This window comes from Streptomyces sp. NPDC003943, from assembly GCF_053605265.1.
The window spans coordinates 1-56,450 of record NZ_JBSGIW010000046.1 but is presented as its reverse complement, the minus strand read 5'-3'; the positions used below and the strand labels follow the sequence as shown (position 1 = coordinate 56,450).

Below are 56,450 nucleotides of genomic sequence, written 5' to 3'. Positions count from 1 at the left end.
GATCGTCTGGATCAACGGTGCGTTCGGCGCGGGGAAGACCAGCACCGCGCGCGAGCTGGTCGATCTGATCCCGAACAGCACGCTGTACGACCCTGAGTCCACCGGCGGCGCCCTGCGCCTGCTGCTCCCGCAGAAACGTCTCGCGGAGGTGACCGACTTCCAGGACCTGCCGATCTGGCGCCGCCTGGTCGTGGACACCGCCGCCGCGCTGCTCGCCGAGGTCGGCGGCGTCCTGGTCGTCCCGATGACGCTGCTGCGGCAGGAGTACCGGGACGAGATCTTCGGCGGCCTCGCGGCCCGCCGCATCCAGGTGCGGCACGTCGTGCTCACTTCCGACGAAACGATCCTGCGTGATCGGATCGACAGCCGCGCCGCCCACGACGCGACGGCACCGGCGGACGCCGACGCAGTGCCCCGCCCCGGCTCGGCGGAGACCGCGGCCGACGCCGCCGCCCGGGTGCGCCGCTGGTGCCTCGACCACATCGAGCCGTACCGCACCGCCCTCGCCGGCTGGCTCGCCGCCGACGCCTACGCCGTCGACAACTCCGCCCGCACCGCCGCCGAGACCGCGCGCGCCGTCGCCGACGCCGTCACCGCCGGCCATGCCGCGCCCTGCGGCATCGTCCAGACGCCCGAGCCCACCGGCGAGACGCTGGCCGCCGGCGTCCTCCTCTTCGACGAGCACGACCGCTTCCTGCTCGTCGATCCCACCTACAAGCCCGGCTGGGAGTTCCCGGGCGGCGTCGTCGAACCGGGCGAAGCGCCCGCCCGCGCCGGCATGCGCGAGGTCGCCGAGGAGATCGGCCTCCACCTCGACGCCGTACCCCGCCTCCTCCTCGTCGACTGGGAACGCCCCCAGCCCCCCGGCTACGGCGGCCTCCGCCTCCTCTTCGACGGCGGCCTCCTCCGCACCACCGACGCGGCCCGCCTCCTCCTGCCCGGCGCCGAACTCCGCGGCTGGCGCTTCGTCACCGAACAGGAGGCCGCCGACCTCCTCCCGCCCGTCCGCTACCACCGCCTCCGCTGGGCCCTCAGGGCGCGCGAACGCGGCACGGTGCTCAACCTGGAGGCAGGGGTGCCGGTGGGCTGACCCGCGCGTCCGGTCGCCGGTCCCCGGTCACCGGTCAGGGCGACGAATCGGGGCGCCGTCCGAAGCGGGCGGCGATCCGGTCCGCCACTTGGCAGAAGTCCAGCGGCAGCTCAGGGTTGCTCCCCGGTCCCTCCAGCCGGGCGATCTCCGCCCCGCCGTGCAGGACGCGCAGCACCGACCCGTCCGCCTCCCACCGGACCGCGCCCAAGCCGTGCGCCCACACCAGCGTCGTGCCCTCCCAGAGCTGGAGGTGCCGGGTGGTGGTGCGCAGCTGCAGGGGCGCGGCCTGCTCGCCGCCGCGGCGGCCGCTCCAGGCGGGCGCCGGAGCCGGCCACACCGGATAGGCGTTGAGCACCGTCTCGTTCGGCTCCAGGGAGTCCTTGTGGGCCCGGTCCTCCCGGCCTGTCCTCGCCCCCGCCACCGTGCCCGCGACGACGCCGAGGACCGCGGACGGCGCCGCGACCCACCAGGCGAAGCCCGTACTGAACCCTTCCACCAGCATGTACACCCCGGCGAGGAGTCCGCCGATGGCTCCACCGCCGAGCCCGGCCCGGCGCAGCCGTCGCGCCCGGTCCTGCTCCCGCGGTCCGACCGTGCCGCTGACCGTGTCGCTGTGGGTGTCGCCGTCCGCGGTGCCGTCCGTGTCGCCGTCCGTGGCCTCGTTCGCCGGCATGAGCCCCCCGTCGCTGCGTCCGTCGGGAGAGGACGACGAAGATCACACCCCGGCGGTTCCCGGGTCGCCCTGGGCCGCCGCCTTCGCCAACCGCTCCGCCGTGTCCTCCGTCACCGGCTCGCCGTGACCGCAGCACAGTACGGACGGGCGCAGTTCCGCGAGCCGGCGCATGGAGGCCAGCGCCTCGGCGCGGTTCACATGGAAGACGCCGAACATGACGTCCGGGACCGAGGCCACGGTGTCGCCGGCGAACAGCACGCCGTGGCGCGGCAGATGGACCGCGATCGAGCCGGGCGTGTGCCCCGGTGTGTGCACCACCACCGCGCCGTCGCCGAAGCCCAGCTCCTCGCCGTCGGTGACCTCCCGGTCGACCCGGGTCGGCGGGGCCTCGGGCGTGGTGAGACCGTGCTCGAAAATGGGCCGTTCCCAGTCCGGCAAGTCCGGCTCGGGGACGGGGAGTTCGCCACGGATGACCGGGGCGTCCAGCGGGTGCGCCACGATCTCCGCGCCGAAGCGGTCCGCGAGCTCCTGCGCCGCGCCCACGTGGTCGCGGTGGCAGTGCGTGAGCACGATCCGGCGGATCAGGGCGGGATCGAGGCCCGCGCCGCGCAGCGCCGCCTCCACCGCCTGCGCCGAACCGGCCCAGCCCGCGTCGACCAGGGTCAGCTCGGTCTCGTCCCGCCACAGGTACGCCTGTCCGATGGAGAAGCGCAGCATGTGCAGACGGGGAGTGATCTCTACGAAGTCCATGCCGCGAACGTACGTGGCCGGACCCGCCCGCCGGACCGGCCTACGCTCTGGGCGAGTTCCGCCCAGAGCGTGACCGCGAGCGCCGTGCCGGTTCCGCCCGGGCGGATCAACCCTGCTTCGAGCGCGCGTAGTTGACCAGGAAGTGCGCCTCCGCGACCGACAGCCGCTCCAGCTCCTGCGGCGACACCGACTCGTTCACCGCGTGGATCTGGGCCTCCGGCTCGCTCAGGCCGATCAGCAGGATCTCCGACTCCGGGTAGAGCGCGGCCAGCGTGTTGCAGAGCGGGATCGAGCCGCCCATGCCGGCCGTCTGCATCTCCTCGCCCGGGTACGCGATCCGCATCGCCTCGGCCATCGAGGTGTACGCCGGGCTGGAGGTGTCCGCCTGGAACGCCTGGCCCTGGCCCACCTGCTCGAAGCTCACCCGGGCGTTCCACGGCGTGTGCTTCTCGATGTGCGCGTACAGCAGCTCCGTCGCCTTCGCCGCGTCCTGGCCGGGCGGCACCCGCAGGCTGATCTGCGCGCGGGCCGTGGCCGGGATCGACGGCGTCGCGCCCGCCACCGGGTGCGCGTCGATGCCGATGACCGTCACGGCCGGGCGCGCCCAGATGCGGTCGGCGACCGTGCCGTTGCCCGGCAGGTCGACCCCGTCGAGCACCTTCGCGTCCTTGCGGAAGTCGGCCTCCGGGTACTGCAGGCCCTCCCACACCGCGTCCGCCGGCAGCCCGTCGATGACGGTCGAACCGTCCTCGGCCCGCAGCGAGTCCAGCACCCGGATCAGCGCGGCCAGCGCGTCCGGCGCGGCGCCGCCGAACTGACCCGAGTGCAGGTTGCCCTGCAGCGTGTCGACCGTCACCCGGATCATCGTCATGCCGCGCAGCGTCGCCGTCACCGTCGGCAGGCCGACCCGGAAGTTGCCGGCGTCGCCGATCACGATCGCGTCCGCCGTGAGCAGCTCGGGGTGCGCCTCCGCGTACCGCTCCAGACCGCCCGTGCCCTGCTCCTCCGAGCCCTCCACGATCATCTTGACCGTGACCGGCACCCCGCCGTTCGCCTTCAGGGCGCGCAGCGCGAGCAGGTGCATGATGAAGCCGCCCTTGCAGTCGGCCGCACCGCGCCCGTACCAGCGGCCGTCCTCCCGCTCGGTCAGCTGGAACGGCGGGGTCACCCACGCCGCCTCGACCAGCATCGGCTGCACGTCGTAGTGCGCGTAGAGAAGGACGGTCGGCGCACCGGCCGGCCCGGGCAGCACGCCGTACACCGACTGCGAACCGTCCGGGGTGTCGAGCAGCGCCACGTCCTGGAAGTCCTCCGCGCGCAGCGCGTCCGCCACCCAGTTCGCGGCGGCCTCGCACTCGCTGCGCGGCGCGACGGCCTCGTCCGCCACCGAGTGGAAGGCCACCAGCTCCGTCAGCTCCGCCTTGGCGCGGGGCATCAGGGACGCGACGGTCTCGGCGATCGGATTCGAGGTCATGGGGCACGCTCCTGGTGGGTGCGACGTTGTCAGGACGACGCCGTGTCGGATGTACGGCGAACGCATGGCCGATCCTACGGCGCAGGGCGACACGGCCGGGCCCCGCGCCGGAGCTACCGAGCCGTAGGATGCGATCACAGCAGAACCACCGGTCGGATCAGGAGCAGAAGCACATCGTGAGCAGCGAGAACGCAGACGCCGGAGCGGCGGAGGACGGCGTGGCCGAAGCCGGGGCGAACGGCCCGGACGGCCCGGCCGAGGGGCAGCAGGTCTGGGACGTGGTGGTGGTCGGCGCCGGACCGGCCGGCGCCTCCGCGGCCTACGCGGCGGCGGTCGCCGGACGCCGGGTGCTGCTCCTGGAGAAGGCCGAGCTGCCCCGCTACAAGACCTGCGGCGGCGGCATCATCGGCCCGTCCCGTGACGCGCTCCCGCCCGGTTTCGAGCTGCCCCTGCAGGACCGCGTGCACGCCGTCACCTTCCAGCACAACGGCCGCTTCGCCCGCACCCGCCGCTCCCGGCGCATGCTCTTCGGGCTCATCAACCGGCCCGAGTTCGACGCCCAGCTCGTCGAGCACGCCCAGAAGGCGGGCGCCGAGCTGCGCACCGGAGTCACCGTCAGCCGGGTCGAGCAGCACGGCCCGGCCGTGCCCGACCGCCGTACGGTCGCCGTCGTCCTCGCCGACGGCGAGACCGTCCTCGCCCGCGCCGTCGTCGGCGCCGACGGCAGTGCCAGCCGGATAGGCGCTCACGTCGGCGTCAAGCTCGGCCAGGTCGACCTCGGCCTGGAGGCCGAGATCCCGGTGCCCGCGTCGGTGGCCGAGGACTGGAAGGGCCGCGTCCTCATCGACTGGGGCCCGCTGCCGGGCAGTTACGGGTGGGTCTTCCCCAAGGGCGACACGCTCACGGTCGGCGTCATCTCGGCGCGCGGCGAGGGCGCCGCCACCAAGCGCTATATGGAGGACTTCATCGCCCGGCTCGGCCTCGCGGGCTTCGAGCCGGCGATCTCCTCCGGCCATCTGACCCGCTGCCGCACCGACGACTCGCCGCTCTCCCGCGGCCGCGTCCTGGTCTGCGGCGACGCGGCCGGTCTGCTCGAACCGTGGACCCGCGAGGGCATCTCGTTCGCGCTGCGCTCGGGCCGGCTCGCGGGCGAGTGGGCCGTCCGGATCGCCGAGGCGGCCGACGCCGTGGACACGCGGCGGCAGGCGCTCAACTACGCCTTCGCCATCAAGGCCGGGCTCGGCGTGGAGATGGCCGTCGGGCGCCGGATGCTCGCGGTGTTCGAGCGCCGTCCGGGGCTGCTGCACGCGGTGATCACGGGGCTGCGGCCGGCCTGGGGGGCGTTCTCGGACATCACGCGCGGTTCGACGACGCTGGCCGGCCTGGTGCGCGGCAACGGCTTCGCGCACCGCGCGCTCGACATGCTCGACCGCCGCATCGACACCTCGGCGGGTGTCGGTCCGGCGGGCCGGGGCGTCACACCGCGCAAGGACGAGGCCGACGAGGCGGGGGACGTCGAGGCCGGGGACGTCGACACTCCCTGATCGGTACGGGGTGGGTTGAGCAGTACGGGGCGGGCCTGAGCGGCCCGGTCCCGGGTGAGAGGGCGGTGCGGACCGGGTCCGTACCGCCCTCTCACGCGTTCGGGGCGGCGGCCGTCGTGGTGATGCGGAAGACGGGGTGCCGGGGTGCGATGGCGCGCAGCTGCTCGTCCGTGGAGTCGGGCCCGACGCCCTGGAAGAACACCCCGACCTCCGCCTTCCAGCGCTTGAGGTACGCGCGGAGGATCACCGGCTTGTCGTCGTCCGCGATCTCCACGGCGGTGAACGGCTGCGCGTGCTTGCCGAGGTGCAGCTCGCCGCCGCCCGCGGCCCGCATGTTGTGGGTCCACTGGACGTGGCCGCGCGGGGCCACGAGGTACTGGGCGCCGTCCACGGTCAGCAGGTTGACGGGGGTGCGGCGCCATTCGCCGCTCTTGCGGCCGCGCACGGCGAGGACCCGGGAGCCCCAGACGCTGACGCCGCGGCGGGTCAGCCAGGCGACGGTGCGGTTGAAGACGTTGACCGTGAACCAGCCGGGCTTGATGACGTGGGCGGAGGGCTGAGAGGGCTGCGCGGGCTGAGCGGACATCGGGTGCCTCCTGGCGGCAAAGGGTGAGCGTCGCTCCGAAGTGTGAGCACCGCTCTCGCTTGAGAACAGTGTGCACGGATCGGTGCTCACAAGCAAGAGCGGTGCTCTCGTTTCAGTGCGGTGCTCCGAAACATGGCAGACTGCTCTCCATGACCACCGTTCAAGGAGCCCGCGCCCGCGCCCGGATCGAGATCACCGCCGCCATCAAGGACGAGGCCCGCCGCCAGCTCGCCGCCGAAGGCGCCGCCAAGCTCTCCCTGCGCGCCGTCGCCCGCGAGCTGGGCATGGTGTCCTCCGCGCTCTACCGCTACTTCCCCAGCCGCGACGACCTCCTCACCGCGCTGATCATCGATGCCTACGACGCCGTCGGCGCCGCCGCCGAGCGGGCCCACGCCGCCGCCGAGGCCGCCGACCCGCGCGCCCACCTCGACCGCTGGACCGCCGTCTGCCGCGCGATCCGGGCCTGGGCCGTCGAGAACCCGCACGAATACGCCCTGATCTACGGCTCCCCGGTGCCCGGCTACACCGCCCCCCAGGACACCGTCGACCACGCCGCCCGCGGCGGCCTCGTCCTCGTCTCCATCGCCCGCGCCGCCTACAACGACAAGGGCATCGCCCCGCCCCCGCTCCCGGCCGGCCTCCGCCCCGAGGCCGAACGCCTCGCCGCCGACCTCGCCCCCGACCTCCCCCCGGCCCTCGCCATCGCTCTCGTCTGCGCCTGGGCCGAGCTGTTCGGGCTGATCTCCTTCGAACTGTTCGGCCAGTTCAACAACGTCATCGAGGACCGCGACATGTTCTTCGCGACGGCCGCGGAACGCCTCGGCCGCGAGGCCGGGCTGCTGCCCAAGCCGTGAGGGCCGGGGCGCCGTCGCGGACGCCGGCCCCCCGGCCGGTCACCTCTCCGGACCCGCGCCCTCGGAGTCGTACACCCACCCCCGTACTCCCGCCCCCATACCCAACCCCCGTACTCCCCGTGGAGTACGGGTGACCACCCCGCCCGGCTGACGCCATCGCGCCCCGCCCCGGTCTAGCGTGGCCGCATGGACGAACAGCCGACCCGCACCCCGGCACCCGGCCGCCACGGGCCGCCGGGCGAGTACGGGCCGTGGCGCCGGAGGCCCGGACGCCGGCGCGGGGGGCGCTGGGAGCGGCGCGGCTACGGGCGGCGCGGCGGGCTGCCGTGGCCGTCGACGGTCGTGGTGGCCGTCTTCGTGCTCGTCGGCTCCGGGTTCGCCGCCCGCAACCAGCCCGACCGGATCGCGCTCGACGCGCTCGGCCGGGCGCTGCTCGTGCTCGACGCGGCCGCGCTGCTGCTGCGCCACCGCCACCCCGTCCCGGTGGTGTTCGGCGTGTCGGCGGTGACGTTGGCGTACCTGGCCGCGGGATACCCGTACGGCCCGGTCTTCGCCGTCGTCGCGGTCGCCTGCTTCGCCGCAGTCGTGCACGGGCACCGGCATGCCGCCTGGTGGGCGCTCGGCGGACTGTGGGCGGGGCACCTGCTCCTGGCCCACTGGCTGTACCGCTACCTGCCGCCCGACGGTGACGGCCCCGCCCCCTGGGGTCAGGAACTCCCGGCCGCCGCCTTCGTCGTGGCGATCCTCGCCGCCGCCGAACTCGTCCGCGTCCGCCGTGAGCAGTGGGCGAAGGAGCGCGCCGAGCGGGCCGCCGCCGAGCGGCGCCGGGCGGACGAGGAACGGCTGCGGATCGCACGCGAGCTGCACGACGTCCTCGCCCACTCCCTCTCCGTCATCAACGTGCAGGCCGGCGTCGGCCTCGCCCTCCTCGACTCGGACCCGGGCCAGGCCCGTACCGCCCTCACCACCATCAAGGCGGCCAGCAAGGAGGCGCTCGGCGAGGTGCGGCAGGTGCTCGAAACCCTCCGCGCGCCCGGCGACGCGCCCCGCGCCCCCGCGCCCGGCCTCGACCGGCTCCCCGAACTCGTCGAGCAGGCCGCGGCCGCCGGCCTCACCGTGACGACCGGAACCGAGGGCCGGCGCCGCCGGCTCCCGCCCGGAACGGAACTCGCCGCCTTCCGGATCGTCCAGGAGGCGCTGACGAACGTGGTGCGCCACTCCGGTTCGCGCACCGCGCGGGTCGTCCTCGGCTACGGACCGGACGCGCTCGACCTGCGGATCGACGACGAGGGCCCGGCCACCGGCGACGACGCCGGCGGCAGCGGCAACGGACTCGCCGGCATGCGGGAGCGGGCCGCGGCCCTCGGTGGCACGATCGAGGCGGGCACCCGGCCCGACGGCGGCTTCCGGGTGCACGCAAGCCTTCCGGTCCGCCCCGAGGAGTCCCCGTGAGCTCTGCGAGCCCCACGAGCCCCGCGATCAGCGTCCTGCTGGCCGACGACCAGTCGCTCGTACGGGCAGGTTTCCGCGCGCTCCTCGACGCCCAGCCGGACATCGAGGTGGCGGGCGAGGCCGCCGACGGCGAGGAGGCGGTGGCGCGGGTGCGCGAACTGCGCCCGGACGTCGTCCTGATGGACATCCGCATGCCACGCCGGGACGGCCTCGCCGCCACCCGCCTGATCACCGCCGACCCGGAGCTTGGCGCGGTGAAGGTGGTCATGCTGACCACCTTCGAACTCGACGAGTACGTCTTCGAGGCCATCCGCTCCGGTGCCTCGGGTTTCCTCGTCAAGGACACCGAACCCGACGAACTCCTGCGCGCCGTACGGGCGGTGGTGGCCGGCGACGCGCTGCTCTCGCCCGGCGTGACCCGTCGGCTCATCGAGGAGTTCGCGGCCCGCTCCCGGCCGCCGGCCGGTGGAGTCGCCGCACCGCTCGCCCAACTCACCGACCGGGAGCGGGAGGTGATGGCCCTCGTCGGCCTCGGCCTGTCCAACGAGGAGATCGCCCGCCGGCTCGTCGTCAGCCCGCTCACCGCGAAGACCCATGTGAGCCGCACGATGGTCAAGCTCGGCGCCCGCGACCGGGCCCAACTCGTCGTGCTCGCCTACGAGTCGGGCCTGGTCCGCCCCGGCTGGCTCGGCTGACGGGCCCGAACCTCCGCGACCTCCGTGACTTCCGCGACCTCCGTGCCTTCCGCGACTTCCGAGACCTCTGCGACTTCTGCCCTACGACCAGGTGATGGCCGACTCCTCCCGCCACAGCCGGGCGAGCGACGCGTCCCCGGTCACGGCCACCGCGTCCTGCGGCAGCCGGTTCCACAGCGTCAGATAGAGGCGGTCGGCGGGGCCGCTCAGCTCGCAGTCCGCCGGCCCGTCGGCGGTCGTCACCGTCCGCGGCGCCTCCGGTGACAGGCGTACGGTCCACACGTCGCCGGTGTCCGTCGCCCGTACCCGCAGAGTGCGGGGCTCCGCCGTACGCACCCGGCTGCGGTCACGGGCGTGGAAGGCGCGCAGGAGTTCGTCGATGCCGTCGGCGGCGACCGCCGGGTCCACCGGCCCGAAGCCCGGATCGCCCGCGAGCGCCGACTCGGCGTCCGCCCGGTGCACCGTCGTCTCGTGCGCCTGGCGCCGCGCCCAGAACGCGAGCGGTGACGGCGCCGGCAGGAAGGTCCAGCACTCCAGGTCGGCGGGGGCCGCGCGCAGCGTGTCGACGAGCCGCTCATGACCCTCGCGGACGTAGGCGAGGAGCGCGTCGCCGTCGAGATCGGTCTCGGCGGCGGCCGGGTGGCCCTCGGTGAGGCCGTCGGCGACGAGGACGGTGGCCCAGCGGTGGACCGTCGTGGTGTGCCGCAGGAGGTCACGGACCTGCCAGCCGGGGCAGGTCCGGACCTCCGCGTCGGGCCCGGCCGCGGCTGCGGCCGCCACGAGGGCCTTGCCCGCCGCGTCGAGCGCGTCGATGTGCCGGTCGATGCTCAGATTGTCCATGATGCGGATTATGGCCGCGAGGCGCTCCCGGCTCGAACTCCGAAGCGGCGCGCACCGGTTAGTCGACGGCCGACGGTCGACGCCCGGAACCGCGGGAGGCGTACCCCATGACGGCGGCCCCGGCGGCCAGTGCCGCGACCGTCGTGAGCGCCACCGGCAGCGAGAACCAGTCGGCGAGGAAGCCGATGGCCGGCGGTCCGAGCAGCATCCCGCCGTAGCCGAGCGTCGAGGCGGCGGCGACACCGCCGGGTCCGGCGAGGGCTCCCGCGCGGGCGACGGCGACGGGGAAGATGTTGGCCAGGCCGAGCCCGGTCACGGCGAAGCCGAGGAGCGCGGCCCACACGGTCGGGGCGAGCGCCCCGAGCAGCATGCCCGCGGCGGCGGTGAGCCCGCCCGCGACCAGGGTGCGGGTCTGCCCGAGCCGTTCGAGCAGGGCCGTGCCGGAGAGCCGGCCGGCCGTCATGGTCAGGGCGAAGAGGGAGTACCCGGCCGCCGCCACCCCCGGGTGCGCGTGCAGGTCCTGCGCCAGGTGCAGGGCGCCCCAGTCGGCCAGCGCGCCCTCCCCGTACGCCGTGCACAGCGCGATCACCCCGAAGACGAGGACCGCGCGACGGGACCCGGAAGGCCGGCCGCCGCCGGTACGCGCGGGCAGCGACTCGGGCGGGGCGGGGGAAGGGTGCCGGAGCAGTACGGGACCGGCCGCGGCGGTCAGCAGCAGCCCCACGACTGTCAGGGCGAACAGGTGCGCGGTGGGCGACAGGCTCCCGGCGACCAGCCCGCCGAGCCCCGCGCCCAGCATGCCGCCGAGGCTGAAGGCCGCGTGGAAGCTCGGCATCACGGGCCTGCGCAGCGCGGCGACGAGGTCGACGGCCGCGCTGTTCATGGCGACGTTGATGCCTCCGTACGCGGCGCCGAAGAGCAGCAGGACGAGGCCGAGCGCCAGCGGCGACCGGGTCAGCGGGGGCAGGGCGAGGGAGAGGGACATCAGTACGGCGGTCGCGACGGTCACCGGGTGGCTGCCGTAGCGGCGGCAGAGCCGGCCGGTGAGCGTCATGGTGACGACGGCCCCGGCGGACACGCCCAGGAGCGCGAGGCCGAGGTCGCCGGCGGTCGCGCCGGTCTGCTGCTTGATGGCCGGGATGCGGACCACCCAGCCGGCGAAGAGGAAGCCGTCGAGGGCGAAGAAGACGGTCAGGGCGAAGCGGAGGCGGGCCAGGGAGAAGGAGGCGGTGTCTCCGCGGGATCCCCCCGATACGGGCAGCTGGACTTTGTTTAGTAGCGGCACAAAGTCAGGATAGGGGTGGGCGGGCGTCGGATTCAAGGCGGGGCCGCGCGCTCGGCGTCCCATCGGCGTTCTGTCGGCGGCCCGTCGGCGTCCCGGCGGCGTTTCAGTCGGCTGCCGGCGTCCCGGAAACGGCGAAGGTGGCCGTGCCCGTCGGGGCACGACCACCTTCGCCGTTACGGAGACGTGTTCAGATGACCGGCGGGCGACCGAGGCGGCCCATCCGCCAGACCGTCGCCCAGCGCATCGGGCGCCGCGCGCCGCCCGGTCGGCGCACGCCCTCCGCGAAGCCGCCGAACCAGGCGCGCAGGCCCGGTACCGAGCGGGTGCGAGCCAGGGTGAGCAGGGTCCAGACGCCGAGGTAGACGGGGACGAGCGGGGCCGGCAGGTTCCGCTTGGCGAGCCATACGCGGTTGCGGGCGGTCATCCGGTAGTAGACGGCGTGCCGTGCCGGGCTGGTCTTCGGGTGCTGAAGCAGCAGGGCCGGCTCGTACAGGACGGTCCACCCGGCGTCGAGGGCCCGCCAGGCGAGGTCGGTCTCCTCGTGGGTGAAGAAGAACTCCTCCGGCCAGCCGCCGACCTCGTCGAGCATCCGCATCGACAGGCCGTGGCCGCCGCCCAGGAACGTGGTCACCTCGCCGCCGCGCATCGGGTCCTTCGCGCCGAGCCGGGGCACGTGCCGGCGCTGGGTCTCGCCGTTCTCGTCGGCGATACGGAAGGAGACGATGCCGAGCGCGGGATCCGCCTCGTACAGGTCGGCGAGCCGGCGGAACACGTCCTCGTCGACGAGCAGCCCGTCGTCGTCCAGGTCCACGAGCACGTCGACGTCACCGAACGCCCGGAGCGTCTCGATGGCCACGTTCCGGCCCCCCGACACCCCGCGGTTCTCGGGCAGCTCGACGCCGTGGACGCCGTCCGGGAGCTCGGCGAGCGACCCGGCGCCGTTGCCGACCACGACCACCCGGGCCGGCGGCTCGTCCTGCATGGCGACGGAGTCGAGCAGCGCCCGCAGCTCCTTCGGCCGCGTGCCCATCGTCAGCACCGCCACACCCACCCGCGGTCGTGCCACAGCCCACTCCGTTCGTTCCATGTCTTCGGGATCCCGGATCCCGGATCCCGGATCCCGGATCCCGGATCCCGGATTTCGTATCCGGGATACCCGTCGTCCAAGACCCCCGGGCCGCGATGCTAGCGGCCCCGTGACCGGAACCGTTCACCTGGAGGGAACGTGCCGCACGGCCCTTGTCCACCTCGGTGTCGGACAGGGGCGGGACCCGGCCAAACGCGGGTGGCGGGGGACCCGGGTGGGGCGATCATGGGAGACTCGCCAACATGAACGGCAAGGCGACGACGACCCGGACACGGCTGGACAGAGGGCGCAGCGCGCTCGGACCCGCCCTCGAGCTGGTGCACACGGGCAGGGCACCGACGCGGGCCGTGCTCACCGCCGAGCTCGGCGTCACCCGGGCCACCGCCGGAGCCGTCGCAGCCGAGCTGGAGGCGCTCGGCCTCATCCGCGTCGACTCCAACCCGGGCGCCGCCGCCGGCTCCCAGGGCCGCCCCTCGCACCGCCTCACCTTGGCCGAGAACGGCCCCGTCGCACTCGCCGCCCAGGTCCACGCCGACGGCTTCCGGGCCGCGCTCGTCGGACTCGGCGGCACCATCGTGGCCACCGCGCCCGGCTGCGTCACCGTCTCCGAGGACCCGGCCCAGGTGCTCGGTGCCGTCGTCGAGGCCGGGGCCGCGCTGCTCAGGAGCAGTGGTCGCCGCTGCGTCGGCGCGGGGCTCGCCGCGCCGTCCGCGGTGGCCGAACCGGAGGGCACCGCCCTCAACCCGCTCCACCTGGCCTGGCCGGCGGGTGCGCCGGTTCGGGAGATCTTCGCCGAGCAGGTGCGCGCCGCCGGCATCGAGGGCCCCGCCTTCACCGGCAACGACGTGAACCTCGCCGCCCTCGCCGAGCACCGCCACGGCGCCGGCCGCGGCGCCCGGGACCTGCTGTGCGTCGCCACCGGGCACCGCGGAGTCGGCGGCGCGCTCGTCCTCGACGGGCGGCTGCACACCGGCAGTTCGGGCCTCGCGCTCGAGGTCGGTCATCTCACCGTCAACCCGGAGGGCCGGCCCTGCCACTGCGGCTCGCGCGGCTGCCTCGACGTCGAGACCGACCCGCTCGCCTTCCTCACCGTCGCGGGTCGCGATCCCGGACCCGAGATCTCGCTCCTCCAGCAGGCCCGCGACCTGCTGCGCGACCACCTGGACGAGCCCGGAGTACGGGCCGCCACCGAGGAGCTGATCGACCGGCTCGGCCTCGGCCTGGCCGGGCTCGTCAACATCCTCAACCCCGACCGGATCATCCTCGGCGGCCTGCACCGCGAACTCCTGGCCGCCGACCCGAACCGGCTGCGCGCCGTGGTCGCCGACCGCAGCCTGTGGGGCCGCAGCGGCGGCGTACCGATCCTGCCCTGCACGCTCGACCACAACAGCCTGGTCGGCGCGGCCGAACTCGCGTGGCAGCCGGTCCTGGACGACCCCATTAAAGCGCTGGGCGGTGCGGCGCACGCCGACTAGGGTCCGTCCACATGACCGACGTTGACAACCACCTGACGCAGATCAACCGCACCGACGGCCCACCGCCGCTCGGCGCCGGACTCGTTTTCCACGGCCCGCTCTCCGAGGCCCGGGCCGCCCGGATCGTTGAGCGCCTGGCGGCCGCCGCGCCCGCCACGGTGCTCGACATCGGGTGCGGCTGGGGCGAGTTCCTGCTGCGCGTCCTGGCCGCCGCGCCCGGCGCCCGGGGCGTCGGCATCGACATCAACAGCGACGACCTCGCCCTCGGCCGGCGCCTCGCCACCGAACGGGGCCTGGCCGAACGCGTCGAGTACGCCGAGGAGTCGGCGCGCGACACCGGCCGGGTCCCCGCCGACACCGTCCTGTGCATCGGCTCCAGCCACGCGCTGCTCGACCCCGATCAGCCGCACGACCCGGGCGCCGCCCTGCGCGAACTGCGTCGGCTGGTACGGCCCGGCGGCCGCGTTCTGCTCGGCGAGGGCTTCTGGGAGCGCACCCCGACCGACCCCGAACTCGCCCGGATGTGGCCAGGCGCCCGGGTCGGCGACCACCTCCCGCTCGACGCCCTCGTCGACCTCGCGATCGAGGCGGGATTCCGCCCCGCCTGGGTCGAGACGGCGACCCGGGAGGAGTGGGACGAGTTCGAGTCCGGCTACCGCCACGCCGCCGAACTCTGGCTCGCCGCCCACCCCGACCACCCCCTCGCCCCCGAGACCCGCGCCCGCGTCGACCGCCAGCGCGCCGCCTGGCTCGGCTACCGCTCGATCCTCGGCATCGCCTATCTGACCCTGGTCCCGGTCGGCTGACCGGCGCTGGCCCCGTCGCCGAAATCGGGTTTCTCAGAGGCGGAGTCCCACCTACCGTGACCTCGTGAAGACTCAGGTGATCATCCTCAACGGCGGCTCCAGCTCCGGGAAGAGCGGGATCGTACGGTGCCTCCAGGCCGTACTCCCGGACCCCTGGCTCGCGTTCGGCTGCGACTCCTTCGTCGACGCGCTGCCCGCGCGGCTGCGCGACGGGCGCGGGGCCGAAGGCTGGATCGAGTTCGCGGAGGACGGCAGCGTGATCGTCGGGGAGAGGTTCCGGGCCCTGGAGGCGGCCTGGACGACCGGCATCGCGAGCATGGTCCGGGCCGGCGCCCGGATCGTGATCGACGACGTCTTCCTCGGCGGCGCCGCCTCCCAGGAACGCTGGCGGACGGCCCTCGACGGCGTCGGCGTGCTCTGGGTCGGCGTCCGCTGTGACACCGCCGTCGCCGCCGGCCGCGAGATCGCCCGCGGCGACCGCGTCCCGGGCATGGCCGCCGCCCAGGCCGAGCTGGTCCACCAGGGCGTCAGCTACGACCTGGAGATCGACACCACCCGCGCCGAGTCCCTCGACTGCGCCCGGGCCATCGCCGCCCGCCTCGGCTGACCCGGCCGCTTCAGCTCACCACTGGCGTCCGGGCCCGATTCCGGTCCGGCCCGGGGCCGACAGATGCAGCACCTGGAATCGGTCGGCGTTCGGCTCGGCCGCGCCCTCGTCCGCCCACAGCGTGAAGGTGAGCAGCTCCCAGTGGCGCGGATCGACGGCGACGGCGCGCGCCACCACGCCGTCGCCCTTCGCCTCGGCGAGGTGCCGCTCCAGGGACCGCTCGACCGCCTCGGCCGGGGTGAGGCGTTCGGGGAGGGGCCTGCGCGTCCGCGTCGCGGTGCGCGGCGCGGAGCCGGCGGCCGGGCCCTCGTCGTACGCGAGCACCGTCCAGTGCTGCACGACGGGCCGCCCGAAGTCGTTCACGATGCCCTGGAAACCGGGGCCCCAGAGGAACGAGTTCATTCCGGCGGCGCTCGACCACAGGTAGAACGGCGCGTACTGGTTGACCGGCGAGCCGTCGGCCCGTTCGCGCATCAGATACGCCTTGATGCCGAGGCCGGGGAAGTCGTCGAGCAGATGGCCCCGGGTCGCGACCCGGTCGCGGATGATCCCCATGTCGTAGTCCGCGGGAAGCGTGATGTCGTACTGCATGGCGTGCAAGGGACGGGCTCCTGAGGTCGCATGAGTCGGTCGGGACGGCGGTCGGGCCGGCGGCAGCGGGCCGGTTGGTTCCGAGGCCGGGTCAGCGGGTCGGTTGGTTCTTCGACGGTGTCAGCCGCCGGTACGCGCGGACAGCAGCGCGAGCAGGCCGCGTACGGCGGTGTCGAAGGCGGCGGGGGAGCCGGCGGCGCGAGCCAGGACGTAACCGCCCTGGAGGGTCGCGACGACCGTCGAGGCGACCTCCTCGGCGCGCAGCGGACCGCTGAACTCCCCGCTGTCCAGGCCCTCCTGGACGATTCCGGCGAGCCGTCCGCGGAGCCAGTCGAGCGTCTCGTCGACCGGCGCGCGCAGCTCGGCGCTGGCGATCACGTCGGGATCCATGGTCAGCCGCCCCAACGGGCAGCCGCGCAGCACGTCCCGCTCGCGCAGCAGATACGCCTCGATGCGGGCGTACGCGGAGCCCGGCCCGCCGAGCGCCGCCTCCGCCGCGGCCCGCAGCTCCTCGGCGGTGCGGCGGATCGCGGCGAGCGCTAGGTCGGGCTTGCCGGTGAAGTGGTGGTACATGCTGCCCTGGCCCGCCCCGGCCGCCTGCTGGATGGCCTTGGGGCTGGTGCCGACATAGCCCCGCTCCCACAGCAGGTCACGGGTGGCCTCGATCAGTCGCTCGGACGCGCTCGCGCTCATGATCTCCACTGTACATACCAGTAGGTACAGCGTCGAGGGCCGGCCGAGTCAGGAGTGAGCCGAGGCGGGAGCCGGCCGAGGAGCAGTCGCCCGGGGCCCGTCTACTCCCGCCGTCGTACGTGCGAAGCCGCTGGCCGTACGACGACTCCGGGCCCCCTCGCGAGCGAGTCTCGAACCATCACGAACCATCACGACAGGCAGCAGCATCCGAGGAGCTGACCGACATGAACACCCTCGCCTACGCGGGCCCCGGCCCGTGGATCCTCTTCTTCCCGCTCGTCTGGGCGGCCGTGATCGTCACCGTGGTCACGGTCGTGCGCCGCCGCCGCATCGGCTGGGGCCGTCCGGGTGGTCCGGGTGGCTTCGGCGGTCCGGGCGCCTCCGCGGTCGACGAGCAGTCGCCGATCGCACTGCTCGGCCACCGTTTCGCGGCCGGCGAGATCGACGAGGACGAGTACTGGCGCCGGCTGACCGTCCTGGAGGAGCAGTTCGGCCGCCGTTCCTCCGAGGACAAGAGGCGGCGGGCATGACCACCACCACCGCCCTGCGGGTCGTCGCCCGCCCCGCCGCCGCGCGTGTCGTCGACGCCGTGAAGGTCTACGGCGGCGGCGACACCGAGGTCAGGGCTTTGGACGGAGTGAGCGTCGACTTCCCGGCCGGCCGCTTCACCGCCATCATGGGCCCCTCCGGCTCCGGCAAATCCACCCTGATGCACTGCGCGGCCGGCCTCGACACCCTCACCTCGGGCTCCGCCCTCATCGGCGACACCGACCTCTCCGCGCTCGACGACCGGCGCCTCACCCTGCTGCGGCGGGAGCGCATCGGCTTCGTCTTCCAGGCGTTCAACCTGCTCCCGACCCTGACCGTCGCCGAGAACATCACCCTTCCCCTCGATCTCGCGGGCGCCGTCCCCGACCGGGCCCGGCTCGACTCCCTCATCGACGCGGTGGGCCTGCGCGACCGCCTCCACCACCGGCCGAGCCAGCTCTCCGGCGGCCAGCAGCAGCGGGTCGCCGTGGCCCGTGCCTTCGCGGGCAGTCCGGACGTCGTCTTCGCCGACGAACCGACCGGCAACCTCGACTCCCGCTCGGGAGAGGAGGTGCTGCGGCTGCTCGGCGACACGGTGCGGAGCACCGGCCGGACCGTCGTGATGGTCACCCACGACCCGGTGGCCGCCGCGCACGCGGACGAGGTCGTGTTTCTGGCGGACGGGCGCCTGGTGGATCGGATCCAGAATCCGACATCCGATCTCGTCCTGGACCGGATGAAGTCCCTCGACAGCAGGGGAGCGGTGACATGACTCGGCCCGGATCGGACCTTGGATCCAATACCCGGGCGACTGGATCCAATATTTCGGCTTCTGGATCCGGCGTCCCGGCTTCTGGATCCGGTATCCCGGCTCCTGGATCCGGGACCCTGGCTCATGGATCCAGGATCCCCACCACCCTGCGCCTCAGCCTGGCCTCCCTCCGCACCCACCGCCGGCGCTTCCTCGGCACCTTCGCCGCCGTCCTGATCGGCGTCGCCTTCCTCACCGGCACCCTCGTCATGGGCGACACCCTGCGCGCCAGCTTCGGCACCCTCTTCGCCGACGCCAACAGCGGCACCGACGCCGTCGTCCGCAGTACGAACGTGGTCACCGTCGCAAGCCAGGCGCAGGGCACCCGCAGCCCGGTGGACGCCTCCCTTGCCGACCGGGTCGCCCAGATCCCCGGAGTCGCCGCCGCCGTTCCGCGCATCGAGGGCGCGGGTCAGCTCGTCGGCGCCGACGGCAAACCGATCGGCGGACAGGGCCCGCCCACCCTCGCCGGCAACTGGATCCAGGATCCAAAGCTCAATCCCTATGCCCTGGCCGAAGGCCGCGCCCCGCAGAAGCCCGGCGAGGCCGTCGTCAACCGCGCGGCAGCCAAGGCCGGACACCTCACCCTCGGCTCCACCACCGTCCTGCGCACCCCCGACCCGGTGCGCGTCACCGTGGTCGGCCTCGCCACCTTCGGCGGCGCGGACGGCATGGGGCAGGTCAACTACACCGGTCTGACCCGCGCCGACGCGGAGAAGTACCTCACCCCGAGGCCCGGAGCCGCCACCGACATCCTCGTCCGGGCCGGCCCCGGCACCTCCCAGCAGGCACTGGTCGACGCGCTGACCCCGGCCCTCCCCGACGGTGTCGAGGCCATCACCGGACAGCACGCAACCGACGAGAGCAACGAGATGATCTCCGGTCGCTTCCTCGACCTCTTCACCACCTTCCTGCTGGTGTTCAGCGGCGTCGCCCTGCTGGTCTCCGTCTTCTCCATCCACAACACCTTCGCCATCGTCGTCGCCCAGCGCACCCGCGAGAACGCCCTGCTGCGCGCCCTCGGCGCCGCCCGCCGCCAGGTCGTCACCATGACGCTCACCGAGGCCGTCGCCGTCGCGCTCCTTGCCTCCGCGGCCGGACTCCTCGGCGGCATCGGCATCGCGGCCGGGCTCCAGGCCCTCTTCCCGGCCGTCGGATTCCCCTTCCCCGAAGGAGACCTGGTGGTCAGTGCGACGTCGCTCGTGCTGCCGTTCGCCGTCGGCCTCGGCGTCTGCACCGGCTCGGCGCTGCTCCCCGCAGTACGGGCCGGGCGCACCGCACCACTGGCCGCCCTGCGCGATACCGCGGTCGACGACCCGGCCGCCTCCCACACCCGTACCGCGGCCGGAGCAGGACTGCTCGTCCTCGCCGTGGTCCTGGTCCTCGTCGGCGTCCTGGCCACCCCGTCGCTGTGGCTCGCGGGAACCGGGGCGGTGCTCGCGCTCGCCGCGTTCGTCGTCCTGGGCCCGGTGGCGTCCTCGTACGCGATACGGGTCCTCGGCGGCCCGCTGCGCGGCACCACCCGCGCACTCGCCCGCCGCAACGCGCTGCGCAGTCCCCGGCGTACCGCCGCCACCGCCACCGCGCTCATGATCGGCGTGGCCGTCGTCTCGCTCTTCACCGTCTTCGGAGCGTCGCTGAAGGCGACCATGGACGACACCGTCTCGCGGTCCTTCGCGGGCGACGTGGCCGTCAGCGCCCCGTCGTTCGGCGCCGGAGGCAGCGGCCTGAGCCCGCACCTCGCGCCCGCCGTCGCCGCGTTGCCCGAGGTGGACACGGCGGTCGGCCTTGGCAAGGGCGTTGCCGAGGTCGACGGCCGCGGCCGCGCCCTGACCGTCACCGACCCGGGCGCGCTCGCCCGCACCTTCGATCTGGGGACGGTACGGGGTTCGCTCGGCGCGCTGGGCACCGACGGGATCGCGGTCGCCGCCGACGAGGCCACCAAGACCGGGCTCGCCCCCGGCCGCACGGCCGAACTCGCCTTCACCGACGGCACCCGGCACACCTTCACCGTCAAGGCCGTCTACGAACGAGCCGACCTCGCCGGTGACTACCTTCTCACCCGCCAGGCCTGGGCCCCTCACCACACGCAGGACGCCGACCGGCTGGTCGCCGTGACCTTCAAGGACGGCGTCTCCGCCGAGGCGGGCGAGCAGGCCGTCGAACGCGTCGCGGCCCGCTACGGCAACCCCGAGGTCCAGACCCGCGACGAGTACGCAGAGTCCTCGGCTGCCGGCATCGACATGATGCTCACGCTCGTCTACGCGCTGCTCGCGCTCGCCGTCCTCATCGCCCTTCTCGGCATCGCCAACACCCTCACCCTCGCCGTCCACGAGCGCACTCGCGAACTCGGCCTGCTGCGCGCCGTCGGCCAGACCCGCCGTCAGCTGCGGGCCATGGTCCGCTGGGAGTCCGTCCTCGTCGCCGCCTTCGGCACGGCCGGCGGGCTCGTGCTCGGCGCCTTCCTCGGCTGGGTCCTGGTGCGCGCGTCCGACGGGGCGTCCGACAGCACGTTCGCCTTCGCGCTGCCGCCCGTCCGACTCGCGGTCGTCGCCCTGGTCGGCCTCGCCGCCGGCGCCGTCGCCGGCTGGCGCCCGGCACGGCGGGCGGCCCGCCTGGACGTGCTGCGGGCGATCGCGACGGAGTGACGGGAGGGGGATCCGGGATCCGGAATGCGGGATCCGGGATGCAGGGTCCGAGATGCGGGGTCCGGGATCCTGGGCGTTGGATCCAATGTCCGAGGTCCCGGATCCGCCATCCTGGAGGCTGGATCCAACACGCCAGATCGTGGATCCGGGATCCGACATCCTGGGTCCGGCATCCCGGGCCCGGCATCCGGGATCCGGGATCCGATATCCCGGGTCCGGCATCCCGGGCCCGGCATCCGACATCCCAGATCCGACATCACGGATCCGGGATCCAAATCCCGGGCCCGCCCCTAGGCACCCCCCTCAGCGCGCCAGAACCGACCGCCCCGCCGCCGGCGCGTGCAGCGGCTCCTCCATCCCGCCGAACGGGACCGTCTCCAGGTCGCGGCCGGTGAACGGGCCGGCCGTCGTGGCGCCGTAGACGGTGTGGGCGAGTGGGGCGAGGGCGACGGGGGAGGGCGGGGCCTGGAGGGTGAACCAGACGATCTTGCCCGAGTCGTGCGGGCGGACGCCCCAGCTGTCGCTGAGCGCCTCGACGATGGCGAGGCCGCGGCCTGAGGTGGCGAACTCGTCCCCGCTCTCGGCCGGTTCGGAGACGTCCGGGAACCGGGGGTCGTTGTCGCGGACGGAGACGGTGAGGCGGTCGAGCAGCAGCTCGACCTCGACCGTGCACATCTTGTCCGGCTGGGCATGCCGGTGAACATTGGTCAGGAGCTCGGTGACACCGAGCGAGGCATGCTCTATCAAGGCATCGAGCTGCCAGTGACGCAGATGCGCCGAAACGATTCTGCGGACCTGACCGATCCGCGACGGCTGGGCCTGGAGCTCCACCGTCCAATACCTGCTGGGCTCGCTGATCACGGCTGCGACTCCCCGAAGTGAGGTCCGGAAGAAGACGGAGATTCGGATCTGTCATGCGGTGTAGCAGGACGGTGGCTGGTTCGCAGCGTCACCGCCGGTAAACCCTCGGTGAGGTGGTTCCAGCGTGAACCAGTGGTGAAAGCACCGCAACTCGCGGCGACCCGCCGCAGGTCAGCCCCGGATCAACCCCCGGACCAGCCCCCGGAGCCCCCGGACCAGCCCCCGGACCAGCCCCCGGGTCAGCTGCCGGTTCAGCCCCCGGGTCAGCTGCCGGTCTTCGCCCTCTTCAGCGCCTCGAGGAGTCGCCCCGAGCCTGAGATCCGGTAGCGCGTCCCGTTCACCGTGGCCACCGCCTCGTCCGGCTTCGCGAACCATGGGCGGCCCGCCCGTACCGTACCCAGCGGGGCGCTGTCGATCTCGCTGCCGTAGCTGGTCAGGAGGGACAGCCGGCCGTCCTCGATGCGGACCTCGCCGGCGCGGGTCAGCGACCGGGGCCAGCGGTCGATGCGTACCCCCGTGGCCGTGAACTCGGGCTCGGGCTCGGTATCGGCTTCGGACATGTGCTCCGCCCCCTTCGCGCAGGCTGCCTCCACCCAGTGTGCCGGGCCGCCGCCACCGGCACCAGAACCGCCCGCGCCACGCCTCCTCGCACCCCCTCTGCAAGGCACTCCTATGGAACCTCAAAGGGAACGTTTGCCCAGGTGAGAGCGGTATTGTCGGTCAGTGGGCAAGCCCTTCCGGCAATCCCTCCGGGCACCCCGCGGCCACCCCGACGCGCACCACGAGAAGAGGCAGGCACGCATGACCAGCACCACCAGCCCCATGGCCACCATCGACGTCGACCGCAGCGACCCCGGCTACCGGTCCTGGCTCAAGGAGGCCGTCCGTAAGGTGCACGCGGACGCGAACCGTTCGGCCGACACCCACCTGCTGCGCTTCCCGCTGCCCGAGAGCTGGGGCATCGACCTCTACCTCAAGGACGAGTCGACCCACCCGACCGGCAGCCTCAAGCACCGCCTCGCCCGCTCGCTCTTCCTCTACGGCCTGTGCAACGGCTGGATCCGCCCCGGCGCGCCCGTCATCGAGGCGTCCAGCGGTTCGACCGCGGTCTCCGAGGCGTACTTCGCCAAGCTGATCGGTGTCCCGTTCATCGCCGTCATGCCGCGCACCACCAGCCCCGAGAAGTGCCGCCTGATCGAGTTCCACGGCGGGCAGTGCCACTTCGTGGACGACTCGCGCACCATGTACGAGGAGGCCGCGGCGCTCGCCGAGCGCACCGGCGGCCACTACATGGACCAGTTCACCTACGCCGAGCGGGCCACCGACTGGCGCGGCAACAACAACATCGCCGAGTCCATGTACGAGCAGCTCAAGCTGGAGCGCTACCCGGAGCCGGCGTGGATCGTGGCCACGGCCGGCACCGGCGGCACCTCGGCGACGATCGCCCGTTACGTGCACTACATGCAGTACGACACCCGGATCTGCGTCGCCGACCCCGAGAACTCCTGTTTCTTCGACGGCTGGACGCACCACGACCCGGACGCCACCTCCGACTGCGGCTCCCGCATCGAGGGCATCGGCCGGCCCCGGATGGAGCCGAGCTTCGTGCCCGGCGCCGTCGACCGCATGATGAAGGTGCCCGACGCGGCCAGCGTCGCCGCCGTCCGCGCCCTGGAGACCGCGATCGGCCGCAAGGCGGGCGGTTCCACCGGCACCGGCCTGTGGAGCGCGCTGAAGATCGTCGCCGAGATGGTCGCCGAGCGGCGCACCGGCAGCGTCGTCACGCTGATCTGCGACCCGGGCGAGCGCTACCTCGACAAGTACTACTCGGACGACTGGCTGGCCGCCCAGGGCCTCGACATCGCGCCCTACTCCGCCGCTATCGACCGCTTCCTGGCGACGGGTGTCTGGCCGGAGTGAGCCGCCGGTCGAGCCGGCGCACCGCGTCCCGGAACGACAGGCGTATCCCCGGCCGGGCCAGCCGCAGGCCGGCGGTGAACGGGCGGTTGCCGTCGGCGGCCATGGTCCAGCGGACCAGGGTGCCGCCGACGGCGGGGGAGAGGGCCCACTCCTCCAGCATCGCCGTGACGCCCGGCGCGTTGGTCGTGTCGACCCGGTAGGCGTAGCGCGCGTCCGGGTCGGCAGCCATGATCGTCTCCTCGAAGGAGACCCCGCCGCGCAGCCGGACCGTCCGGCCCGCGCCGTCGTCGGTGGGCGCCGCGGCCCGGACCGCCGAGAACCACGCGGGCCAGCTGCCCACCTCCACCGCGAGCGAGCGGTAGACGGCGGCGGGCGGGGCGGCGGCGACCGCCGAGAAGACCAGACGGACGGGCGCGGACGCGATGAAGTCGAGCTCCACCGGCCTCAGTCGGCGTGCCATGGACCGTACCTCCCGTGGGGCGGGTCTGCGCGGAGCGCACACCCTAGCTGACACCTGTTCGGTTGCCCAGCAGCCCGTCGAGGGCCCGGCCGAAGACCAGTCGTCCCGCCGCCGCGAGTACGGGGTCGAGGGCCGCCGGGACGCCCCGGAGCCGTAGCTCCTCTCGCCACACCACCCGGCTGCCGGCTCCGGACGCCCCGGACGCCCGGGCCACCCCGGACGGCCCGGCCACCCCGGACGCCCCCGCCGCCCCGGCCGTGCCGGGCGTCGCGGTCACCTCGAAGGCGGCCCAGCCCCGTACCACCCGCCCGTACTTCTCCAGGCGGCACACCCCGGCCCGTCCGGCGGCCGGTGGCTCGAAACGTACGACCTCCATCGGGTCGTCGAAGCCCAGACGGCCCATCCCGGTGCGGGCCGTGAACCGGGTGCCCACGCCGTTCGGGCCCGGCGTCAGCACCGTCGTACGGGTGAACGGGACCTGGCGGCCGTGCGCCGACCAGTCCGTGAGCCGCCGCCACACCTCCTCCGGCGACAGGGGCACGGTCCGCTCGATCCGGAACCGGCTCACTCCGGCTCCGCCTCGCCCCCGCCCGGCTCCTCGCCGGATCCCTCACCAGCCACCACCAGGCCCGGCAGGTGCTCCGCCATCTCCTCGCGCACCTCCGGTGACAGCCCCCGGTCCGTGACCAGCGTGTCCACCTCGTCGAGCCGGGCGAACGAACTCAGGCCCACGGTCCCCCACTTGGTGTGGTCCGCGACCACCACCACCCGCCGTGCCGAGCGCACCAGGCGCCGGTTGGTCTCGGCCTCCGCCAGGTTCGGCGTCGACAGACCCGCCTCCACGGAGATGCCGTGCACGCCGAGGAACAGCGCGTCGAAGTGGAGCGAGCGGATCGCCTGGTCGGCCACCGGCCCGACCAGGGCGTCCGACGGGGTCCGTACGCCGCCGGTGAGCACCACCGTCGCCGCCCCCGGCCGGGCCTCGCCGCCCGAACCGGTGTGCTGGGCCTCGTAGAAGACGTCCGCGACCCGCACGGAGTTGGTCACCACGGTCAGGTCCGGGACGTCGAGCAGCTGCATGGCCAGCGCGTACGTGGTCGTGCCGCCCGACAGCGCGATCGCCGTCCCGGGCCGCACCATGGCCGCCGCCGCCCGCGCGATCTCCTCCTTGGCGCCCAGTTCGAGCACCGACTTCGCCTCGAAACCCGGCTCGTGGGTGCTCGCCTCCACCACCGGCACCGCGCCGCCGTGCACCTTCGCCAGCATGCCCTGCCGGGCCAGCGCGTCCAGGTCCCGGCGGACGGTCATGTCGGAGACGTTGAGACGACGGGTCAGCTCGTTGACCCGTACACCTCCGCGCCGGCGCACCTCGTCCAGAATCAGGGCGCGCCGCTGTTCCGCGAGGAGGTTCTGATTGTCACTCACCGCCGGGGCCGGTCCTTTCGCAGGAAAACTGGGAAATCTGGGAAAACTCGAGTGGAGGGCCGTCGGATTCGGTGAGAGCCGTGCCGTCGGGCCCGGCCGTCCGCGATCCTGGTTGCCTGCCTCGAATCCTCGCACCCGGATCCTCCCATCCAGAGAGGGAGTCACCGTAGTGTCCCCTGCCACACCGGACCCGAAGCACGGGCCGGAGCCGAAGAACGGGGGTGCGGCGCTCGAACTCCTCGTCCACGGCGTGGGCGGAGCCACCCCGGCCGACATGCTGGACGAGCCGCACACGGTGCGGGTCACCGGCGACAAGACGGCCGCGGTCTACCGCCGCAGGGACGACATCGACGCCGATGAACACCCCGAGCGGTACGCCGACGGGCCCGTCCCGGAGGCGTACTGCTGGTCCAACCTGACCTCCGGCAACGGCACCCGCGCCCTGTGGCTGCTGCTCCTGCCCTTCATGGTCGCCAACCTCGCCCACTGGATGCGCCCGCCCACCGAGGGCCGCGCCGGACTCGTCCGGCTCTACGGCGTCCTCGTCCGGCTCGTCGCCCTCACCCTCACGGTGCTGCTCACCGCGGCCGCCTGCGAGGTCGCCCTCGATCTGACGGCCTGGCAGTGCGCGGGCTCCGGCGCCTGCGCGGCACAGCGCTCCTGGCTCGGCTTCCTCTCCGCCGAGCACGGCGGCTGGTGGTCGGCGCCCGGCCGCCGCCTCGCCCTCGCCGCCGTGGTGCCCACCGCGCTCGTCGGCCTGCTCTGGTACCTGTCCAACCGCACCTGGAGCGCGTACGAGGCCCAGCGCCCGCCCACGGGTTACGACGCCGAACCCGGCGCCCCGTCGTCCGGGACGTCCGCCCGGCCCGGCGACACCGAGGCCGCCGACGCCACGAGCCCCGACCCGGCCACGCCCGTCGAACTGCGGCCCGCGCTCGGTCGCCCCGGCTTCTGGTACGGGCGCCGGCTCGTCGCGCGGCTGCGCGCCGCGCACACCACCGCCGGCTTCCTCACGGTGGCCGCCGCGCTCGCCGGCGCCGCCGGCGTACACGACCACCGCTCCGACCCCGGGTCCGTACGCACCCTCCTCGGCTGGGCCCTCGACGGCGGCATCGCGGTCCTCGCCGTCGTCGTCGTGTGGGTGGTCTGCCGGCGGGGCCGCAGCGAGAACACCCTCGACCTCAAGCTCGAACGCGCCGTCGTCTCCTGGCTGCCCGCCACCGCCCTGCTGCTGCTCGCGCTCACCGTCGTGCACACCGCCTGGGCCCGCCCCGGCTGGCGCTCCACCGGCACCCTGCCCGGCAACGCCGTCTTCGGCACCCTCACCCTCGCCCAGGGCGCCCTCGTCGTCGCGCTCGGCGTGGTCGCGCTGCTGCTCCACCGCCCGCGCCGCGACCCGCGCACCGCCCTGTCCGGCCTCGGCGGCCCCGCCGTCGCCATGCTGGCCTGCGCGCTCGGCGGCGTCATGTCCGGTGGCGTCGCACAGCGCGTCGCCGACTGGCTCGACGGGCCCGGCACTCCCGGCACCGGCGACGGCCTCATCACCGGACCGCCCGTGCTGCTCAGCTGGCAGGCGTCCGTCATCCCGGTGCTGCTCCTGCTGCTGGTCGTGCCGACCGCGCTGCTCGTCGTCCGTACCGTCCTCACCGCCCGCAGGCTCCGCCCGACCGTCGACGCCGCCTACCGGGAGGCGGACCCCGACCGGCTGCGCACCGACCAGATCGCGGCGGTACGGGCCGGGGCCGGGCTCACCGACTCGGCGCCCGTGCTCGTCGGCGTCGTCTCCGGCGCCACCCTGCTCCTCGGCGCCGCCTCCGTCGCCGGGGCCTGGGCCAGCGGCAACGTGCCCGGGCGCGCCTTCGACGGCGCCCACCCGGCGGTCGCCTCCGCCGCAACCGCCGCCCAGTCCCTCGGCTCCTGGATGATCGGCTTCGGCTTCCTGCTCTTCGTCACCTGGGGCCGCCGCGCCTACAAGGACGCCTCCGCCCGCCGCACCATCGGCATCCTGTGGGACGTCGGCACCTTCTGGCCGCGCGCCGCCCACCCGTTCGCCCCGCCCTGCTACGCCGAGCGGGCCGTGCCCGACCTCACCTGGCGGATGAGCTCCTGGACCCGGCGGACCGGCGGCCGGCTCGTCATCTCCGGCCACTCCCAGGGCAGCGTCCTCGCCGCGGCCGCCGTCTGGCAGCTGCCGCCGACCACCCGCGCCCGGGTTGCGCTGCTCACCTACGGCTCCCCGCTGGAACGGCTCTACGGGCGCTGGTTTCCCGCCTACTTCGGCCCCGAGTCGCTGCGTGGCCTGCACCGCACCGTGCACTGCTGGAGCAACCTCTACCGGGCCACCGACCCCATCGGCGGACCCGTCCGCGTCCCGGCCGACGACGACCGGCCGCCGGTCGACCGGCCGGAGCTGCTCGACCCCGTCGCGTACGGCCGCACCCGCGAACACCCGCTGCCCGAACCGATCCTGGGCCACTCCGACTACCAGGCCGATCCGGCCTTCGCCGTCGCCCGCTCGCAACTGCTCGACCGGCTGCCGCCTCCGCTGCCCCGGCAGCGGGACAACGCCCCTGAAGGCCAAGCGAGTTCGGATCAGGGGAGTGCGGTTCAGGGGAGTTCGGGGAGGTCCTCCGGATAGAGCAGGGTCAGGTCGTCCTTGCTCGGCTCGGCGAGCGCGGCGACCCGACCCGCGTGCCGCTCCACCATCGACTCGAACGTCTGGCGCGCCGTACGGCCGTTGCCGAAGGTCGGGCCCTTGGGCAGCTCCGCGAAGTACTTGAGGAGCGCCTCGCCGGCGCCGGCCGCCAGCCGGTACTCGTGGTCCTCCGCCTGCTGCTCCACGATCCGCAGCAGCTCCTCCGGCACGTAGTCGGTGAAGGTGATGGTCCGTGAGAAACGGGACGCCACACCGGGGTTGACGGTCAGGAAGCGCTCCATCTCCGCCGTGTACCCGGCGGCGATCACCACGACCGCGTCCCGGTGGTCCTCCATCAGCTTCACCAGGGTGTCGATGGCCTCGCGGCCGAAGTCCCGCCCCGAGTCCTCGGGCGACAGCGCGTACGCCTCGTCGACGAACAGCACGCCGCCGCGGGCCCGGTCGAAGGCCTCCTGGGTGCGGATCGCCGTCGAGCCGATGTGCTCGCCGACCAGGTCCACCCGGGACACCTCGACCAGATGGCCGCGCTCCAGGACGCCGAGCGAGGCCAGGATCTCGCCGTAGAGCCGGGCGACCGTCGTCTTGCCGGTGCCGGGGTTGCCGGTGAAGACGAGGTGCCGGCGGGCGGATACCGCCTTCAGGCCGGCCTCCTGACGGCGGCGGCCCACCTCGATCATGTTGGTGAGGGTGCGGACCTCGTGCTTGACGCTCTCCAGGCCCACCAGGGCGTCGAGTTCGCCGAGCACCTCCTGGGAGGAACGGGCGGCCGGGACCGCCGGCGACGGTGCGGGCGGCGGCGGCGGGGCGGCGGCCGGGCGGGGCGCGGGGACCGTGCCGAGGAGTCCGCCCGTCGGCGGGGCGGACTGGGTGGCGGTCAGGACGGAGCCCGGGGCCGCGGCCGTGCGCAGCTGGCTCTCGTCACTGGTGCAGTCCTCGACGACCTGGCCCTCCTCGGGGAACTCGTAACCGCCGCGCGCGCACCGCTCCGTACGGCACCTGCGCAGCGTGGTCCGGCAGCCGTCCATGATGTGGAAGCCGTAGCCGCCGCTGCCCGTCACCCGGCAGCCGAGGAACGAGCCGCGGCCCTCCGCCGACACGTAGAACCCGGCCTCGGCGGGCGAGGTGACCGTGCAGCGCTCGATCGTCGGGTCGGCGCCCTTGGTGACGATGACGCCGGTCTGCACGGCGTCGATGGTGCAGCCGGCGAGCGTGCCGCCGCTGCCGTGGTCCCGGAACCAGGCGCCCGTCGACGCCTCCCGGATCCGGCAGTCGTCGAGCTGCGCGGTCGCCCCGTCGCTCACCGACACGGCCGTGTTGCGCACCTGCGACAGGTCGCTGTCCACGACGTCGGCGCGCGAGCCGCGGTCCAGGACGAACAGCGCGTCGGGCACGTCGTGCACCCGGCAGGAGTCGAGCACGGCGGTCGCCCCGTCGCTCACCCAGACGGCCGGGTAGTCACCGGTGCTGTCGTGGATCTCGCACTGGTTGGCGTCCACCCGGGTGCCCGGGTCCCACACGGACAGGCCGTTGCGGCCGAACCGCCTCACCGTCGAGCGGGTGAGGGTGAGCACCGAGCGGGAGCGCAGGTCCACGGCGTTCTCGGGAATGTCGTGGATGTCGCAGTCGGAGAGCGTGAGCACCGCGTCCGTGTCGAGCGTGATGCCGTCGGCGGAGGTGCGGTGCACCGCGGAGTCGCTGAGGTGAGCGGTGGCCCGGGCCGCGATCTGCAGGCCGGCGCCCTTGATCTCGTACACCTCGCAGCCGATGCCCTCCAGGCCGCTGTGCTCGCCGTTCACGGTGATCCCGGCGCCGGAGGCGTGGTGCACCCGGCAGCGCTCCAGACGGGGGTGGGCGCCGCCGCGCACCGAGATCCCCGACTGCCCGGCGGACACGACCTCGCACTCCTCGAACACCCCGCCCGCGCCGTCGAGTACGGCGATCCCGACTCCCGCCGGATTGTCCACGGTGCACCGCCGCACCGTCGGCCGCGCCGCGCCCCGCACCTCCAGGCCGGCCGCCGAACGCGTCAGGATGCGCAGGTCGAGCAGCTCGGGCGTGCCGTCCTCGACGAGCAGCGCCGGCGCCGCCGCGTCCTGCCCCTCGATGTGCAGGTCCTGGAGCGTGGCGGAGGCACGCACCGTCAGCGGCACCCCGTCGGCGGGCGCGATCCGCACCGAGCCCGTCAGCCCGTCGCCGCCCCGCAGGGTCACGGCCCGCTGGACCACGAGGTTCTCCCGGTAGGTGCCGGGTGCCACGGTGAGGACGTCACCGTCGCCCGCGGCCTCCAGGGCGGCGGCGAGAGAGGCGTACTCGCCCGTGCGGCGCCGCCACCGCGACGTGCCGGTGTGGGTCACCTGGACCGTGCCCTGTGCCATGGGTGTGCTCTGCCCCCACCTCGTGCGTCGGATCCGATGCCCCACCGTAGCGCGCGTGGCGGTGCCGGATTGACGGGTCCGGTGTCTGTCCCCTCGCGAGGTCAGCTGCCCGTGCCCGTACGACCCCAGTCCGGACCGACTTGGGCCCAGGCGCGGTCGAGACGCGCGTACCGCCGCCGCACCAGCCGGTGTACGACAAGGCGGCGGCCGCTCTCGACCAGGAGCCCGGCGAGGAGTGCCACGGTGAGCCCGGCGATCAGGGCGTGCGCCCGTGCGGTGTCCGGGTGCATCGGCGGGGTCACGGGCCGGCCGGACCGGTCGGTCCACAGGGGGAAGGTGGCACCCGGGTGCGCCTGCTGACGGGTGGTGGTCACCGTGCCGGTGTGGATCGTGCCGTCCGGCGCGGCCCAGTCGGCCACCACGGACGGCCGGAGCCGCTCTTCCGCGGCGAGATCGGCGGGCTGGCGGCCGGGCCCCCGGTCGGCGGGCCGGATCACCCGGGCGACGGTGGGGACGCGTTCCCGCAGCTGGACGCGGACGGAGCGCTGCAGCGAGGCGTCGGCGGAGACGCCGGCGGCCCAGCCGGCCGCGGGCACGGCCAGGCAGAGCAGCACGGCGGCCGCCAGCGCCACCCATGCCTCGACCAGGTCGGTGGTCCGGCGCAGGGGATTGTGCCGCCAGCGCCAGAGCCCGGTGGCTGCACGCACGCTCCGCACCCCCTCGTCTCGTCGACGGCCCCGCAGGGGCCCTTCGGCGGTTACCGCTCTTCCAACGAGTGTGACCCGGGGGTGGGTTCCGCGCCTCTCGGAAGGAATCCGGGAGGAGTCCGAAGGGCGCGGTGCTCCGGGGCTTGGCGCTTTAGGGCGCGGTGCTCCAAGCCGCGGTGCTCCAGGACGGGGCGCTTCAGGGCGCGGTGAGCGCGCGGGAGGTTCAGCGGGAGGCCCGGCGGCCGATCAGTCGAGGATCTTGACCGGGTCACCGACGCGGATGGTCCCGCGGTGCTCGGGCACCAGGTTCTGGCCGAAGATCAGCTGGTTGCCCTCCTTGCGGTGCCGGCCCAGGGTGCGCAGCGGCTCCTTGCCCCGCTCGCCGGTCTGCTGGTCGGTGGTGGTGACCACGCAGCGGCCGCAGGGCTTGGCGACCCGGAAGACGACGTCGCCGATGGACAGGCGGCGCCAGCCGTCCTCGGCCCAGGGCGCGGTGCCGTCGATGACGACGTTCGGCCGGAAGCGGTTCATGGGCAGCGGACCCTCGTCGGCGTGGTCGCCCTGCGCGATCAGGGAGTTGAGGGCGTCGAGGGAGGAGGTCGTGGTGACGAGCAGCGGATAGCCGTCGGCGAAGCTGACGGTCTCGCCGGGCAGCGCGAACTCCGGGTCGACGGGCCGCCGGTGGGCCGGGTCGTCCATGTGGGCGAACCGCACCTCGCTCCCCAGGTAGCCGCTGAACCAGGCGTCCGCCGCCGGACCGGCCGGGACGGACTGCACGACGGTGCCGAAGACGTCCACGCCGATCGTGCCGTCGGGTTCCGACAGCTCGGGCACCTCGACCGCCAGCGGCTCGCGGCCGGGCGCGGACAGCGTGACACCGCCGCCCGGCAGCAGTTGCGCGGACGCCAACGCCAGCCGGGCGTGCTGGCGTTGGGTCACGACCTTGCCCGCGGTGTCCACGACGGCCCAGCGGCGGTCACCGGCCAGTCCCCATGGCTGGACCTCCGCCTCCGCGGGGGCGAACCCACGCAGTGCCTTGACCGGGTGGACATGGACGGAGCTCAGGACAGGAATCGGCATGACGCCATCCTGCCAGTCGCTCCACCGGCTCAGAAAGCCGGTCCCGTCAGTACCCGCGGCCCTGGTAGGGGCGGTTGTACGGGTCGTCGTACGGGGCGGGCGCGGGCGCCGGGGCCGGGCGGGCCGCCGCCGGGCGCATCGCCTCGTACCCGGTGGCCATCGGGCGCGGCTGCTGCTGCGGCTGCGGGGCCGGGTAACCGCGCGGGGCGGCGGGCTGCTGCGGGATGTACGGCGCGGGGGCCTGCTGGAGCGGCACGGGCGCCATCAGCTGCGTCGCCGGGGCCATCTGGGCGGCGGGCGCCATCTGCGGGACCGGGGCCGGGAAGGGTGCCATGGCCGGGGCCATCTGCGGGGCGGCCGGCTGCGGGTAGCCGTAACCGCCGTTGCCGCCGTACGCCGGGGCGGGCGGCTGCGGGGAGGGCGCCGCCGGGAGGGCGGGCAGGGCCGCGGGCAGCGCCGGCAGGTAGCTGCTGCTTCCGGAGAAGCCGCTGCCGGTGTCGTACGCGGAGGGCACTCGGATCGGGGCGATCTGAGGCGTGCCCCGTTCTGCGACGAGGGAGTCGTAGATCGGGGTGTCGGGGAACGACGGCGCGGTGTGGTAACCGCCTCCGTAGGTGGAGCGCGGGGAGGTCATGGCCATAAGTTAAGCCCACGATGTGCTGTATGGGGAGTCCGGTAAGAGGGTTGTTTGAAGCGTTCGTTGAGAACACTGAACGGCAATGTGAGCGAACCCGACAAAATCGGTCGCGCCGCAGGTCAGCGATCTTGAAAAAGCCGAGTTCGGGAGGGGTTACCCGCGGGTTGCGAGCTTGCCCGTGATGCCCGTTCTCAGTGCCGTGTAAAGGAATCTTGACGTTGCGGTACACGCGGTGTGCGGGAAATTGGCCCGATGTTCAGGAACCGGGATGAGTACCGGGCGCGGATTCCGGCCGGGCGTATGTGCGTCCCTTCCACGCCGCGCCCCGGCCCCGGTAGTGCTGTACCGCCGAGTCCACCGTCATCAGCAGATAGAGCAGCGCGGTGAACGGCAGCAGCGGCGCGAGCCAGGCCGGCTGACGGTAGTAGCGCAGCATCGGCAGATACGTGGAGGCCATCACCGCCCACGCGGCCCCGCCGGCCCACGCCGCGGGCGCGTCCTGCGCGAGCAGCCCGGCCACCAGCGTCACGGGCGGCGCCAGATAGACGAGCGCGAGGCCCGCGACCGTACCGAGCAGCACCAGCGGGTTGTGCCGCAGCTGCGCGTACGCGCTCCGCGCCACCATCCGCCACAGGTCGGCCAGGCGCGGATACGGGCGGATGCTGTCCACCCGCTCGGCGAGACCCAGCCAGACGCGTCCGCCCACCCGCCGTACCGCCCGGGCCAGCGACACGTCGTCGATCACGGCCTGCCGGATCACCTCCGGCACCCGGGCCCGCTCCGCCGTCTCCGTCCGGAGCAGTACGCAGCCGCCCGCCGCGGCCGTGGCCAGCGGACGCCGCCGGTTGATCCAGCGGAAGGGATAGAGCTGACAGAAGAAGTAGACGAAGGCCGGCACGATCAGCCGCTCCCAGCCGCTCGCCACCCGCAGTCGCGCCATCTGCGACACCAGGTCGAGCCGGTGCCCGGTCGCGGCGCTCACGAGGAGCCGCAGACTGTCCGGCTCGTGCGCGATGTCCGCGTCCGTCAGGAGCAGGAACTCCGGCACGCGCGCGCGTGCCAGCGCCATTCCGTGGCGCAGCGCCCACAGCTTGCCCGTCCAGCCGGGCTCCGGCTCTCCCGGCCGGACCACGGACAGCGGCAGCCCGCCTTGGCGGCGCGCCAGCTCGTCGGCGATCCGCCCGGTGCCGTCGCTGCTTCCGTCGTCGACGAGGATCACCTCCGCCGGGCCCGGGTAGTCCTGGGCGAGCAGCGACGGCAGGCTCAGCGGCAGCACCTCCGCCTCGTCCCGCGCGGGGACCACCACCACGACCCGCGGCCACTCCTCGGGCGCGCTCGTGGGGTGCGGCAGGCGCTGGTCCGTGCGCCAGAAGAACCCCTGGCCCAGGAGCAGCCACCCCCAGACGGCCAGGGAACCGGTCGCGATCCAGGCAAGCGGGCTCATTCGCCGCAGTCTGCCCCAGATCGCCGGGGAATCAAGGGCGGTCGGCTAGGGTGACCGGGTGAAGATCGCACTGATGGACTCCGGAATCGGCCTGCTCCCGGCAGCGGCTGCCGTCCGCCGCATGCGGCCCGACGCGGATCTGGTGATCTCCTCCGACCCGGACGGCATGCCCTGGGGCCCGCGCACCCCCGACGGCATCACCGAGCGCGCCCTCGCCGTCGCCCGGGCCGCCGCCGCGCACCGGCCCGACGCGCTCATCGTCGGCTGCAACACCGCCACCGTCCACGCCCTGTCGGCCCTCCGCGCCGAGCTGGAGCCCGGTATCCCGGTGATCGGCACCGTGCCCGCGATCAAGCCCGCCGCGATGGGCGGCGGCAAGGTCGCCATCTGGGCCACCCCGGCCACCACCGGCAGCCCCTACCAGCGCGGACTGATCGACGACTTCGCGAACGGCGCCGAGGTCACCGAGGTGCCCTGCCCCGGCCTCGCCGACGCCGTCGAGTACGACGACGAGACCGCCGTGCGCCGGGCCGTCGCCGCCGCGGCCGAGCTCACGCCCGCGGACGTCCGGGCCGTGGTCCTCGGCTGCACCCACTACGAGCTGGTCGCCGAACTCATCCGGTCGGCGCTGCACCGCACCGACGAGCAGCCGCCCGTCGTTTTGCACGGCTCCGCCGGGGCAGTCGCCGCGCAGGCGCTGCGGCGGATCGGCGCCGAGGCCGACCCGGCCGCGGCCCCGACCGGCGGACTGACGGTGCTCCTGAGCGGCCGGACCGGCGAACTGTCCAAGGCCGCGCTGAGCTACGCGGAGGGCCGCTCCCTGGCGGCGGCGGCCACCACCACCCGCTGAGCTTCCGGGCCGCACCGGGCGCACCGGGTGTACCCGGACGACTCCGCCGAAGCGCCGTGACAACGGAACGTGCATAGGCTGTCACCATGAGGGACCACTCTGTGAACCAGGGTCCCGAGGGACCCGCACCCCCGGTCTGGACCGGACGCGCGACCAACCGGATGCAATGGCTGCCGGCCGTCGCCGGGGTCGCCTGCATGGCGCTCGGCGTCGCGCTCGCCGTCCGGTCGTCGTGGACGTCCGGCGTCGCGCCGCTCCTCATGGCCGTCATCGGCTGCCTCGCCGCCGGCCTGCTCGTGCTCTTCGGCACGCTCGCCTTCGTGCACGTCGCCGTCCGCGTCGACCAGCGCGGCATGGAGGTCCGCTGCGGCCACATCGGCGTACCGCGCCGCCGCATCCCGCTCTCCCATGTCGTCGACGCCGACTTCGCGCCCTCCGTCACCCCGCGCCAGTGGGGCGGCTGGGGCTACCGCTGGCGCCCCGAGAAGGGCACCGCGGTCGTCGTGCGCCGCGGTGAGGGCCTGATCCTGCGCCTCGGCGACGGCCGCACCTTCACCGTCACCGTCGACGACGCCGAATCCGCGGTCCGCGCCATCCGCTCCCTCCTCCATCCGACCCCGCCGCCGACACCGACGGGCCGGGCGAGCGCCTGAGGGGCGTGGCGCCAGGACCCCGCGCTGTGGAGGCGGGCGGCCGGTCCCGTGGGGGCGCGAGTACGCGCGAGCGGCGCGCCCCGCGCCGGCCCCCGGTGGAAGCGAGCTGCCGCGGCGACCGACCCATGCGGCCTGCCCTGCACGGTCGACACTCGCGCGCCGCATGCCTCGCGGGGCCGGACCGGCGCGCCCAGGGCCTGCGAGCGGCCCCGCGCTCCGTCCCCTGGGGGAAGCGAGCCCGGCCGGCGACGTGCCACGCAGGTCTTACAGGGGCGCGCGGTTCCGGGCCGCGCTCCTGTCGGGCGCGCCGCGCGCCGTAGACTCCGGCACGTGAGCACCACCATCGCCCCGGCCGACGTGCCCGAGTCCCCCGTCCCCGCCACTGCTCGCGCGCGGGGCCGTGGCCTGCGCCGGCTGCTGCGCCCGGGCGCGGCCACGCTGTCCGGACTGCTGCTGTTCCTGAGCTTCCCGCCCCGGCCCCTGTGGTGGCTGGCCCTGCCTGCCTTCGGGCTGCTCGGCTGGACGCTGCGCGGCCGCCGGCTGCGGGCCGGATTCGGGCTCGGCTATCTGGCCGGCCTCGGCTTCCTGCTGCCGCTGCTCGTGTGGACCGGCGAGGAGGTCGGGCCGCTGCCGTGGCTGGCGCTCGCCGCCGTGTCGGCGCTGTTCATCGGGGTCGTGGGCCTCGGCGTCGCCGCCGTCTCGCGGCTGCCCGCATGGCCGGTGTTCGCCGCCGCCGTCTGGATCGCCGGCGAGGCGGCCCGCGCGCGCGTGCCGTTCGGCGGCTTCCCCTGGGGCAAGATCGCCTTCGGCCAGGCGGACGGCGTCTTCCTGCCGCTCGCGGCCGTCGGCGGCACCCCGGTGCTCGGCTTCGCCGTCGCGCTGTGCGGCTTCGGCCTGTACGAGGTGCTCCGCCAGGTCCTGGCCCGGCGCGCCGCCGCCGGGACCGACGCCGCGCAGGCCGAGGCCCGGCCCCGCACGCCGCGCGGCCCGCTGCTCGCCGCCGCCCTCGCCGTCCTCGTACCGGTCACCGGCGCGCTCGCCGCGATGCCGCTGGTCTCGGACGCGGCCGAGGACGGCACCGCCACCGTCGCCGCCGTGCAGGGCAACGTGCCCCGCCTCGGTCTCGACTTCAACTCCCAGCGCCGCGCGGTCCTCGACAACCACGCGAACCGCACCAAGGAGCTCGCCGCCGCCGTGAAGGCGGGCCGCGAGCCGCAGCCCGACTTCGTGCTGTGGCCGGAGAACTCCTCCGACATCGACCCGTACGCCAACCCCGACGCGTTCGACGTCATCAGCCAGGCGGTGGCGGACATCGACGCACCCACCGTGATCGGCGCAGTGATCGCGCCGCCGACCGGCAAGCTGCGCAACACCCTCATCGAGTGGGACCCGAAGAAGGGCCCGGTCGCCGAGTACGACAAGCGACACGTGCAGCCCTTCGGCGAGTACATCCCGATGCGGTCCTTCGTCCGCCTCTTCAGCAGCGACGTCGACCGGGTCCGCCGTGACTTCGGCCCCGGGCACAAGGTCGGTGTCTTCGACCTCGCCGGTACGAAGGTGGGCCTCGCCACCTGTTACGAGGCGGCCTTCGACTGGGCGGTCCGGGACACCGTCACGCACGGCGCCCAGCTGATCACCGTACCCAGCAACAACGCCACCTTCGGCCGCAGCGAGATGACCTACCAGCAGCTCGCCATGTCCCGGGTGCGCGCCGTCGAGCACAGCCGCAGCGTGGTCGTGCCGGTCACCAGCGGCGTCAGCGCGGTCATCCGGCCGGACGGGACGATCGTCGCGCAGACCAAGCTGTTCACCCCGGACGTGCTGGTCGAGAAGGTGCCGCTGCGGTCCTCGCTGACCCCGGCCACCCGGATGGGCATCCTGCCCGAGATGCTCCTCGTCGCGGTGGCGGCGGGCGGTCTCGGCTGGTCGGTGGCGCGCTCGGTGCGCGCCCGCAGGGCCCGCACGGCCTGACCGGGGCGCGGATCAGGGCCGGATCGAGGCCTGGTCGGAGCCGGACCGGGGGGCGGATCAGGCGGCGGATCAGGGGCTCGCGGAGATGATCTAGGGTCGAGTCATGGGCACCCCTGACTTCATCCGCGACCTCCGCGCCTCCGCCGGCCACCAGCTGCTCTTCCTGCCGGGCGTGTCCGCCGTCGTCTTCGACGACCGCGGACGCGTGCTGCTCGGGCGCCGCGCGGACACCGGGATGTGGGCCATCGTCGGCGGCATCGTCGAGCCCGGGGAGCAGCCCGCCGCCTGCGCCGTCCGCGAGGTGTACGAGGAGACGGGCGTGCGCTGCGAGGTGGAGCGGATCCTGCTCGTGCAGACCCTGCGCAAGCCCGTCGTCTATCCCAACGGCGACCAGTGCCAGTTCATGGACGTCTCCTTCCGCTGCCGGGCGGTCGGGGGCGAGGCCCGGGTCAACGACGAGGAGTCGACCGAGGTCGGCTGGTTCGAACTGGACGCGCTTCCCGAGATGAAGCGCTTCTCCCACTTCCGGATCGAGAAGGCCCTCAAGGACGAACCCACATGGTTCGACACCACGGCCCTGGGCTGAACTGTGTGTCCGGCACACATCGGTCGGGGGTGTGCGGCTCCCTAAGGTGCGGAGCATGAGCGCCCTCACCACCACAGGACCCGCCACAGGACCCGCCCCGGACCGGGACGCCGGGCCCCGGCCCGCCGCCCTCACCGCGCCCGAGTCCGGCGCCCCCGACCTCTCCGGGCGCACCGCGCTCGTCACCGGCGCGGCCGGCGGCATCGGCCGCGCCTGTGCGCTGCGGCTGGCCGCCGCCGGGGCCGTCGTCAGAGCCGTCGACCGGGCCGCCGAAGGACTCGACGCGCTGACCGAGGCCGCCCGCGCACTGCCCGGCCGGGTCGAGCCGCGGCCGCTCGACCTCACCGACCTCGACGCTGCCGAGGCCCTCGCCGCCGGCGCCGACATCCTCGTGAACAACGCCGGACTCCAGCTCGTCCGCCCCATCGAGGACTTCCCGCCGGACGTCTTCCACACCATCCTCACCGTGATGCTGGAGGCCCCCTTCCGGCTCATCCGCGGCGCACTGCCCGGGATGTACGCGCAGGGCTGGGGCCGGATCGTGAACATCTCCTCCGTCCACGGACTGCGCGCCTCCGCCTACAAGTCCGCGTACGTGGCCGCCAAGCACGGTCTGGAGGGCCTGTCGAAGACCGCGGCACTCGAAGGCGCCCCGCACGGTGTCACCTCCAACTGCGTCAACCCCGGCTATGTGCGCACGCCCCTCGTCGAACGGCAGATCGCCGACCAGGCCGCCGCCCACGGCATCTCCGCCGACCGGGTCCTGACGGACGTGCTGCTCAAGGACTCGGCGCTCAAGCGGCTGATCGAGCCCGCCGAGGTCGCCGAGGCCGTGCTCTACCTCTGCGGCCCGCACACCTCCTTCGTCACGGGCACCTCGCTCACCCTCGACGGCGGCTGGACGGCTCACTGAGGCCGCACGAGGCCCCACGACCCCCCACGAGCCCCACAGGCACACCTCCCCGTTGTCCACAGGCGGTTGTCCACAGGGCTGGTGCGACCCCCCGTACGACAGGTATCCCTGTGACCATGACCCACGAACAGGCCGTCTACCTGGAGCTCCTCGCCCGCGGCGCCGCGACCGAGGCGTACGACCGCCCCGTGCTGCTCGCCCGTGCGGGCGGCGCGGGGCCCGCGGAGCTGGCCGAGCTCGAACAGGCCAAGCAGCTCGCGCTGCGGGTCCGGGCCGAGCTCGAGGGCCGGCGGCGGCGCGAGGCCGAGCTGTCCGCGCTCTTCGAGACCGCGCACGACCTCGCGGGCCTGCGCGACCTCGACGACGTGCTGCGCGCCATCGTGCAGCGCGCCCGCTCCCTGCTCGGCACCGAGGTGGCCTACCTCAGCCTCAACGACCCGGTCCGCGGCGACACCTACATGCGGGTCACCGAGGGCTCGGTCTCGGCCCGGTTCCAGCAGGTCCGGCTCGGCATGGGGGAGGGACTCGGCGGACTCGTCGCCCAGACCTCCCGCCCATACGTCACCGACGACTACTTCCAGGACGAGCGCTTCCAGCACACCGAGGCCATCGACAGCGCCGTCGGCGACGAGGGCCTCGTCGCCATCCTCGGCGTGCCGCTCACCCTCGGCAGCCAGGTCATCGGCGTCCTCTTCGCCGCCGACCGGCGCGCCCGCGTCTTCGAACGGGAACAGGTCGCGCTGCTCGGCTCCTTCGCCGCGCACGCCGCCGTCGCGATCGACACGGCCAACCTGCTCGCCGAGACCCGCTCCGCCCTCGCCGAGCTGGAGCGGGCCAACGGCATCATCCGCGAGCACAGCGGGGTCATCGAGCGCGCCTCCGAGGTCCACGACCGGCTCACCGAACTGGTGCTGCGCGGCGGCGGCGTGGACGACGTGGCCGCCGCCGTCTCGGAAGTCCTCGGCGGCGCCGTCGAGTTCGTCGAGGAGCGGCCCGGACCCGCCAGGATCTCCGCCGGCCACGCCACCCGCCACGGCGACGACTGGGTGGCCGCCGTCTCCGCCGGCGGCGAGACCTTCGGCGCCCTCGTGCTGCGCGAGCGGCCCGACCTCGACCCCGTCGACCTGCGCACCCTGGAACGGGCCGCCCTCGTCACCTCCCTCCTGCTGCTCGCCCGCCGCTCCGCCGGAGAGGCCGAACAGCGGGTCCGCGGCGAGCTGCTCGACGACCTGCTCGACGCACCCGACCGCGACCCGCGCCTGCTGCGCGAGCGCGCCGCCCGGCTGCGCACCGACACCGCCGCCCCGCACGTGGTGCTCGCCGCCCGCATCGACCGGGCCGGCGCCGGGACGGAGGCGGACGCCGGAGGCCGGGAGAGCGCCGACCGGCAGCGGCTGCGCTCCGCCGCCTCGCATCTGGCCGCCACCCACCACGGCCTGGCCTCGGCCCGCGACGGCGGTACGGTCCTGCTGCTGCCGCTCGGCCCCGGCGAGCGCGCCGCCGACCTGGCCCGGCAGACCGCGAAACACCTGGGCGGCGCGCTCCGGGAACCCGTCACCGTCGGCGCCTCCGCCCCGGTCACCGCGCCCCTCGCCCACCCCGAGCGAGTCGCACCGGCCTACGCCGAGGCCCGCCGCTGCCTGGACGCGCTGCGGCTGCTGCACCGTCAGGGCGAGGGCGCGGCCGCGGAGGACCTGGGATTCCTGGGCCTGCTGCTCGCCGACGCCCGGGACATCGAGGGTTTCGTCGACCGCACCATCGGCCAGGTCGTCGCCTACGACCGGCGCCGGGGCACGGACCTGGTGCGCACCATGGACGCCTATTTCGCGAGCGGGATGAGCCCGGCCCGCACCAAGGACGACCTGCACGTCCACGTGAACACCGTGGCCCAGCGCATCGACCGGATCGGACGGCTGCTCGGCCCGGACTGGCAGTCCCCGGCCCGCGCCCTGGAGATACAACTGGCCCTCCGCCTGCACGCCTTGTCGGACGCCGTCATACGCTGAACCGGCCGCCCGGTCGGCGCCGCAGCCCCGGCTCCCGGAGCCCGTACCGCCCCGCACCGCCCACGGAAGGCCGCCCTATGACCCCACCGCCCGCACCCGACCCGCTGCCGCTCGCCGGCATCACCGTCGTCAGTCTCGAACAGGCCGTGGCCGCCCCCTTCGCCACCCGCCAGCTCGCCGACCTCGGCGCCCGCGTCATCAAGGTGGAGCGCCCCGGCGGCGGCGACTTCGCCCGTCGCTACGACACCACGGTGCACGGCGAGTCCAGCTACTTCGTGTGGCTCAACCGGTCGAAGGAGTCGATCACCCTCGACCTGAAGACGGACGACGGGCGCGCGGTCCTGGAGGAACTGCTCGGCCGGGCGGACGTGTTCGTGCAGAACCTGGCGCCCGGCGCGGCGGCGCGCCTCGGCCTCGGGCCGGAGGCCCTGGCCGAGCGGTTCCCCTCGCTGATCGCGGCCGGTCTCTCCGGCTACGGCACCACCGGGCCGTGGTCCGAGCGCAAGGCGTACGACCTGCTCGTGCAGTGCCAGACCGGCCTGGTGTCGCTGACCGGCAACGAGCACGGCACGGCCCGCGCCGGGGTGTCGGTCGCCGACATCGCCGGCGGGATGTACCTCTACAGCGGGATCCTCACCGCCCTGTTCACCCGCGCCACCACCGGAGTCGCCCGCGCCGTCGAGGTGTCCCTCTTCGAGGCACTGGCCGAGTGGATGCACCAGCCCGCCTACTACACGCGGTACGGCGGCACCCAGCCGCCGCGGATCGGCACCCGGCACGCCACGATCGCGCCGTACGGCGCGTTCACCGCCGCCGACGGCAAGGAGGTGCTGTTCTCCATCCAGAACGAGCGCGAGTGGGTCGCGCTGTGCGAGCGGTTCCTGGAGCGGCCCGAGCTGGCCGACGACCCCCGTTTCGCCACCGGCCCCGACCGGGTAGCCCACCGTGACGAGCTCGACGCGCTGGTCGCCGAGCGCTTCACGCGGATCGACAGCGCCGCGGCAGGCAAGCTCCTCGACGAGGCGGGGATCGCGAACGCGGGCGTGAACGACATGGCGGAGTTCCTGGCGCACCCCGTCCTCGACGCCCGCGAGCGCTGGCACGACGTCCGGATACCCGGCGGCGCCCAGGTGCCCGCGCTGCTGCCGCCGGCCGACCTGTCCGGCACCGCCCCGCGCATGGACCCGGTCCCCGCCGTCGGCGAGCAGACCGAGAGCATCCTGGCGGAGCTGGGCCGCACGACCGCCGAGATCGACGCACTGCGGGCCGCCGGAGCGATCTGACCGGGACTCGCCAGGGGTCCGGGCCCAGTCCGGGTCCGGAACCCTCTCCGGGTCCGGGACCGTCAGGCCGTGCGGTAGAGCCCGGTGAGCAGTTCGATCACCGCCTGCGTCGCCGGGTGCGGGTCGTCCCGCCACCAGGCCAGGCGCACCGCGACCGGCTCGGCGTCGCGCACCGGGCGGTAGACGACGCCTGGCCGGCGGTACTGGCTGGCCGTGGCCTCCGCGCTCATGCCGATGCGGCGGCCCGTGGAGATCGCGGTGAGCCAGTCGTCCACGTCGTACGTGTCCTCCGTCGCCGGCCGGGCGTCGGGCGGCCACAGCTCCGGTGTGGTGGTGCCGGTGCGCCGGTCGATGAGCAGCGTGTGGCCGCTGAGGTCGGCGAGCCGCACCGAGCGGCGCCGGGCCAGCGGATCGTCGGCGGCCATCACGCACAGCCGCCGCTCCAGGCCCACGATCGCCGAGTCGAACCGCCGGTCCTCGACGGGCCTGCGCAGCACGGCCAGGTCGCAGGAGCCCTCGGCGAGCCCGGCGCTCGGCGTGTTCACCCTGACCAGCTGCAGCTCCGTGCCGGGGTGCGCGGCGGCCCACTGCCGCTGGAACGCGGGGGTGTGCCGGCCGAGCGCCGACCAGGCGTAGCCGATCCGCAGGGCCGGCTCGCCGGACGTGGCCTCCCGGACCAGCTCGTCGGCCTCGGCCAGGACGCGGCGGGCGTGCGCCACCACCCGCACGCCCGCCGCCGTCGGCGTCACCGAACGCGAGGTGCGGCGCAACAGCCGCACGCCCAGGGCCCGTTCGAGCGCGGCCAGCGTCCGGGAGACGGCCGCCTGGGACACGCCGAGCGCCAGGGCCGCGTCCGTGAAGGTGCCCTCGTCGACGATCGCGACCAGACAGCGCAGCTGGCGCAGTTCCACATCCATACGTCAAGCGTATAGATCTGCTCCGCGCATGCATTTTGTGCAAGGGGAACCCGAGAGGACGATCCTGGACATGCCCACAGCCTCCACCACCGCCACCGGGCCGGCCGTCACCGCCCAGCCCCCGCACCGCACCTCCCCGGCCGGTGTGGCCGCCATGCTCGGCAGCGGCCTGTCCACCCAGATCGGGGCCGCGACCGGCTCCCTCGCCTTCCCCGTGCTCGGCCCGGTCGGGGTCGTGGCGGTCCGCCAGTACGTCGCCGCCGTCGTCCTGTTCGCCATCGGCCGCCCCCGGCTGCGGGAGTTCACCCGGCAGCAGTGGCAGCCCGTGCTCGGCCTCGCCGTCGTGTTCGGGACCATGAACCTCTCCCTCTACACGGCCATCGACCGGGTCGGCCTCGGCCTCGCCGTGACCCTGGAGTTCCTCGGCCCGCTCACCATCGCGCTGGCAGCCACCCGCCGCCGGGTCGACGCCTGCTGCGCGGTGCTCGCCACGGCCGGCGTCGTCACCCTGATGCGCCCGCAGCCGACCACCGACTACCTCGGCATGGGCGCCGGCCTCCTCGGCGCCTGCTGCTGGGCCGCGTACATCCTGCTCAACCGCACCGTCGGCAGCCGCATCCCCGGCGCCCAGGGCAGCGCCGCCGCGGCCGGGATCTCCGCCGTGATGTTCCTGCCCGTCGGCCTCGTCGTCGCCCTGCGCCACCCGCCGACCGCCGCCTCGCTCGGCTACGCCGTCGCCGCCGGCGTGCTCGCCTCGGCCGTCCCGTACCTCGTGGACCTGTTCACCCTGCGGCATGTGCCCCCGGCGGCGTTCGGCCTCTTCATGAGCGTCAACCCGGTGCTCGCCGCGCTGGTCGGCTGGATCGGCCTCGGCCAGCACCTCGGCTGGGCCGACGCGGCGGCCATCGGAGCCGTCGTCACCGCGAACGTCGTGAGCATCGCCACCGCCGCACGCTGAGGCGCCGCTTCCACCTGGTCTTCCGCCGGCCCTCCGCCTGGCCTTCCCCCTCGCCCTCCGCCGCGCCTTTCCCCGGCCCCTCCGCCGCCTGGCCTTCCCCCTCGCCCTCCGCCGCCCGGCCTTCCGCCCGGCCTTCCGCCTGGCCCTCCGGCGGGCTGCCCTCCGCCGCCGCGGCCCGCTCTTCGGCGTGGGCCGCGCGCAGGGTCGTGTAGACCGCCCACACCACCGACACGATCGGCACCGCCACCACCGCACCCACGACGCCGGCCGCGATCGTCCCCGCGACGACCGTGATCGCGACCACCAGCGGATGGAGCCGCACCGCCCAGCTCATCACCAGCGGATGCAGCAGATGCCCCTCGATCTGGCCGATCACCACGATCAGGGCGATCACGAGCCCCGCCACCAGCGGCCCCTTCGAGGCCAGCGCCACGACGGCCGCGACGGCGAGCGCGATCGGCGAACCGAACATCGGGACGAACGCCGCCGCGAACTCGAGCAGTGCGAGCGGCACGGCGAGCGGCACCCCGAGCACCCACAGCGCGAGTCCGACCAGGATCGCGTTCGTGGCCGCCACGAGCACGATCCCGTGGGTGTACCCGGTGAACGTCCGCCACGCCGCCCGCGCCCCCAGATCCGTCCGGTCCTGCGCGGAGTCCGGCAACTGGTCCCGGAACCACACCCAGTGCCGGTCACCCGAGTGCATGAAGAACACCGAGGAGAAGAGCGCGAGCACCAGCGTGGCCAGCACCTCGACCAGCCGGCTCGCCCCGCTCAGCGCCCGGCTCACCAGCGTCGAGCGGTGCGACGACAGGAAGTCCCCGATCCGCGACTGCAGATCGGACAGCGTCTTCGGATTCAGCCGGAACGGCGGCCGCTGCAGCCAGTGCTCGATCCGGTCCACGCCCGCCCGGAACTCCCGCACCAGCGTCGTGCTCTCACCCGCCACCGCCTCACCCACCAGGGCCAGGACCCCGAACACGAGCGCGATGCTGCCCAGCAGTGTCAGCGCCACCGCGAGCCCGCGCGGCACCCCCTTCGCGACGACGTCGGCGACCGGCCGGAGCAGGGCGGTGATCACGAGTCCCAGGAAGACCGCCACCCCGATCTCGTGGAACCGCCCGAGCACCGCGAACAGCGCGTAGACGAGGACGCCGACGACGAGCAGACGCCACGCGTACGCGGCGGCCGTACGGAGGAACGGGGCGACCGCGGGAGGAGTGCCTGGCTGCATGGCCATCGACGTACCACCGGGACCCGTCCGCCGCACGCCCCCGCCCCGACATTCCCCCGACCGGGTCGCCCCGCGGCGGCGTCCGGCTGGGGTCCGTCCCTCGGATCAGAGGCCGGGTGCCAGGTCCGACGGGTCCGTGTTCGCGCCGCACAGGACCACGCAGACCTTTTCGCCCGGGCCGGGGCGGTAGGCCGGGACGGGGGAGGTGAGGGCCGCGTAGGCCGTGGCGGCGGCGTGTTCGACGGCGAGGCGGTGGCCGTCCCAGAGGGCGCGGCGGGCGCTGACGATCCCGGAGTCCGGGACCAGGACCGAGTGGACGCCGTCCTGGCGGGCCGCGTGGACGGCCGCCGCGGAGGCGCGGCGAGCGCCGAGGGAGTCGGCCGCGACCGAGTCGACGGGGACGTCCACCGGTCCGCCGGCGGCGAGCGCGGCGTGCAGCGCCCGGCAGTTCTCCGGCTCGACCGCGACCGTACGGACGCCGTGGTGCCGGGCGGCCGCCGCGACGCCCGCGAACAGACCGCCGCCGCCCACCGACACGACGACCGTGTCGAGACCGGGGACCGCCCGGTGGATCTCCTCAAGGAGGGTGCCCGCCCCGGCGGCGACGAGCGGATGGTCGTACGCGTGCGAGGCGAGCGCCCCGCTCCCGGCCGCGAACGCCTCGCAGGCGGCCAGCGCCTCCGCGTACTCCGCGCCGACGAGCCGGACGTCCGCGCCGTAACCGCGCAGCCGGTCGACCTTCACCTGGGGCGCGGTCTCCGGCAGGAAGACCGTCGCCCGCACCCCCTGTTCCCGCGCCGCCCAGGCGCACGCGAGCCCGGCGTTGCCGCCGGAGGCGATGGTCACCCCGGCCTCCGGCAGGGTGCCGGACTCGGCGTGGGCGCGCAGGAAGTTCCGCGCGCCACGCGCCTTGAAGGAGCCGGTGTGCTGGAGGAACTCCAGGGCCAGGAACACCTCGGGCCCACCGCTCCGCTCCGCCGCGGGCACGACGGCGACGGGGCGGACGAGACCGGCGATGCGCTCGGCGGCGCGCTTCACCTCGTCGTACGTCACGCGCGGCGCGTTCGAGGGCTCCGTCGGGGGCGCGGTCGGGGGCTCGGTGCGCACGGTGTTCCTCCCGGGAGGGCTGAGACCTGTGGGGCGGACGGTCTGTGCGCCGATCATGACATCGCGCCGGCCTCCGCGACCACCTCGGCGGGGCCCGGAGACGGTTGCGGTTGCACACACGATTCGGTCGATCACGCCACCTGACGAGGGAAGTTGCACTATCTTCCTCTCCTGTGGACCAGTTGACCGCCGAAGATCCCACCCGCATAGGCCCCTATCGCCTCATCGCCCGCCTCGGCGCCGGCGGCATGGGCCTGGTCTATCTGGGGCGTTCCGAGGCCGGACGCACCGTGGCCGTGAAGGTCGTCCAGGCCGAGTACGCGGGGAACCCGGAATTCCGCAGACGTTTCGCCCGCGAAGTGGCCGCCGCGCGGCTCGTGGGCGGCGCCTGGACCGCGGCGGTGCTCGACGCCGATCCCGAGGCCGCCGTGCCGTGGGTCGCGACCCAGTACATCCCGGGGCCCGACCTGCACACCGTCGTGGCCGAGGACTTCGGGCCGCTGCCCGAACGCTCCGTACGCGCCCTGGCCAACCGGCTCGCCCTCGCCCTGGGCGCCGTCCACGCGGCAGGCCTGATCCACCGCGACCTCAAGCCGTCCAACGTGCTCGTCACGGTCGACGGCCCCCGCGTCATCGACTTCGGCATCGCCCGCGCGATGGACAGTCTCGCCGGGGACAGCCTGCACACCCGCACCGGCATGCTGATCGGCTCGCCGGGCTTCATGTCGCCGGAACAGGTCCGCGGCCTCGAACTCACCGCCGCCAGTGACGTGTTCTGCCTCGGCGCGGTGCTCGTGTACGCGGCGACCGGGCGCCACCTCTTCGGCGCCACCGACACCGGGCTCAACGCGCACCTGTTCCGCGTCGCGGAGGAGGAGCCGGACCTCACCGGCGTACCGGAGTCGCTGGTCGACCTCGTGCGCGCCTGCCTGGCGAAGGACCCGGCCGCCCGGCCGACGCCCCGCGAGGTGGCCGAGCGCACCGCCGCGGACCTGCCGGCGGAATGGCTGCCGGACTCCGTACTCGCCCAACTCGGCCGACACGCCGCCCAGTTGCTCGACTTCGCCCCGTCGGCACCGCCCGGCGTCCCGGCGCAGCCCGACCCCCGCATCGCGCTCGCGCAGCAGCCGGCTCCCGTACCGCCGCCGCTGCCCGCGTACGCGCCGACCGCCCCCGGACACGGCGGCGCGCCCGCCTACGCCCCGACCGCCCCCGCGTACGGTGCGCCACCCGGGTACGGCGCCCCGGCCTGGCAGCCGCACGACGCCGAGCCCCCGTACCCGAGGCGCTGGTGGGCCCTGACCGTGGCCTGCCTGGTGACCTTCCTCGTGCCCTTCGAGGCGACGCTGCTCAACACGGCGATCCCCAGCATCCAGATGGACTTCGGCCTGAGCTCCGACGGCGTGAACCTGATGTTCCGCGTCTACGCCGTCGTCCTCGCCGGGCTCCTGCTGCTCGGCGGTCACCTCGCCGACCTCGTCGGGCGCAGGACGGTCCTCGTCGTCGGCCTCGTCGGCTTCATGGTGGCCTCCGGACTCTGCGGTGCGGCCGCCGGCGAGGGCATGCTGATCGCCGCCCGCGCCCTCCAGGGCGCCTCCGCCGCGCTCCTGAGTCCGGCCGCGCTGTCCCTGGTGGTCGCCGCCTTCCCCGACCAGAGGGCGCGCCGTACGGCGTTCGGCGTGTACGCCGCGGTCGTCGGTACCGGGTCGCTGGTCGGCTCGTTCACCGGCGGGACGTTCCTCGAACTGGCCTCCTGGCGGCTGGGCGAGTTCGTCGCCATCCCGCTGGCCGTCGTCGCCCTCGTCGGCGTCGTCACCCTCGCGCCCGAGCCTCGCACGCCCGGCGGCGCCCGGCTCGACCTGCCGGGACTGCTGCTCGGCTGCGCCGGGCTCGCCGTCCTCGTCTACGGACTCGAGGGCGTCGCGTCGAACGGCTGGACCGACGTGCTGGCCGTCGTCCTCATTGTGGCCGGCGCGATGCTCCTCGCCGGCTTCCTGTGGGCGCAGGCCAGCTCGTCCGGGTCGCTGGTGCCCGCACAGGTCGTCAGGGATCCCCGACGCGCCGGGGCGCTCGCCGTCCTGACCCTCCTCGGCATCGGACTGCCCATCATGTACACGGCGCTGGTCTTCCGGCTGCAGGCCGAAACCGGCTACTCCCCGATGCAGGCCGGGCTGATGGTGCTGCCCGCGGTCGCCGCGCAGGTCGTCGCGGCCACGGCGGTCGCCGCCCGGGTGCGCCGGGCCGCCCCGGGCGTCCTGGTCGCCACCGGCTCGGTGCTCATGGCCGTGGGGATGGCGCTGTTCGCGGCCGTCCACGCGGCGGGGGACTTCCTCGTCTTCGACCTGCCCGCCCTGATCCTCACCGGCTTCGGCATCGGCCTCGCCCTCATGCCGCTGTACGCCGCCGCCACGGAGGAGATCCGCCGGCCCCGGGCGGGCGGCGCCGCTGCCGCCGCGGTCGGCGCCGCGCAGGCCGGCGGGGCGATCGGCGCCGCCGTGATCGGCGGCGTCCTCGCCGCGCGGCTTGCCGGGCTGACGCCGGAGGAGGCGTCCGGCGGTGTGGTCGGACAGGTGATCGCCGCCCACACCACGAGCCTGTGGTGCGCGGTCGGGGTGACGCTGCTCGGTGCTCTCGTCGGCGGCCTGGCGCTCGCCGGCCGCCGCCCGGAACCCGCGGCCGTGGGGCCGGTCACGCCCGGCGGGCCGCCCGCGGGCGTGTGAGGCACGCGCGGCCGGTACGACAGGGCCTGGCGCCGGACGACTCCCGGCCACGTGCGGCCGATCCGGGCGGGCCCCGGTCACGGGTGGCCGACTCGCGCCGGCTTCGGCGGTCACGTTCGGCCGGCCCACGTCGGCTCCCGTCACGCCCGAGCGTCGGCCCGCGGGGCGGCCGGGTGCCCGGTGTGGTCGGCTTCGGCAGCCAGGCTGATCCACGGCCGTGACGCGTGCTCCGCCGGAGTTCCGTCCAGGATTCGGGCCTCCCGGGTGGCGGGATCGAGGACGATCGTCGCGAGGCTCGCCCAGCGGCTCCCCAGCGGTGCCGACGGGTCGGGGACGCAGGTGACGGGCGGCTCGCCGGGGCCGGTGACCAGTTGCCGCAGCAGAGCGTCGCCGGTCACGGCGGACTCCCCGCCCTTCGTGAGCCGTTCGCGCAGGAAGGCGAAGCGCTCGCCGGAGTCCGGCTGGTAGAGCCAGGTCTTCTCGCCCGCGGCCGGGACCTCGGTGAGGAAGTGGTTGGTGCGCAGGTGGATGCCCTCGGCGATGCGCGGCGCCTCGAAGACGCCTGCCGGGCTGAGGTCGAGGAGCACGGCGCCCGCCGGGTCGAACAGCATGAAGGAACCCGACGACGTGATCCGGGCCGAGGCGAGCAGTTCCCGGGCGTGCTCGACGCCGTCCGCCTCCTCCAGGACCAGCGCGGCGAGGACGTGGACGGGGATGCCGCCGACCCGGTCGTCGCGGTGGCCCAGGATGTTGAAGTGGAGCGCGAGACCGGCGCTGTTGACGCCGATCTTGGCGAGGATGCCGTGCTCGGTGAGGCCCACGTAGCGGTGTCGCCCGCCCGCGGACTCCAGGGTGTGCCAGTACGGGGCGAGTTCGACGTGCCAGTCCCAGGTCTGCACGCCGACGGGGGACCCACCGGCCTCGCGGACGACGGTGGAGCACTCGCCGGGCGGCACGGCGGCCGACCGGGCCAGGATCTCGGTGCGGGCGTTGAGCGCGGCGATCCGCCACGGCTCGACCCCGGCCCCCTCGGCGATGCCCTCGATCTGCTCGCGCAGCGCCGGGCGGAAGGCGCCGATCGCGTCGAGCGCGCGGTGGGCGTCGTCGCGGACCGCGCCGGGCCTGATCCGGCCCAGGGCGAACAGCCGGTCGTACGTGTCGAGCGCGCCGTGCAGCGCCGCGGCGGCCAGCAGCCGGCCGCGCTCCCGGCCGCGCCGGCGCGGGTCGGGGTCGGCGACGGCCACGTGCGGACGCTGCTCGGGCCGGGGGAAGGGGAAGGAGAAGGGGAAGGGTTGAGGCGAGGTCACGAAGGGCTCCGGGAGGGGCGGGAGAGGTGCGTACGGGGGCGGCCGGCGACCGACGTCAGTCGCGGGCGGTCGTGGCGGCTGCGGGCAGGGTGCGGAGGGCCCGGGAGAGCGTCCAGTACAGGACGCCCGAGCCGAGGACGCCGACCGGGACGGCGAGGTTGAGCCCGTCCAGGCGGGCCGACAGCGGGCCTGACCAGAAGGTGGAGCTGGCGCAGAGGGTGGCCGCGCCGGCGCCGAGGAGGGTGGCGAGGGCGCCGGCCCAGTTGACGCCGCCGCGGTACCAGAACGGCCCGGTGCGGCGCTGGTCGTGCAGGGCCTCGCCGTCGTAGCGGCCCCGGCGCAGCAGGATGTCGGTCGCGTACACGGCCATGCACGGGCCGGTGATGATCACGACGAGTTCCATCATCGCGTTGACGGCCGTCAGGAAGTCGAAGACCAGGATCGCGAAGAGGGTCATGGCGGTGCCGATGACGCCGACGACGAGCACGGCGGCCACGCGGGGCAGCCGGACGCCGATCGACTGCATGGACAGGCCCGCGCTGTAGGCGGTCATGCCGTTGTTGGCGATGGTGTTGAGGACGACGCCGACGACGAAGACGGGTGCGAACCAGCCCGGCATGACGCTTTCCAGGGCGCCCTGCGGGTCGCTCATGTCGAGGCTGGTGGCGGCGAGCGTGCCGACGGCCGTGAACGCGACGCTCGGCAGGAAGGCGCCGGCCGCCGTCCACAGGGTGATCGCGGTGCCGCTGGTCTCGCGCGGCAGATAGCGGGCGAGGTCGGGGCTGTTCGCGTACGAGAGCGGCGCCGAGGCAACGAGGGTGAAGCCCGAGGCCAGCGCGACGAGGTGGCCGAGGCCGGTGAGCGGCTCCTGCGGGGCGTACGACCAGTCGGCGTGTGTGACGACGAGCGCGGAGACCACGACGAACACCAGGGTCAGCAGGACGGTGAGGGCCGAGTACAGGCGCACGATCGTGGCGTGTCCGTAGATCGCGACGAGCACGGTCGCACCGGCGATCAGACAGATGACGAGCGCGTCGAGGGCGGCGGACTCGGGCAGGCCGAGCCGTCCGGTGAGGCCGATGCCGGCGACGGAGGCGGCGGACCAGTTGAGCGCCAGGTAGAGCGCGGAGATCAGCCAGCCGGTGAGGGCCACGACCACCTTGTTGCCGACGACTCCGTAGATCGCCCGGGAGACCACCGAGCCGGTGGTGCCGGAGGCCGGGCCGCTGACCGCGATGAAGCCGGTGAGCAGCCAGAACAGGTTGCCGGCGACGATGACGGCGAGCGCCTCGCCGAGGGACAGGCCGATGAGGACGAGGGTCGCGCCGACCACGAAGCTGAGGTAGCTGACGTTGGGGGCGGCCCAGATCCCGAAGAGCTCGCGGGCGGTGCCGTGCCGCTCGGCGTCGGGCACGCAGTCGATGCCCCGGGTCTCGACCTGACCGGCGCGGTCGACTCCGTCGGGGTGGCCGGACACGTCCGGGGAGGTGGAGGTAGGTGCCATGAGAGGTCCTTCGCTGAGACGGAGAGCGGGTGCGTCCGCGCCACCGCCGGGACCGAGGGGGTGCGTCGCCTGGTTCGTCGAGCGGTGCCGGGTTCGTGACGCCGGGTTCGCCGAGCGTTATTGGCGAGGAAACCAATAGCTTGTTGGTGCGCCATCCAATAGTCTGTGCCGTGTGACGTCAACCCCCCGCAGCACCCGAATCCGCAAAGCCCCCGCCGAGCGGCGAGCCGAGATCCTGGACACGGCGGCCCGGCTCGCCCTGGAGCAAGGCCTGGAACGGGTCACCATGCAGCAGGTGGCCGGTGAGCTCGGCGTCCGGCCCGGTCTGATCAGCCACTACTTCCCGACCGTCGACGGCCTGCTGTGCGAGGCGTTCGCCCGCGCCGTCAGCCGTGAGCGCGCCGCCCTGCTCCCCGGTGCCGAGCGCGAGCTGCCCCCGGCCCGGCGCCTGGCGCGCTTCCTGGACCGCATCGGCGACGACGGCTTCGCCAACCTCGGCCGCCTCTGGCTCAACGCCCGCCACCTGGCCCGCTACCGCCCCACCCTGCGCGCGGTCGTCGCCGAACAGGAGGCGGAGATGCGCGGCGTCCTGACCGCGCTCATCGAGGACGGCGTCCGCACCGGCGACTTCGTCACGGAGGACCCGCTCGCGGCGTGCGTGGTCATCCTGGTGACCATCGACGGCCTCGACTCGTACGCGAACGCGGACGAGGCCGCGCCCCACCCCGTCCTCGACACCCTCGTGCCACGGGTCGCCGAGCGCGAGCTGGGACTGGCGTACGGGAGTCTGCGCGGCGAGTGCTGAGCCCCGGAGCTCCTGAGGGGCGCGGTCGGTGACCCGACGTCAGGCGACCGGCACGCAGGACGCGTACGCCTGGAGGGCGGGGGTCGCGCTCACCCCGTCACTCCGCCGGCCGGGTCCGGCCGCCGCCGACCGTACGCAACGCCTCGCGGAGCGCGGCCAGTTCGCCCTCGTCGAGGTTCTCCACGAAGCGGACGAGAGCGGCCGGCCGGTCCTCGCTGGCGTCCAGGCCGTCCTCCATCAGGGCCGCCGCGTACGCCTCGCGGGTGGCCGCGGCCCGGTACACCCAGACCCGGCCGTCGCGGGCCCGGGTGAGGTAGTCCTTGTGGAAGAGGATCGTGGTCACGGTCGTCACGGTGGTGTACGCGACGTCCCGGTGCCGGTTGATGTCGTCGACGATCTCGCGCACGGTGGCCGGGCGGTTCCACCGCCAGAAGCGGTCCATGATCTCCGCTTCGAGATCCCCCAGCCGGCGCATGGGCCCGATTTCCTCTCCGCTCCACTGACTCGTCGTGCTGGTCATAGTAGACGCGCAGTTCACGGGGCAGGCGGGAGCCGGGGACGGCGGTGGCCCGGGCCCGGTCAGGCCGTCGACTCCCAGGCGGTCAGCAGGCCGTCCAGCCAGGCCGGCGGAAGTTCGGCCGCGTCCCACTCCTCGCGCAGCGGCTCCTCGTTCGTGATCAGACGTTCCAGGACCGCGATGCTGGTGGGGGAGTGGAGCAGGGTGTAGCGGCCGTGGATCGCGATCGGGCTGCCCGGGCCGAACTCCGCGTACATCCGCTCCGCGTGGGCGCGGTGAGTCGAGGCGAACTCCGTGAGCCGGCCCGCGTAACCGGCCCGGCGCCGGGCGGTCATCGTGCCGAGGACGGCGGTGAGGATCTGCTCGGAGACCTCGGGGTCGAGATCGGACTCGGCGGTGAAGGAGAGGTGGAGCGGGACCACCGCCACCTTCGCCCGCTCGACCTCCATGCGCGACACCGGCGACCGGGGGCCGGTGGCGGCCGCGGACGGCTCGGGCCCGACGGTCGCGCGCAGGGTCCGCTCGGCGAGCGCGGCGAGTTCCGCGGTGGCCGCGGTTGCGCCGTCGGCCCAGCCGGTGGCGTAGGGCTCACCCCTGTCCTCGGGCGCGCGTCCGGCGAGGGCGTCGAGTTCGTCGTGGGCGAGCGCGAGCGCTCCGGCCTCGACCAGGCCGATGAGCTGCTCCGCGTCGCCGGACCAGACGCCTGCCCGGGCAAGCAGTTGGACCAGGGTCCGCTTCGCGTTGAGGACGTCGACCGCGTCCAGACGCTGCTCGGCTTCCTCGGTGGCGTTCATGGAGTCCTCCTCGTCGCATGGGCCGCGCCGTCGTGAGCCTACGTGGCGGCGGGAGGTCAATGTGACGGGGCACACGGTCGGGCGGTCCCTGGACAGGTTCGACGACCGTCTCTACTCTCGTACGCACCTATTCAATTTATTTAATACGCCGGGTTCGTATCCATGGGATGGAGCAGGAGCATGCACCCCTTCCGCAAGGCCGTAGAGGACCGCGACGCCGCCGCCGTCGAGGCGCTGCTCGCCGAGAACGTCGTCTTCACCAGCCCGGTCGTCTTCAAGCCGTACGCCGGCAAGGCCATCACCGCGGCGATCCTGCGCGGTGCGATGCGGGTCTTCGAGGACTTCACCTACGTACGCGAGATCGCCGACGCCGGCGGACGCGACCACGCCCTCGTCTTCGCCGCCACCGTCGGTGGGCGCGCCGTCCAGGGCTGCGACTTCCTCCACTTCGACGAGGAGGGGAGGATCGACGAATTCACCGTGATGGTCCGCCCGCTGTCGGCCGCTCAGGCGCTCGCGGAGGCGATGGGGGCGCAGTTCGAGCGGATCGCGAAGGAGGCGGCGGAGGCGGCCGGGGTGACGGGGGCGGCGTAGGCGGCGGGGGCGTGCGCAATCCCCGGCGCGAACAGAGGTCGGCTCCGTAGGGTGGAGTCATGATCATCGACCTCCACGCCTACCTCACCCGCATCGGGCTCCCCGGAGGGCACAACCCCACCGTCGACACGCTGCGCGCCGTCCACCGCGCGCACATGCTGGGCATTCCCTTCGAGAACCTGGACCCCGTCCTCGGCAGCGCGCCCTCGCTCGCCCTGGCCGACCTGGAGGCCAAGCTCGTCCACGGCGGGCGCGGTGGCTACTGCTACGAGCAGAACACCCTGCTCGCCGCCGCGCTCACCGCGCTCGGCTTCCGGGTCACGCTGCTCACCGCGCGTGTCCTCGTCGGTGCGAAGCCGGGCGAGATCCGGCCGCGCACGCACATGCTGATGCTCACTCAGGTGCACGAGGAGCCGGTGCCGTTCGTGACCGACGTCGGCTTCGGCAGCATCGGCGCCCTCCTCGAACCGATCCCGCTGATCGCCGGCGCGGAACTGCACGACCTGCCGCGCCACCACCGCCTCGTCCAGGCGCCGCACGACGGCCCGCTGGAGCTGTGGAAGCTCCAGACCAATTTGCCGCAGGGCGACACGTGGGAGGACCAGTACTCCTTCACGGTCGAGCCCTCCGAGCCCTGCGACTACGAGGTCATCAACTGGCACATCGCCACCAACCCCCGCTCGCCCTTCGCCCGCGCCGTCTACGCCCAGCGCGCCCTCGCCGACGGCACCCACCTCTCCCTCACCGGCCGCCGCCTCACCGAGACGGCCCCCGACGGCACCCAGGAGACGCGCGAGCTCGCCGACAACGACGAGGTGCTGCGGGTCCTCCACGACACCTTCGGCATCAGCCTGCCGGGAGACACGCGCCTGCCGGAGTGAGGCCGGCGGCGTCCGTCAGCGCGCGGGCCGGTACGGCTCCCAGGGCACGGCGACGACCTGCACCTCGTCCTCGTAGACGATCCGGCCGGGATCCGACGACTCGACCCGCACGCACGCCACTCCGTGTGCGGCCAGCAGGCCCAGATAGCCCGGCACCCGTTCGAGCAGATGCCGGGCCGACGCCTTGAACCACGCGGCCGCGCCGGGGTGCAGCCCGGGGTCGTACACCTTCGGGTCCGTGACCGAGGGATCGGGGTACGCGGCGTCGTACCAGTGGTTCGCCGCGCGCCAGAAGCGGTATTCCCCGGCGCTGAGCCGGCCCGCCCTGGCCAAGGCGTTGGCCAGGGCGAACACCCCGGGGAAGTGGCCGCGCGGGCTGCGGGTCGTGCCCTGGAACCGTACGAAGAGGTCCGGCGAACCGGTGGATCCGGGTGACCGGGGCGTTCCCTGCTCGGTGGCGCGCGGTGACGTCGGCATCGCAGCAGTATGGCAAGCGGCCCGCCGTGACGGTGGCGGGCGGGCCGCCGCCTCCGCGGCGCCGGCGACGGCGGGGGCGCGCGGGTGAACCGCGACGAACGGGGCACCTGATACCCAGGTGAAGAGCACGCGAAACCCCTGGTAGATTAGTTCTTGTCGCCGCGGGGACAAGAACCCCGCGAGTGACGCACACCTAGTCCGGGTGGCGGAATGGCAGACGCGCTAGCTTGAGGTGCTAGTGCCCTTTATCGGGCGTGGGGGTTCAAGTCCCCCCTCGGACACGACAGGTTTGTCGACGAAGTGGTGGTCGGGTTCGAAC

51 protein-coding genes, 1 tRNA gene and 1 pseudogene (1 of these 53 running past the window's edge) are annotated in these 56,450 nt (G+C 74.1%); 26 read left to right on the top strand and 27 right to left on the bottom strand.

The features are described 5' to 3' along the window. Window positions 1-1,090, top strand: the 3' portion of a protein-coding gene (locus ACWEV0_RS20145; RefSeq protein ID WP_453150682.1) for an NUDIX hydrolase. Its footprint begins 2 nt before the window's first position; only the last 1,090 of its 1,092 coding nucleotides appear in the window; its start codon straddles the left edge of the window (only 1 of its three bases is visible, at window position 1); the stop codon is at window positions 1,088-1,090. Window positions 1,091-1,124: 34 nt separating this feature from the next. Here ACWEV0_RS20145 and ACWEV0_RS20140 read toward each other — a convergent pair whose 3' ends face one another. From ACWEV0_RS20140 to ACWEV0_RS20130, 3 genes are all read right to left on the bottom strand, one after another. Then, window positions 1,125-1,763: a hypothetical protein gene (locus ACWEV0_RS20140; RefSeq protein WP_453150681.1), complete on the bottom strand. Its 639-nt coding sequence runs from the start codon at window positions 1,761-1,763 to the stop codon at window positions 1,125-1,127. Between the two features lie 42 nt (window positions 1,764-1,805). Beyond that, entirely contained in the window at window positions 1,806-2,513 is a 708-nt protein-coding gene (locus ACWEV0_RS20135; protein ID WP_453150680.1) for an MBL fold metallo-hydrolase, read from the bottom strand. 106 nt (window positions 2,514-2,619) lie between these two features. Then, window positions 2,620-3,987, bottom strand: a complete 1,368-nt coding sequence (locus ACWEV0_RS20130) for a M20/M25/M40 family metallo-hydrolase (protein ID WP_451605465.1) — start codon at window positions 3,985-3,987, stop codon at window positions 2,620-2,622. Between the two features lie 128 nt (window positions 3,988-4,115). Between ACWEV0_RS20130 and ACWEV0_RS20125 the strand changes: the two genes are divergently transcribed. Next, window positions 4,116-5,531, top strand: coding sequence for a geranylgeranyl reductase family protein (locus ACWEV0_RS20125; protein ID WP_453150678.1), 1,416 nt, complete (start codon window positions 4,116-4,118; stop codon window positions 5,529-5,531). Window positions 5,532-5,622: 91 nt separating this feature from the next. Here the strand turns inward: ACWEV0_RS20125 and ACWEV0_RS20120 are convergent, their stop codons facing one another. Then, a complete protein-coding gene (locus ACWEV0_RS20120; RefSeq protein WP_453150677.1) occupies window positions 5,623-6,117 on the bottom strand; it encodes a nitroreductase family deazaflavin-dependent oxidoreductase in 495 nt (164 codons plus the stop codon). A 149-nt stretch (window positions 6,118-6,266) separates the two neighbouring features. Here ACWEV0_RS20120 and ACWEV0_RS20115 point away from each other — a divergent pair, with 149 nt between their 5' ends. The 3 genes from ACWEV0_RS20115 to ACWEV0_RS20105 all read left to right on the top strand — a co-directional run bounded on the left by ACWEV0_RS20115 (window position 6,267) and on the right by ACWEV0_RS20105 (window position 9,118). After that, complete coding sequence (locus ACWEV0_RS20115) at window positions 6,267-6,971, top strand: TetR/AcrR family transcriptional regulator (protein ID WP_453150676.1); 705 nt, start codon at window positions 6,267-6,269, stop codon at window positions 6,969-6,971. Between the two features lie 186 nt (window positions 6,972-7,157). Further along, entirely contained in the window at window positions 7,158-8,423 is a 1,266-nt protein-coding gene (locus ACWEV0_RS20110) for a sensor histidine kinase (protein WP_453150675.1), read from the top strand. A 26-nt stretch (window positions 8,424-8,449) separates the two neighbouring features. After that, entirely contained in the window at window positions 8,450-9,118 is a 669-nt protein-coding gene (locus tag ACWEV0_RS20105; RefSeq protein ID WP_453150692.1) for a response regulator, read from the top strand. A gap of 81 nt (window positions 9,119-9,199) precedes the next feature. Here ACWEV0_RS20105 and ACWEV0_RS20100 read toward each other — a convergent pair whose 3' ends face one another. From ACWEV0_RS20100 to ACWEV0_RS20090, 3 genes are all read right to left on the bottom strand, one after another. Continuing rightward, on the bottom strand, window positions 9,200-9,949 hold the full coding sequence (locus ACWEV0_RS20100) for a maleylpyruvate isomerase family mycothiol-dependent enzyme (protein WP_453150691.1): 750 nt from the start codon (window positions 9,947-9,949) through the stop codon (window positions 9,200-9,202). A gap of 67 nt (window positions 9,950-10,016) precedes the next feature. Continuing rightward, window positions 10,017-11,243, bottom strand: coding sequence for an MFS transporter (locus ACWEV0_RS20095; protein ID WP_453150674.1), 1,227 nt, complete (start codon window positions 11,241-11,243; stop codon window positions 10,017-10,019). A 187-nt stretch (window positions 11,244-11,430) separates the two neighbouring features. Beyond that, complete coding sequence (locus ACWEV0_RS20090; protein ID WP_453150673.1) at window positions 11,431-12,309, bottom strand: glycosyltransferase family 2 protein; 879 nt, start codon at window positions 12,307-12,309, stop codon at window positions 11,431-11,433. 263 nt (window positions 12,310-12,572) lie between these two features. On the opposite strand from ACWEV0_RS20090, the gene ACWEV0_RS20085 reads away from it, so the two are divergent. From ACWEV0_RS20085 to cpt, 3 genes are all read left to right on the top strand, one after another. Continuing rightward, window positions 12,573-13,805: an ROK family protein gene (locus ACWEV0_RS20085; RefSeq protein WP_453150672.1), complete on the top strand. Its 1,233-nt coding sequence runs from the start codon at window positions 12,573-12,575 to the stop codon at window positions 13,803-13,805. Between the two features lie 11 nt (window positions 13,806-13,816). After that, on the top strand, window positions 13,817-14,611 hold the full coding sequence (locus ACWEV0_RS20080; RefSeq protein ID WP_453150671.1) for an SAM-dependent methyltransferase: 795 nt from the start codon (window positions 13,817-13,819) through the stop codon (window positions 14,609-14,611). A gap of 76 nt (window positions 14,612-14,687) precedes the next feature. Then, complete coding sequence (gene cpt, locus ACWEV0_RS20075; RefSeq protein ID WP_453150690.1) at window positions 14,688-15,218, top strand: chloramphenicol phosphotransferase CPT; 531 nt, start codon at window positions 14,688-14,690, stop codon at window positions 15,216-15,218. 15 nt (window positions 15,219-15,233) lie between these two features. On the opposite strand, the gene ACWEV0_RS20070 is transcribed toward cpt, so the two are convergent. Beyond that, window positions 15,234-15,818 carry a DUF4865 family protein gene (locus ACWEV0_RS20070; RefSeq protein ID WP_453150670.1) on the bottom strand — a complete coding sequence of 195 codons (585 nt, stop codon included), beginning with the start codon at window positions 15,816-15,818 and terminating at the stop codon, window positions 15,234-15,236. Window positions 15,819-15,929: 111 nt separating this feature from the next. Beyond that, window positions 15,930-16,502, bottom strand: a complete 573-nt coding sequence (locus tag ACWEV0_RS20065) for a TetR/AcrR family transcriptional regulator (RefSeq protein WP_453150669.1) — start codon at window positions 16,500-16,502, stop codon at window positions 15,930-15,932. 224 nt (window positions 16,503-16,726) lie between these two features. On the opposite strand from ACWEV0_RS20065, the gene ACWEV0_RS20060 reads away from it, so the two are divergent. The 3 genes from ACWEV0_RS20060 to ACWEV0_RS20050 all read left to right on the top strand — a co-directional run bounded on the left by ACWEV0_RS20060 (window position 16,727) and on the right by ACWEV0_RS20050 (window position 20,489). Further along, window positions 16,727-17,032, top strand: coding sequence for an SHOCT domain-containing protein (locus ACWEV0_RS20060; protein WP_453150668.1), 306 nt, complete (start codon window positions 16,727-16,729; stop codon window positions 17,030-17,032). After that, entirely contained in the window at window positions 17,029-17,802 is a 774-nt protein-coding gene (locus tag ACWEV0_RS20055; RefSeq protein ID WP_453150666.1) for an ABC transporter ATP-binding protein, read from the top strand. Before ACWEV0_RS20060 ends, ACWEV0_RS20055 begins: the two co-directional genes overlap by 4 nt. Before the next feature lie 134 nt (window positions 17,803-17,936). Continuing rightward, entirely contained in the window at window positions 17,937-20,489 is a 2,553-nt protein-coding gene (locus ACWEV0_RS20050) for an ABC transporter permease (RefSeq protein WP_453150689.1), read from the top strand. Between the two features lie 303 nt (window positions 20,490-20,792). On the opposite strand, the gene ACWEV0_RS20045 is transcribed toward ACWEV0_RS20050, so the two are convergent. Next, a complete protein-coding gene (locus ACWEV0_RS20045; RefSeq protein WP_453150665.1) occupies window positions 20,793-21,350 on the bottom strand; it encodes an ATP-binding protein in 558 nt (185 codons plus the stop codon). A 263-nt stretch (window positions 21,351-21,613) separates the two neighbouring features. Next, window positions 21,614-21,910, bottom strand: a complete 297-nt coding sequence (locus ACWEV0_RS20040) for a hypothetical protein (protein WP_453150664.1) — start codon at window positions 21,908-21,910, stop codon at window positions 21,614-21,616. A 241-nt stretch (window positions 21,911-22,151) separates the two neighbouring features. On the opposite strand from ACWEV0_RS20040, the gene ACWEV0_RS20035 reads away from it, so the two are divergent. Next, entirely contained in the window at window positions 22,152-23,270 is a 1,119-nt protein-coding gene (locus ACWEV0_RS20035; RefSeq protein ID WP_453150663.1) for a PLP-dependent cysteine synthase family protein, read from the top strand. Here the strand turns inward: ACWEV0_RS20035 and ACWEV0_RS20030 are convergent. The 3 genes from ACWEV0_RS20030 to ACWEV0_RS20020 are packed head-to-tail and all read right to left on the bottom strand — an operon-like array spanning window position 23,230 to window position 25,155. Then, window positions 23,230-23,730, bottom strand: a complete 501-nt coding sequence (locus ACWEV0_RS20030) for an SRPBCC family protein (protein WP_453150662.1) — start codon at window positions 23,728-23,730, stop codon at window positions 23,230-23,232. The genes ACWEV0_RS20035 and ACWEV0_RS20030 overlap by 41 nt on opposite strands. Window positions 23,731-23,773: 43 nt before the next feature. Then, complete coding sequence (locus ACWEV0_RS20025; RefSeq protein ID WP_453150661.1) at window positions 23,774-24,298, bottom strand: SRPBCC family protein; 525 nt, start codon at window positions 24,296-24,298, stop codon at window positions 23,774-23,776. After that, the gene (locus ACWEV0_RS20020) at window positions 24,295-25,155 is read right to left on the bottom strand and encodes a DeoR/GlpR family DNA-binding transcription regulator (RefSeq protein ID WP_453150660.1); all 861 of its coding nucleotides are present in this window, start codon (window positions 25,153-25,155) and stop codon (window positions 24,295-24,297) included. Before ACWEV0_RS20020 ends, ACWEV0_RS20025 begins: the two co-directional genes overlap by 4 nt. Before the next feature lie 169 nt (window positions 25,156-25,324). Here ACWEV0_RS20020 and ACWEV0_RS20015 point away from each other — a divergent pair, with 169 nt between their 5' ends. After that, window positions 25,325-27,793 (top strand): hypothetical protein, encoded by a 2,469-nt coding sequence (locus ACWEV0_RS20015; RefSeq protein ID WP_453150658.1) that lies wholly within the window; start codon window positions 25,325-25,327, stop codon window positions 27,791-27,793. Here ACWEV0_RS20015 and ACWEV0_RS20010 read toward each other — a convergent pair. The 5 genes from ACWEV0_RS20010 to ACWEV0_RS19990 form a co-directional block, all read right to left on the bottom strand. Next, window positions 27,763-30,186 (bottom strand): right-handed parallel beta-helix repeat-containing protein, encoded by a 2,424-nt coding sequence (locus tag ACWEV0_RS20010; RefSeq protein ID WP_453150657.1) that lies wholly within the window; start codon window positions 30,184-30,186, stop codon window positions 27,763-27,765. The genes ACWEV0_RS20015 and ACWEV0_RS20010 overlap by 31 nt on opposite strands. Before the next feature lie 101 nt (window positions 30,187-30,287). After that, entirely contained in the window at window positions 30,288-30,893 is a 606-nt protein-coding gene (locus tag ACWEV0_RS20005; protein ID WP_453150656.1) for an Rv1733c family protein, read from the bottom strand. A 246-nt stretch (window positions 30,894-31,139) separates the two neighbouring features. Further along, window positions 31,140-31,973: an MOSC domain-containing protein gene (locus ACWEV0_RS20000; protein WP_453150655.1), complete on the bottom strand. Its 834-nt coding sequence runs from the start codon at window positions 31,971-31,973 to the stop codon at window positions 31,140-31,142. 46 nt (window positions 31,974-32,019) lie between these two features. Further along, window positions 32,020-32,607, bottom strand: a complete 588-nt coding sequence (locus ACWEV0_RS19995) for a DUF6643 family protein (RefSeq protein ID WP_453150654.1) — start codon at window positions 32,605-32,607, stop codon at window positions 32,020-32,022. 259 nt (window positions 32,608-32,866) lie between these two features. After that, a complete protein-coding gene (locus ACWEV0_RS19990; RefSeq protein WP_453150653.1) occupies window positions 32,867-34,054 on the bottom strand; it encodes a glycosyltransferase in 1,188 nt (395 codons plus the stop codon). 58 nt (window positions 34,055-34,112) lie between these two features. Here ACWEV0_RS19990 and ACWEV0_RS19985 point away from each other — a divergent pair, with 58 nt between their 5' ends. From ACWEV0_RS19985 to ACWEV0_RS19955, 7 genes are all read left to right on the top strand, one after another. Continuing rightward, on the top strand, window positions 34,113-34,904 hold the full coding sequence (locus tag ACWEV0_RS19985) for a glutamate racemase (protein WP_453150652.1): 792 nt from the start codon (window positions 34,113-34,115) through the stop codon (window positions 34,902-34,904). A gap of 86 nt (window positions 34,905-34,990) precedes the next feature. Continuing rightward, complete coding sequence (locus ACWEV0_RS19980) at window positions 34,991-35,557, top strand: hypothetical protein (protein WP_453150651.1); 567 nt, start codon at window positions 34,991-34,993, stop codon at window positions 35,555-35,557. A 330-nt stretch (window positions 35,558-35,887) separates the two neighbouring features. After that, entirely contained in the window at window positions 35,888-37,528 is a 1,641-nt protein-coding gene (gene lnt, locus ACWEV0_RS19975) for an apolipoprotein N-acyltransferase (RefSeq protein ID WP_453150650.1), read from the top strand. A gap of 103 nt (window positions 37,529-37,631) precedes the next feature. Beyond that, window positions 37,632-38,114, top strand: coding sequence for an NUDIX hydrolase (locus ACWEV0_RS19970; protein ID WP_453150649.1), 483 nt, complete (start codon window positions 37,632-37,634; stop codon window positions 38,112-38,114). 55 nt (window positions 38,115-38,169) lie between these two features. Then, on the top strand, window positions 38,170-39,027 hold the full coding sequence (locus ACWEV0_RS19965; protein ID WP_453150648.1) for a 3-hydroxybutyrate dehydrogenase: 858 nt from the start codon (window positions 38,170-38,172) through the stop codon (window positions 39,025-39,027). A 116-nt stretch (window positions 39,028-39,143) separates the two neighbouring features. Next, entirely contained in the window at window positions 39,144-41,033 is a 1,890-nt protein-coding gene (locus ACWEV0_RS19960) for a helix-turn-helix domain-containing protein (RefSeq protein ID WP_453150647.1), read from the top strand. A 77-nt stretch (window positions 41,034-41,110) separates the two neighbouring features. Continuing rightward, the gene (locus ACWEV0_RS19955) at window positions 41,111-42,316 is read left to right on the top strand and encodes a CaiB/BaiF CoA transferase family protein (protein WP_453150646.1); all 1,206 of its coding nucleotides are present in this window, start codon (window positions 41,111-41,113) and stop codon (window positions 42,314-42,316) included. A 62-nt stretch (window positions 42,317-42,378) separates the two neighbouring features. Here the strand turns inward: ACWEV0_RS19955 and ACWEV0_RS19950 are convergent, their stop codons facing one another. Then, window positions 42,379-43,233 (bottom strand): LysR family transcriptional regulator, encoded by an 855-nt coding sequence (locus tag ACWEV0_RS19950; RefSeq protein WP_453150645.1) that lies wholly within the window; start codon window positions 43,231-43,233, stop codon window positions 42,379-42,381. A 70-nt stretch (window positions 43,234-43,303) separates the two neighbouring features. Between ACWEV0_RS19950 and ACWEV0_RS19945 the strand changes: the two genes are divergently transcribed. Continuing rightward, window positions 43,304-44,191: an EamA family transporter gene (locus ACWEV0_RS19945; protein ID WP_453150644.1), complete on the top strand. Its 888-nt coding sequence runs from the start codon at window positions 43,304-43,306 to the stop codon at window positions 44,189-44,191. A 190-nt stretch (window positions 44,192-44,381) separates the two neighbouring features. Here ACWEV0_RS19945 and ACWEV0_RS19940 read toward each other — a convergent pair. Then, window positions 44,382-45,425 (bottom strand): annotated as a pseudogene (locus ACWEV0_RS19940) (AI-2E family transporter); the annotation flags it as partial. Between the two features lie 105 nt (window positions 45,426-45,530). Next, a complete protein-coding gene (locus ACWEV0_RS19935; RefSeq protein WP_453150687.1) occupies window positions 45,531-46,478 on the bottom strand; it encodes a serine/threonine dehydratase in 948 nt (315 codons plus the stop codon). 227 nt (window positions 46,479-46,705) lie between these two features. Here ACWEV0_RS19935 and ACWEV0_RS19930 point away from each other — a divergent pair, with 227 nt between their 5' ends. Beyond that, window positions 46,706-49,252 carry a bifunctional serine/threonine protein kinase/MFS transporter gene (locus ACWEV0_RS19930; protein WP_453150643.1) on the top strand — a complete coding sequence of 849 codons (2,547 nt, stop codon included), beginning with the start codon at window positions 46,706-46,708 and terminating at the stop codon, window positions 49,250-49,252. A 140-nt stretch (window positions 49,253-49,392) separates the two neighbouring features. Here the strand turns inward: ACWEV0_RS19930 and ACWEV0_RS19925 are convergent, their stop codons facing one another. Next, window positions 49,393-50,559: a C45 family autoproteolytic acyltransferase/hydolase gene (locus ACWEV0_RS19925; RefSeq protein WP_453150642.1), complete on the bottom strand. Its 1,167-nt coding sequence runs from the start codon at window positions 50,557-50,559 to the stop codon at window positions 49,393-49,395. Window positions 50,560-50,614: 55 nt separating this feature from the next. After that, entirely contained in the window at window positions 50,615-52,063 is a 1,449-nt protein-coding gene (locus ACWEV0_RS19920) for a purine-cytosine permease family protein (protein ID WP_453150641.1), read from the bottom strand. Between the two features lie 172 nt (window positions 52,064-52,235). On the opposite strand from ACWEV0_RS19920, the gene ACWEV0_RS19915 reads away from it, so the two are divergent. Beyond that, the gene (locus ACWEV0_RS19915) at window positions 52,236-52,868 is read left to right on the top strand and encodes a TetR/AcrR family transcriptional regulator (protein WP_453150640.1); all 633 of its coding nucleotides are present in this window, start codon (window positions 52,236-52,238) and stop codon (window positions 52,866-52,868) included. Between the two features lie 97 nt (window positions 52,869-52,965). On the opposite strand, the gene ACWEV0_RS19910 is transcribed toward ACWEV0_RS19915, so the two are convergent. Both ACWEV0_RS19910 and ACWEV0_RS19905 read right to left on the bottom strand, forming a co-directional pair. After that, window positions 52,966-53,343: a BlaI/MecI/CopY family transcriptional regulator gene (locus tag ACWEV0_RS19910; protein WP_453150639.1), complete on the bottom strand. Its 378-nt coding sequence runs from the start codon at window positions 53,341-53,343 to the stop codon at window positions 52,966-52,968. A gap of 104 nt (window positions 53,344-53,447) precedes the next feature. After that, complete coding sequence (locus ACWEV0_RS19905) at window positions 53,448-54,179, bottom strand: hypothetical protein (protein ID WP_453150638.1); 732 nt, start codon at window positions 54,177-54,179, stop codon at window positions 53,448-53,450. 180 nt (window positions 54,180-54,359) lie between these two features. Here ACWEV0_RS19905 and ACWEV0_RS19900 point away from each other — a divergent pair, with 180 nt between their 5' ends. Together ACWEV0_RS19900 and ACWEV0_RS19895 are read left to right on the top strand one after the other, a co-directional pair. Then, complete coding sequence (locus ACWEV0_RS19900) at window positions 54,360-54,773, top strand: nuclear transport factor 2 family protein (protein WP_453150637.1); 414 nt, start codon at window positions 54,360-54,362, stop codon at window positions 54,771-54,773. A gap of 59 nt (window positions 54,774-54,832) precedes the next feature. Further along, entirely contained in the window at window positions 54,833-55,654 is an 822-nt protein-coding gene (locus tag ACWEV0_RS19895) for an arylamine N-acetyltransferase family protein (protein ID WP_453150636.1), read from the top strand. 15 nt (window positions 55,655-55,669) lie between these two features. On the opposite strand, the gene ACWEV0_RS19890 is transcribed toward ACWEV0_RS19895, so the two are convergent. After that, window positions 55,670-56,131 (bottom strand): hypothetical protein, encoded by a 462-nt coding sequence (locus ACWEV0_RS19890; RefSeq protein ID WP_453150635.1) that lies wholly within the window; start codon window positions 56,129-56,131, stop codon window positions 55,670-55,672. 196 nt (window positions 56,132-56,327) lie between these two features. On the opposite strand from ACWEV0_RS19890, the gene ACWEV0_RS19885 reads away from it, so the two are divergent. After that, window positions 56,328-56,412, top strand: a tRNA-Leu gene (locus tag ACWEV0_RS19885). The last annotated feature ends 38 nt before the right edge of the window (window positions 56,413-56,450 follow it).

Excerpts from the sequence above, each read along its gene's own strand:
- ACWEV0_RS20140 (WP_453150681.1), bottom strand. The coding sequence starts at position 1,763 with ATGCCGGCGAACGAGGCCACGGACGGCGACACGGACGGCACCGCGGAC.
- ACWEV0_RS20135 (WP_453150680.1), bottom strand. The coding sequence starts at position 2,513 with ATGGACTTCGTAGAGATCACTCCCCGTCTGCACATGCTGCGCTTCTCC.
- ACWEV0_RS20130 (WP_451605465.1), bottom strand. The coding sequence starts at position 3,987 with ATGACCTCGAATCCGATCGCCGAGACCGTCGCGTCCCTGATGCCCCGC.
- ACWEV0_RS20125 (WP_453150678.1), top strand. The coding sequence starts at position 4,116 with ATGCGATCACAGCAGAACCACCGGTCGGATCAGGAGCAGAAGCACATC.
- ACWEV0_RS20120 (WP_453150677.1), bottom strand. The coding sequence starts at position 6,117 with ATGTCCGCTCAGCCCGCGCAGCCCTCTCAGCCCTCCGCCCACGTCATC.
- ACWEV0_RS20115 (WP_453150676.1), top strand. The coding sequence starts at position 6,267 with ATGACCACCGTTCAAGGAGCCCGCGCCCGCGCCCGGATCGAGATCACC.
- ACWEV0_RS20110 (WP_453150675.1), top strand. The coding sequence starts at position 7,158 with ATGGACGAACAGCCGACCCGCACCCCGGCACCCGGCCGCCACGGGCCG.
- ACWEV0_RS20085 (WP_453150672.1), top strand. The coding sequence starts at position 12,573 with ATGAACGGCAAGGCGACGACGACCCGGACACGGCTGGACAGAGGGCGC.
- ACWEV0_RS20080 (WP_453150671.1), top strand. The coding sequence starts at position 13,817 with ATGACCGACGTTGACAACCACCTGACGCAGATCAACCGCACCGACGGC.
- ACWEV0_RS20065 (WP_453150669.1), bottom strand. The coding sequence starts at position 16,502 with ATGAGCGCGAGCGCGTCCGAGCGACTGATCGAGGCCACCCGTGACCTG.
- ACWEV0_RS20060 (WP_453150668.1), top strand. The coding sequence starts at position 16,727 with ATGAACACCCTCGCCTACGCGGGCCCCGGCCCGTGGATCCTCTTCTTC.
- ACWEV0_RS20055 (WP_453150666.1), top strand. The coding sequence starts at position 17,029 with ATGACCACCACCACCGCCCTGCGGGTCGTCGCCCGCCCCGCCGCCGCG.
- ACWEV0_RS20040 (WP_453150664.1), bottom strand. The coding sequence starts at position 21,910 with ATGTCCGAAGCCGATACCGAGCCCGAGCCCGAGTTCACGGCCACGGGG.
- ACWEV0_RS20035 (WP_453150663.1), top strand. The coding sequence starts at position 22,152 with ATGACCAGCACCACCAGCCCCATGGCCACCATCGACGTCGACCGCAGC.
- ACWEV0_RS20030 (WP_453150662.1), bottom strand. The coding sequence starts at position 23,730 with ATGGCACGCCGACTGAGGCCGGTGGAGCTCGACTTCATCGCGTCCGCG.
- ACWEV0_RS20010 (WP_453150657.1), bottom strand. The coding sequence starts at position 30,186 with ATGGCACAGGGCACGGTCCAGGTGACCCACACCGGCACGTCGCGGTGG.
- ACWEV0_RS20000 (WP_453150655.1), bottom strand. The coding sequence starts at position 31,973 with ATGCCGATTCCTGTCCTGAGCTCCGTCCATGTCCACCCGGTCAAGGCA.
- ACWEV0_RS19995 (WP_453150654.1), bottom strand. The coding sequence starts at position 32,607 with ATGACCTCCCCGCGCTCCACCTACGGAGGCGGTTACCACACCGCGCCG.
- ACWEV0_RS19990 (WP_453150653.1), bottom strand. The coding sequence starts at position 34,054 with ATGAGCCCGCTTGCCTGGATCGCGACCGGTTCCCTGGCCGTCTGGGGG.
- ACWEV0_RS19980 (WP_453150651.1), top strand. The coding sequence starts at position 34,991 with ATGAGGGACCACTCTGTGAACCAGGGTCCCGAGGGACCCGCACCCCCG.
- ACWEV0_RS19970 (WP_453150649.1), top strand. The coding sequence starts at position 37,632 with ATGGGCACCCCTGACTTCATCCGCGACCTCCGCGCCTCCGCCGGCCAC.
- ACWEV0_RS19965 (WP_453150648.1), top strand. The coding sequence starts at position 38,170 with ATGAGCGCCCTCACCACCACAGGACCCGCCACAGGACCCGCCCCGGAC.
- ACWEV0_RS19960 (WP_453150647.1), top strand. The coding sequence starts at position 39,144 with ATGACCCACGAACAGGCCGTCTACCTGGAGCTCCTCGCCCGCGGCGCC.
- ACWEV0_RS19955 (WP_453150646.1), top strand. The coding sequence starts at position 41,111 with ATGACCCCACCGCCCGCACCCGACCCGCTGCCGCTCGCCGGCATCACC.
- ACWEV0_RS19950 (WP_453150645.1), bottom strand. The coding sequence starts at position 43,233 with ATGGATGTGGAACTGCGCCAGCTGCGCTGTCTGGTCGCGATCGTCGAC.
- ACWEV0_RS19945 (WP_453150644.1), top strand. The coding sequence starts at position 43,304 with ATGCCCACAGCCTCCACCACCGCCACCGGGCCGGCCGTCACCGCCCAG.
- ACWEV0_RS19920 (WP_453150641.1), bottom strand. The coding sequence starts at position 52,063 with ATGGCACCTACCTCCACCTCCCCGGACGTGTCCGGCCACCCCGACGGA.
- ACWEV0_RS19910 (WP_453150639.1), bottom strand. The coding sequence starts at position 53,343 with ATGCGCCGGCTGGGGGATCTCGAAGCGGAGATCATGGACCGCTTCTGG.
- ACWEV0_RS19905 (WP_453150638.1), bottom strand. The coding sequence starts at position 54,179 with ATGAACGCCACCGAGGAAGCCGAGCAGCGTCTGGACGCGGTCGACGTC.
- ACWEV0_RS19900 (WP_453150637.1), top strand. The coding sequence starts at position 54,360 with ATGCACCCCTTCCGCAAGGCCGTAGAGGACCGCGACGCCGCCGCCGTC.
- ACWEV0_RS19895 (WP_453150636.1), top strand. The coding sequence starts at position 54,833 with ATGATCATCGACCTCCACGCCTACCTCACCCGCATCGGGCTCCCCGGA.
- ACWEV0_RS19890 (WP_453150635.1), bottom strand. The coding sequence starts at position 56,131 with ATGCCGACGTCACCGCGCGCCACCGAGCAGGGAACGCCCCGGTCACCC.